Source organism: Bacillus sp. ISL-4 (assembly GCF_018613275.1).
In the GTDB taxonomy this organism is placed as follows: Bacteria; Bacillota; Bacilli; order Bacillales; family DSM-1321; genus Peribacillus; species Peribacillus simplex_E.
In genome coordinates this window covers 1-56,672 of sequence record NZ_JAGGQN010000037.1, presented here as the reverse complement: position 1 = coordinate 56,672, position 56,672 = coordinate 1, and the positions used below count along the sequence as shown (strand labels likewise).

Genomic DNA, 56,672 nt, shown 5'->3' with positions numbered 1-56,672 from the left:
CCAGCTATTACGACCTGCATCACGTTTCCGGGGATGGAGCCAAATGGCTGTATCCAGTTACCATAAAGAATAACTTCGACAAAATAGTAGCCGACGATTTTTATAACCAATGCAACGGCAACGGCCATAGTGTATACCAATTCTCTTTTGCCCGGTACCTTTTCGGATATAAGGCCGGCTAGATAGCCCATTGCTCCTACAATAACGAATGTAAACGGTGCCCATGCCGCCCAACCAGAGAAAAGATCGAAGAAGGCCATACCGAAGGCGCCTGCTATCGCTCCTGTTTTTTTGCCATAAACCAAAGCAGCTATGAAAAGGGGAACGTTCCCCAGATGGATCAGGCCGCCGTTACCCATTATTGGGAGCTTGATGTTGATGAACATTGTCGCTACAAGGGTTAATGCAATGAATAGCGCATTGATGACCAAGGCTTTTGTTTTAGTTGTTTCAATCGGTGAGTATGTTGAATTCATATGAAGTCCTCTTTCTTTTTTTAAGTATTATCATACTCCTAAACAGGAACTTAATAAATATGGATTTCACAAAAAATTCTGTATGACATAAATAAACTCATGTGTAAACAAATGGAACATAACTATCATCAACATCTGAAGCCCCTTCACTGCGGCGTTTCATTTGCATAGAGTCTGGAAGACTTGGATGGGTGGCATGGTATGGTCTTATTTTTTTCCGGGCATAAAAAAGACTTAATGAAATTCAAGGTTCATTCAAACGGTTTTAGAATCATTGCACTCTGTACATTAAATAAATTTGGTTGGCAATATAATCTGAACTAAAATGAAGCCCCTTTCTTAACCACCATATTATAATGCCTACCAATGAGGCCGTTTTAATATCAATGTCAACATAATCAGCAGGTAAATCCTTCTTGGTATTCTTCCGTCTTATTTCTACTAATTGCTTTAATAATGAAAACAATTGTTCCTCAAATTGATTCGTCTTAAATAAAACAAGTAAATAATTTCGATGGATATATAAATAATCTAGTAATTGAGTTAGCTGTTGTTTTTCTGATAAATCTTTTGCATGTATTAAAGAAAAAATTTTATCAGAAAGCTCATTTAAAATCTCATCGGTGATTTGCGTTAGTAAATCTTGAATATCCTGATAATGCAGGTAAAATGTTGTTCGGTTTAATCCTGCTTTAGCTGCGATTTTCTGAACCGTTAAATTTGAAATGGCAGGGTCCCCGGATAAGAGAGCAATGACAGCGTTCTTAAACATCTCCCTTGACCGAATTGTACGAGGATCTTCTTTTTTAGGAATAGACATTTTTAACTCCTTTATAGATTTTCTTTGACTTTCTCAACAGCGTATATCCCTATGTCGATTAGTGAACATTTTCAAGAAAACTGTTCATGGTAAACAACATATATTTTTGTTACCATCGATTTTATCGACACGATGTTGAGAATGCAAGTCAAAAATAAAGGAGTTTACGAATGAGTAATGATATAACAGAAAGAAATAAAAAAATTTTATTAATTGTACTGATTGCTGGCTGTTTTTTATCAACATTAAATCAGACTTTATTAAATGTTGCATTGAGTGGTTTAATGGACGTATTTCATGTAACTGCTGCAACTGTACAATGGTTATCAACAGGATTTATGCTAGTGAACGGTGTTTTAGTGCCGATTACGGCTTTTTTAATGAAACGGTTTACAACAAGGCAGCTATTTATTAGCTCGATGTTCTTTTTGTTAATCGGATCTGCACTTAGTGCATGTGCTGTGAATTTTGGCATGCTGTTAACGGGAAGAATGATTCAAGCAATTGGTGCCGGGATAATAATACCTCTAATGATGACAGTTATTTTATATTTATATCCTAGCGAAAAGCGTGGAAGTATTATGGGGACAATCGGCTTTGCGATAATTTTTGCTCCAGCCATAGCTCCTACATTATCTGGTTTTATCATTGAATATGTTTCATGGAGATGGTTATTTATTGGGTTAACCCCATTTATCATAATCGTCATTGTTCTAGCGTTCAAATATTTAATGAATGTTGCAGAGACAACAAAAGCAAAATTAGATATCACAAGTGTCATTTTATCAACGATTGGTTTTGGCGGCATATTATTTGGATTTAGCAGTGCAGGAAGCAAGGGATGGGATATTCTCGTTATCATTACTACAATAATCGCCGGAATAATCGTGACGGCTCTATTCTGTTTACGACAAATGAAATCCAGCGATCCATTATTAAATTTATCTGTATTTAAGTACAAAGTTTTCACGCTCACATCTTTCCTCAATGTACTGATTACGATGATTATGTATGCGGATTTAATTCTTTTACCAATTTACTTGCAGAATGGACGAGGTTTTACAGCATTTGAAGCAGGTTTACTGTTATTGCCTGGAGCTGTGATTAATGCCTTCTTGTCCCCTGTCACTGGTAAAATGTATGATAAATACGGCGCTAAACCACTCTTTATTACAGGTCTAGTATTTATCATTGTTTCGATGTGGGGAGTCATAGATATAAACGAATCCACAACCTATATCTATTTAATGGTCCGTACCATTATATTACGAATTGGATTAAGCTTTATTACCATGCCTTTAAATACAGCAGGGCTGAATGCTTTACCAAGAGAATTGGGTTCCCATGGTTCAGCTGTAAATAATACCATTCGCCAATTGTCAGGGGCTATTGGAACAGCAGTTGTCATCACAGTGTATACAACGCAAGCAACTTCACATGTCTCTGAGCTAACAGTGCAAAATGAAAACATTACAGCTAGACAATTAGAGGCATTAGCTTCTATCTTCGGCTCAAGTAATGCCTATGTTTTTATGTTAATCCTATCTTTTGTGGCGTTAATTTTTGCATGCTTTATGCCGAAAAAAGCCGCAATTAAAAAAAGTGAAAGTGAATCCCCTAACTAAAATCGTTAACAATGCGTTCTTTAAAATAAAGCATATCTGGGATATCCCGGATATGCTTTATTATTTTATATATATAAGTTCATGGAGCGTGATGTGATCAAAATCTTTTTCCGGACAAAAAAAAGACCCCAACCAAAATGGTTGAGGGCCTTTCGAAACGGTAATAGAATTAACGTTTTGAGAACTGAGGTGCACGACGTGCGCCTTTAAGACCGTATTTTTTACGCTCTTTCATACGTGGGTCACGAGTTAGTAAACCAGCAGTTTTAAGAGATGGACGGTATTCTGGATCAACTTGTAGCAATGCACGAGCGATACCGTGACGGATTGCTCCAGCTTGACCAGTGTATCCACCACCGCTAACGTTTACTAGAATGTCGTAATTTCCAGTAGTTTCTGTTGCAACTAGTGGTTGGTTAACAACTTCACGTAATGCTGCGAAAGGAATATATTCATTAATGTCACGACCGTTAATAACGATGCGACCTTCGCCTGGTACTAAACGTACACGAGCTACTGAGCTCTTACGGCGACCAGTACCATAATATTGAACTTGTGCCAAGATAGTAACCTCCTTAGTAATTATCCGCGTAATTCGTATACTTCTGGTTGTTGAGCAGCGTGTGGGTGCTCAGCTCCAGCGTATACGTGTAATTTTTTGTAGATTTGACGACCAAGAGAATTCTTTGGAAGCATACCTTTGATAGCAAGTTCAAGCATTCTCTCAGGGTAGTTTGTACGCATTTCAAGAGCAGTTCTAGTTTTAAGACCGCCTGGATGCATAGTGTGACGGTAATAAATTTTGTCTGTCAATTTTTTACCAGTCAAGTGGATTTTTTCAACATTGATAAGAATTACATGATCACCAGTGTCAATGTTCGGTGTAAAAGTTGGTTTATGTTTACCACGTAAGATGGATGCTACTTCAGTAGAAAGGCGACCCAAAGTTTTGCCTTCAGCGTCAATCACATACCATTTACGTTCTACTTCATTAGCTTTCGCCATAAATGTCGTACGCATGGTTAACCTCCTAAAAAACTTTTTAATTTTTTATATTTATTTTCAATCACAATAAACTTCCGGGGCTTATCGTGGGATTAAAATACATACCATATTATATTAACTTCTCCCAGATTCATTGTCAAGGGAATGTTACACTAGGATAAGTTGTCTATAAAACACTCTTTGCAACTCCATGAAAAGGTCAGTATAGCGACAAACCGCTCCATTACTGATTTCATCCCGTTTTCCAGTTGTAAAAAAACTGGTATCACTTCGAAAATATTTTTATTTGTAAAATACTTTCCATAAATACAAGCCTTGGGCCGGCGCTGTTTTCCCTGCAAAACTGCGGTCCTTTTTGTCCAAAATCCCACTCATGTCACGGGGTGACATCTTGCCGCTGCCGACATCCAGGAGCGTGCCAACCAGGATACGGACCATATTATACAAAAAACCTTCGCCAACGAAGCGGAAAACCATAAAATCATCGCTCTCTTCAAAATCCATTTCTTTTATGGTTCGAACTTTATCGATAACTTCCGTTTTTGCCGAACAAAAACTTGTAAAGTCATGTGTCCCTATCAAATAGGAGATTGCTTCCCTCATCGCCTCCCCATCTAATGGGAAGGGATAATGATAGGCGTAATTTCTTTGGAACGGATCCCGTAGTTTCGAACGGGCTATGATATAACGGTACTCTTTCCCAGTCGTATGGAACCTCGCATGAAAATCGTCAGGCACGATATCGACTTCCAGAACGATGATATCGGTCGGAAGAAGGGCGCTGAACGCCTTTACCCAGTTTTCAGTAGGGAATGTAAGGGGTGAATCAAAGTGAAGTACTTGCCCCTTTGCATGGACCCCTGAGTCTGTCCTGCCTGAAGCAGTCACTTTTATAATTGTGCCTTTATGCATTTGGGCCAAGACTGCCTCGAATTCACTTTGTATGGTGCGTTTCTCTGGCTGCACCTGATAACCTGCAAAATCCGTGCCGTCATAAGCGATCACACATTTATATTTTGGCATAGTTCTCTTCCTTATTATGAACGTAATAAAAATAACATGAACGTTAGAACACCTATTGAGACCATCAAAAGACTATCACTCGTCTTCCAGTCCAATTGGCGATATTTCGTGCGGCCTTCCCCGCCACGGTATCCTCTTGACTCCATGGCAGTTGCCAACTCCTCCGCCCGTTTGAATGAACTGACAAATAAAGGAACAAGCAGCGGTACAATTGATTTAACCCTGTCCTTTATCGGGCCAGATGAAAAGTCAACGCCCCTTGCAGTTTGGGCCTTCATGATTTTTTCCGTTTCCTCCATTAGCGTTGGGATGAATCGAAGGGCAATGGACATCATCAATGCCAGTTCATGTACAGGCATCTTCCACTTTTTCAAGGGCCCCAACAGCTCTTCCATCCCATCTGTAATGGATATCGGGGATGTCGTCAAAGTTAAAAGCGACGTAACAAGGATTAGTAAAGTAAATCTAACGGATATGAAAAAACCTTGAATCAGACCGCCTTCATAAATTTCAAACCAACCGTATTCAAAAAGCAATTCCCCTTCTTTCGTAAACAATATATGGAGAAGGAATGTAAAAACGATCAAGAAAAAGATTGGTTTTAACCCATTATAAAGATAGCGAAGCGGTATTTTGGAAATACTGATCAAAAGGATGGTGAATACAGCAAGCAACCCGTAAGAAACGACATTATTCGCCAAAAAGACGACACAAACGAACAGGAACACGAGGAGCAATTTAGCCCTTGGGTCCATCTTGTGCATCAGTGAATTTGCAGGGACATAACGCCCGATAATCATTTTATCCAGCATCAGCGGTTCCCCCGTTTCATGGCTTTATCTATTTCTATCGCTAAATCACCGATATTAAGACATGGATGATCAAATCGAACACCAAGTTCCTTCTGGAGCTTTAGCTGAAAACGGACCGTATCAGGAACATCCAGGCCAAGCTCCATTAATTGTTCCGGCTCTGAAAAAATTTCCTGGGGGGTTCCCTTTTTGAACACTGTACCCTTATGCATGATAATGATGTCATCCGCATACTTGGCTGCATCCTCCATGCTATGTGTCACAAGAATCGTTGAAATGCCCCTTACTTTATGCAGATCATAAAACATATCCATGATTTCTTTTCGTCCTCGCGGATCCAGTCCCGCAGTGGGCTCATCAAGTACCAATACTTCGGGCTCCATGGCAAGTACCCCAGCAATGGCCACCCGTCGCATTTGTCCGCCAGATAAGTCGAATGGTGATTTCCCTAGAATTTCCTCATCCAATCCGACTTGCGCGATGGCTTTCCTGGCCAGTTCCTTAGCATCGATTTCAGAAACGCCAAAATTCATAGGTCCGAAACATATATCCTTTTCAACCGTTTCATCAAATAACTGATGTTCCGGAAACTGAAAAACAATACCGACCTTTTGTCTAATTGGCCGCAACGCCTTCTCTTTTCTTCCGGCCTCAATCGTCCGATCCCCAATGAAGACCCGACCCTTCGTCGGTTTTAATAGAGCATTCAAATGCTGCAGTAGCGTGGATTTCCCGGACCCTGTATGCCCGATGATTGCGGTATAGGTTCCCGGCTCCATTGAAATATTGACATCATGAAGGGCTAGATGTTCAAAAGGAGTATTCACCTGATAGCGGTATTCTACATCATCGAGTGTAATTCGCATAAATCCTTCACCAACTCTTCCTCTGTCAAATGCCCATCAACTACACGAACACCATTTTTTTGTAACTCCTTGGTTAGTTTCACTGAAAAGGGAATATCCAGACCAAGAGCAATCAATTCATCCTCTAACTCAAAAATAACCTGAGGCGGTCCTTCACGATATAACCGACCTTGGTTCATCACTATCATTCGATCAGCTTTCGCAGCTTCCTCAAGATCATGGGTGATTGATATGACAGTGATATCGTTTTCCTGTTTTAATTCCCTAACTGTTTCAAGCACTTCTTCACGGCCTCTTGGGTCAAGCATAGAGGTTGCTTCATCTAAGATGATTATGTCTGGCTGCAAGGCTATTACACCTGCTATGGCCACTCTTTGCTTTTGACCGCCGGATAGATGGTGCGGCTCTTGATTAAGAAAGGCATTCATTTTAACCTTATTTAACGCACCATGAACACGCTCCACCATAACCTGCTGAGAAACACCGGCGTTTTCTAAACCAAAAGCCACATCATCCTGAACTGTAGTGCCTACAAATTGATTATCTGGGTTTTGAAAAACCATTCCAATTTTCTGGCGTACATCCCAAACGGATTCTTCTGTCAAAAGTTGATCATTAATCGTAATGGTACCTGAGTTAGCGAACTGAAGACCATTCAGTAACTTCGCTAATGTCGACTTGCCAGAGCCATTATGTCCGACAATCGCAAGCCACTCCCCCTGATGAATATCAAAAGAAACATCATCCAAGGCGTTTCGAGACTGACCCTCATATTTAAAAACAATATTATTTAAAGAAACCAGCTTCTTCACCATGTGGCCCTCCTCATCCTCGACTGCACTCGTCTAATCTAAACTCTGCTCACTCAATATAAATATAGTAGTTTTTCCTTCTGAAAATATAAAAAAACGCTGCACCCCTTCCACCGAAAGAATTTTCGGTAAATTAAGAGCAGCTAACAGCGGGCCTGTTACGAAAAACAGGTTATCTTATAATCGCTTATCAAAAGCGGGAAGGGATGCTTGAGCTAGACGTGAAGGCTCCCTGTATAATACAGGTTCCGCCAGCCATCGTAACACTCAATGCGAATTTCTAAATGACAGAATTTCTATTTTAAAAAAAGAAAAAGGGCATAGAACAAGTGAGTATATTCATTTGTCCCGCCCTTTTTCATCGTTGTTATTAAACTAATTCAATAACCACGACTGGTGCACCGTCACCGCGGCGTGGACCAACTTTCATGATACGAGTGTATCCACCTTGACGTTCTACATAACGTGGAGCCACGTCACTGAATAGTTTTTGAAGGGCATCTGTGCCATTCTCAGCGTCAGCGATTTCGTTACGGATGAAAGATGCAGCTTGACGGCGTGCATGCAAGTCACCACGTTTACCAAGAGTGATCATTTTATCTACTACAGAACGTAATTCTTTTGCACGTGCTTCAGTAGTTTCAATGCGCTCATGGATAATAAGATCCGTAGCTAAATCACGAAGTAATGCTTTACGTTGTGCGCTAGTGCGTCCTAACTTTCTGTAACCCATTAGAGATTCCCTCCTTTGTTGAAGTTCTATATTGTGTGTCTATAACAAGGCTCACAACATAATGGATTGATTCCGCCATGTTATCAGTCGTCTTTACGAAGACCTAAGCCTAATTCTTCTAGTTTCGCTTTCACTTCTTCAAGTGATTTACGTCCTAGATTACGTACTTTCATCATATCTTCTTCCGTTTTATGAGCTAGCTCTTGAACGGTATTGATTCCAGCACGTTTCAAGCAGTTGTAAGAACGAACAGAAAGGTCTAATTCTTCGATCGTCATCTCAAGAACTTTTTCTTTTTGATCTTCTTCTTTTTCAACCATGATTTCAGCATTTTGAGCTTCATCGGTTAAACCAACAAAGATATTTAAATGCTCCGTTAAAATCTTAGCTCCAAGTGCTACCGCTTCTTGCGGACCAGTACTGCCATCAGTCCAAACATCGAACGTTAACTTGTCAAAGTTAGACAACTGTCCAACACGTGTATTTTCAACTTGGAAAGATACGCGTGAAACTGGAGTGTAAAGAGCATCGATTGGAATTACACCAATTGGCTGGTCTTCTCTCTTGTTTTGAACAGCAGGAGTGTAGCCGCGGCCGCGACGTGCAGATAAACGCATACGCATATGACCGTTTTTACCAATTGTAGCAATATATAAATCCGGATTAAGAATTTCTACATCACTATCATGAGTGATATCAGCAGCCGTGATGACTCCGTCACCTTGAACGTCAATTTCCAGCGTCTTCTCTTCATCAGAGTAAATCTTAAGAGCTAGTTTTTTCACATTAAGAATGATAGATGTTACATCTTCCACGACGCCTTCAATTGTTGAGAACTCATGTAGCACTCCATCAATTTGTATAGCTGTGACAGCAGCACCTGGGAGTGAGGATAAAAGAATACGACGTAAGGAGTTACCCAATGTAGTACCATACCCACGCTCTAGTGGCTCTACGACGAACTTACCGTATTTGGTATCGTCGTTGATTTCAACCGTTTCGATTTTTGGTTTTTCTATTTCGATCATCAATAAACCCTCCTTCAAAACGTCAAAACCCCGGCAAGTAAACCAAGTCACTTAAACCGAAATTCCCCATGTATACGTTCCCGCTGTGCGCAACAACTGAAAATTAATCCTCTGTAAGAACGCAAACTCAGTATTATATCCCATTATTGACAGGAATACAAAATCTATACAGAAAAATTAAACACGGCGACGTTTTGGTGGACGGCATCCGTTATGTGGAACTGGAGTTACATCTTTAATTGCAGTTACTTCTAGGCCAGCAGCTTGAAGTGCACGAATAGCAGCCTCACGTCCAGCACCAGGTCCTTTAACTGTAACTTCAAGAGTTTTCATACCATGTTCAATTGATGTTTTAGCAGCTGTTTCAGCAGCCATTTGTGCAGCGAATGGAGTGGATTTACGAGATCCACGGAATCCTAGAGCTCCAGCACTTGACCAAGAAATAGCATTACCATGAGAGTCAGTGATCGTAACGATAGTGTTATTGAATGTTGAACGAATATGTGCAATACCAGTTTCTATATTCTTTTTCACACGACGTTTACGTGTATTAGTTTTACGTGCCATGAAAAGTAACCTCCTTTACTAATTATTTTTTCTTGTTAGCTACAGTACGACGAGGTCCTTTACGCGTACGAGCATTGTTTTTTGTATTTTGACCGCGAACAGGAAGACCACGACGGTGACGTAAACCACGGTAAGAACCGATTTCCATTAAACGTTTGATGTTTAGGGAGATTTCACGACGAAGGTCGCCTTCTACTTTAAGCTTGTCAATGATATCACGAATTTTGTTCAATTCGTCTTCCGTTAAGTCACGAACGCGAGTTTCTTCAGAAATGCCTGCTTCTGCAAGAATCTTAATCGCTGTTTGTTTTCCAATACCATATATATATGTTAATGAGATAACAATCCGTTTGTCACGGGGAATATCTACTCCAGCAATACGTGCCATGCTTGAGTGCACCTCCTTCTATTTAGCCTTGTTTTTGTTTATGTTTAGGGTTTTCGCAAATAACCATAACTTTACCTTTTCTGCGGATAACTTTACACTTTTCGCAGATTGGTTTGACTGATGGTCTGACTTTCATTGCTATCTAACCTCCTTATACAGATCGGAGCGTAACCGGATTATTTGAACCGGTATGTGATTCTGCCGCGAGTTAGATCATACGGGGAAAGCTCAACCGTAACTTTATCTCCAGGCAAAATGCGAATAAAGTGCATACGAATTTTACCGGATACATGAGCTAAAACAGTATGACCATTTTCCAATTCTACCTTAAACATTGCATTTGGCAAAGTCTCTTGTACTGTGCCTTCTACTTCAATTACATCATCTTTCGCCATTAAAGTGATTCTCCCTTCTCTATGCGTGAACCTATTAAAGGTACACATCTTTCCGTCAACATTACTACAGTCCAATTATCCTCATAAGTCTTACAATTCTGCATCAAGTATTCACCATTTTGTAGAACCAGGCTTAAACTGAGGACCTTTATCAGTTGGACCGAAATGAGGATTTTATGGGTCCTCATGTAAGTCTTGACCGATTCCGTGACCGACATACTCTCGAAATAGAGAAGCAATTAGTCTCGACATAGGTTTGAATAGCATGGGAGATGTTTGAAAGGCGCACGCCTGACATAGCTTCTTTCAACCCTCTATATCACGACTCTTTAGGAATCCCAATAGAGTCACTGCATTTCTTCATCAATTTTGCCGACCGGATATGTCCATGAAGATCACTTAAAAAGTAATCGCCCAATTCAGGGAATACCAAGTACAAGAACCTGATTAATAAATGTGCGAATGCTCTCGCGAAATCCATTATACCCTTTGTATTATAGGAATGCACCAAGTTTAATAAGTAAGTTATAAAAATGGTATGAATTTCATAAATCAATACGAATGATTAATTTTGTAAAGCACCAAGCAACACATCGATATTTTCAAATACCTTATTAATATCTTGCTGTCCGTTAATGTTGACCAAGTATCCTTTGTCTCCGTAGAAATCAAGAAGTGGTTTGGTTTGTTTCAAATTCACATCTAAGCGATTTTGAACCGTTTCTGCATTATCGTCGGCACGTTGATATAATTCTCCGCCGCAGCGGTCGCATACATCATCTTTAGCAGGAGGATTGAATACAAGATGGTATGTCGCACCACATGATTTGCAAATACGACGTCCTGTCAATCTTTCCATTAAAATGTTTTTATCAACATCGATATTAATGACAAAATTTATTTTGCGATCTAAATCAGTTAGAATGCTTTCAAGTGCCTCTGCCTGTGCCACAGTACGTGGAAATCCATCAAGCAAAAATCCTTTTAGGCAGTCTTCCTTGCTTAAACGTTCACGTACGATGCCAATGGTAACTTCATCAGGTACCAATTCGCCTTTGTCCATGAATGATTTCGCCTTTAGACCTAATTCTGTTCCATCTTTGATAGCTGTTCGGAACATATCTCCAGTAGAAATATGAGGGATATTATATTTTTCTACGATTTGTTCAGCTTGAGTGCCCTTACCAGCACCCGGCAGACCCATTAACACTAGATTCAATTTTCTTCCCCCTCAAACTCTATAATGGGTAAAGGGAACAAGCCGTTCCCAAAACTCATTACTTTATAAAACCCTTATAGTGTCTCTTCACAAGTTGTGATTCCAGCTGCTTCATCGTATCAAGGGCAACCCCCACTACGATCAGCAAACTGGTACCGCCAATCTGTGCAGATTGAGGTAAATCAGCAAGCTTAATGAAAAATACCGGTAAAACGGCAATGATGGCTAAAAATATAGAGCCTACAAACGTTAAACGGTATAAAACACGTGTTAAATATTCTTGTGTACTCTTACCTGGACGAATCCCCGGCACATAGCCACCTTGCTTTTTCAAATTCTCAGCCATTTGTTCAGGGTTAACCTGAATGAATGCATAAAAATACGCAAAAGCAATGATAAGAGCAACATATATGATCATACCAATTGGCTTGGTGTAATCAAGATTTGTTGATATCCAACTAGTCACGCTGTTCTTTCCAAAGAAAGAAGCGATTGTAGTGGGAGTAATGATAAATGCCATTGCAAAGATTACCGGAATAACCCCCGCAGCATTTACTTTCAATGGTAAATGAGTAGACTGGCCACCCATTTGTGTACGACCTACCGCAGCACGTTTCGCATACTGAATAGGAATTTTTCGTAATGCCTGCTGAATGAAAATAACAGCAACCACGATTGCTAATACTGCTAAAACAATGAGGATAATCGATATGATTCGTAAGAATAATTGATCACCGGCATTTTCAAATTGTTGGGCATAAATCTGATTTGCCGTATTTGGCAAACTAGCTACGATACCAGCAAAGATTATGACGGAAATCCCATTACCCACACCCTTAGCAGTGATCAGCTCCCCTAACCACAAAAGAAAAGCTGTTCCTGCCGTTAAGACAGTCGCAATAAGCAAGTATGTTGCAATTCCAGGATTTTCAATCAACTGGCCACCTGACATATTATTGAACCCATAAGACATACCAACTGCTTGGATAAACCCTAGGATAATAGTGAAGTAACGAGTGAATTGAGCTAATTTACGGCGCCCTGCTTCTCCTTGTTTAGACCATTCAGTGAACTTAGGAACAACATCCATCTGTAACAGCTGAACTATGATGGATGCCGTGATGTATGGCATGATACCCATCGCTAATATAGAAAAGTTTTTCAGTGCTCCACCGCCAAAGGTATTTAAAAGACCGATGACGCTCAGCTGGTCCTGTTCAGCGAGAAAATCGGCATTCACATGCGGTACAGGTATAAATGTACCGATGCGATAGACGATTAACATTAGAAGGGTAAAAATAATCTTATTCCTTATTTCACCCACGCGCATAAAATTGGAGATCGTGCGAAACATTAGATCACCTCTGTTTTACCGCCAGCAGCTTCGATAGCTTCTTTAGCAGTAGAAGAGAATTTGTGAGCTTTAACAGTAAGCTTTTTCTCAATGCTTCCTTTTGCAAGAATTTTGATTCCTGCTTTTTCTTTACTTACAACTCCAGTCTCTAGTAAAAGAGCTGGTGTTACTTCAGTACCGTCTTCGAAAAGATTTAACGTATCAAGATTCACGATAGCATAGTCTTTACGGTTGATGTTGGTAAATCCACGTTTAGGCAAACGTCTGAATAGAGGAGTTTGACCCCCTTCAAATCCAAGACGCACACCGCCGCCGGAGCGAGCGTTTTGTCCTTTGTGTCCTTTACCTGCTGTTTTACCGTTACCAGATCCAATACCGCGACCTTTACGTTTACGTTCTTTACGAGAACCTTCTGCAGCTTTTAACTCATGAAGTTTCATGTTGGCACCTCCTTGTTAAGTTAAAAATTATTTTATTGTTCTTTTACAGTAACAAGATGAGCAACTTTGGTAATCATACCGCGAATCGCAGGGTTATCTTCTTGAATAACCGTTTGATGCATTTTGCGTAAACCCAAAGTGTTAACTGTAACACGTTGATCTTCAGGACGACCAATCAAGCTGCGAGTGAGGGTAATTTCTAATTTATTAGCCATAATTCGATTTCCCTCCTTATCCTAACAGTTCTTGTACTGATTTCCCACGTAACTTAGCTACGTCTTCAGCACGTTTCAATTGCTTCAATCCTTCAATTGTTGCGCGAACCATATTAATAGGTGTATTAGTACCTAGAGATTTAGACAAGATATCACTTACTCCGCCTAATTCAAGTACCGCACGAACAGGACCACCAGCAATTACTCCTGTACCTTCAGAAGCTGGTTTCAATAGAATGTGACCTGCGCCATAGCGACCGTTCACAAGGTGAGGAATAGTAGTTCCAACCATTGGTACAGTAATTAGATTTTTCTTAGCATCCTCAATAGCTTTACGGATAGCATCCGGAACTTCTTGAGCTTTACCAGTACCAAATCCAACATGACCATTTTTATCACCAACAACAACTAGTGCAGTGAAACGGAAACGACGTCCGCCTTTAACAACTTTAGCTACACGATTTACTGTAACTACGCGTTCTTCAAGTTCTAATTTATTAGGATCAATGCTACGCATCTGTTATGTCCCTCCTTATCCATTAAAATTCTAAGCCGTTTTCACGAGCAGCGTCAGCCAATGCTTTAACACGACCATGGAAGAGGTAACCACCGCGGTCAAATACCACAGCTTTGAAACCTTTTTCAACAGCACGTTTCGCAATAAGTTCGCCAACTTTTTGAGCTGCTTCAGCATTGCTACTAGCTTCGATACTGATCTCTTTATCAAGAGTTGAAGCACTTGCTAATGTTACGCCTTTTGCATCGTCAATTAATTGTGCGTAAATGTGTTTGTTTGAACGGAACACATTTAAACGAGGACGAGCTTCCGTTCCAGAAAGCTTAGCACGTACACGTGCATGTCTTTTCTGACGAGTAGCATTTTTATCAAGCTTCGTAATCATTTACGTCACTCCTTTCGTTTACTTATGCGGCATTACTTACCGGTTTTACCTTCTTTACGACGAACGAATTCGCCTTCGTAACGAATCCCTTTACCTTTATACGGTTCAGGTGGGCGAACATCACGGATATTAGCTGCTAGAGCTCCTACACGTTCTTTGTTTGCACCTTTGATGATTACTTTTGTATTAGAAGGAACTTCGACTTCAACGCCAGCTTCTGGCTCTATTTCTACAGGGTGGGAATATCCAACGTTAAGGATAAGCTTAGTACCTTGCTTTTGTGCGCGGTACCCAACCCCAATAAGTTCAAGTGATTTTACAAATCCTGTTGATACACCTTCAACCATGTTAGAGATAAGTGCGCGAGTAGTACCGTGTAAAGAACGGTGAGCCTTCTCGTCAGACGGACGTGTAACAGTTAACACGTTCTCTTCAACAACGATTGAAAGGTCAGGATTGAATGATCTAGTTAATTCACCTTTAGGTCCTTTAACAGTTACTTCACTTCCAGTAACAGTAACTGTTACGCCTGCAGGTATTTCAATAGGTTTTTTACCTATACGAGACATAATGTGCACCTCCATTCTTGTGAAAATGTATTACCAAACGTATGCTAAAACTTCTCCGCCAACTTGTTTAGAGCGAGCTTCCTTGTCTGTTAAAACTCCGTGAGAAGTAGAAACAATTGCGATACCTAAACCGTTAAGAACGCGTGGTACCTCTCCAGTTTTTGCATATACACGCAAACCAGGTTTGCTGATACGTTTTAGACCAGTGATAACACGTTCGTTGTTTGCACCGTATTTTAAGAAGATACGGATGATACCTTGTTTGTTGTCTTCGATTAATTCAAAGTCACGTACGAAGCCTTCACTTTTTAAGATCTCAGCAATTTCCTTTTTGATCTTTGAAGCAGGAACTTCCAGTTTTTCGTGACGAACCATATTCGCATTACGGATGCGAGTAAGCATATCTGCAATAGGATCTGTCATGACCATTATATTTTACCTCCTTCCCAAACTCGGGTTTTACCAGCTAGCTTTTTTAACGCCAGGAATTTGTCCTTTATATGCAAGTTCGCGGAAACAAATACGACAAAGTTTAAATTTACGTAATACAGAATGTGGACGTCCGCAACGTTCGCAACGTGTATATTCTTGTACTTTAAACTTTTGTTCGCGTTTTTGCTTTACGATCATAGACTTTTTAGCCACGATTTCGCCTCCCTTTATTTAGAGATTACTTTTGGAACGGCATTCCAACTTGAGTAAGTAGTTCACGAGCTTCTTCGTCAGTGTTGGCAGTCGTTACGATAACGATGTCCATACCACGAACTTTGCTCACTTTATCGTAATCAATCTCAGGGAAGATAAGTTGTTCTTTAACGCCTAATGTATAGTTCCCACGTCCATCAAAAGATTTCTTTGAAACGCCACGGAAATCACGTACACGCGGTAAAGATACAGATACTAGCTTATCAAGGAATTGATACATACGTTCTCCACGTAATGTAACTTTCGCTCCGATAGGCATACCTTCACGCAAACGGAAGCCTGCGATTGATTTTTTTGCTTTTGTTATAACAGGTTTTTGACCAGTGATCAATGTAAGTTCTTCAACAGCTGTATCTAAAGCTTTCGAGTTAGATACTGCGTCACCCACACCCATGTTAATAACGATTTTCTCAATGTTTGGTACTTGCATTACTGATTGATAGTTGAATTTGCCCATCAATGATGGTGTAATTTCACTTTTTAATTTTTCTTTAAGGCGGCTCATTGCTTAGTGTACCTCCCTTCATTTATGACTTATTTATCTAAAGTTTCACCTGATATTTTAGCTACGCGTACTTTTTTACCATTTTCAATCTTATATCCAACACGAGTCGGTTTACCTGATTTAGGATCAAGTGGCATTACATTGGATACGTGAATAGCAGCTTCTCTGCTGATAATTCCACCTTGTGGATTAAGTTGAGATGGCTTGGAATGCTTTTTCACGATGTTAATTCCTTCAACAAGCACACGATTTTGTTTCGGATATGCAGAAAGAATTGTTCCTTGTTTGCCTTTGTCCTTACCAGAGATGACTACGACTTTGTCACCTTTTTTAACATGCATTAGCTTGGCACCTCCTTGAAAGGCTTTATACAAATTTTACATATTATAGAACTTCTGGAGCTAGAGAAACGATCTTCATGAAACTATTGTCACGTAATTCACGAGCAACAGGTCCAAAAATACGAGTTCCACGTGGGCTCTTATCGTCACGGATAATTACACATGCGTTTTCATCAAAACGAATGTAAGAACCGTCAGGACGACGCATACCACGTTTTGTACGGACAACAACAGCCTTAACGACTTCACCTTTTTTAACAACGCCTCCTGGTGTTGCCTGTTTAACTGTACAAACGATGATATCACCGATGTTTGCAGTTTTACGGCCAGAACCACCTAGGACTTTAATTGTTAGCACTTCACGAGCACCTGAATTGTCAGCGACTTTTAAACGAGATTCTTGTTGAATCATGTACGGTACCTCCCTTCGGAATTAGCTTAATCCGAACTATATTAAATGATTACTGCTTTTTCTACTACTTCTACAAGACGGAAGCGTTTTGTAGCTGAAAGTGGACGAGTTTCCATGATACGTACTACGTCGCCTGCTTTAGCTTCGTTTAGCTCGTCATGAGCTTTTAACTTTTTAGAGTATTTCACGCGTTTACCGTATAAAGAATGCTTTTTATAGGTTTCTACGACAACTGTTACTGTTTTATCCATTTTGTCGGATACTACGCGTCCAGTGTAGATTTTGCGTTGGTTGCGTTCGCTCATTCTGCAAACCTCCATTCATTATCGATTAGTGACACCGATCTCTCTTTGACGAACAACTGTTTTCATACGAGCAATCGATTTGCGAACTTCACGGATGCGAGCTGTATTTTCAAGTTGTCCAGTAGCTAACTGGAAACGAAGATTAAATAGTTCTTCTTTAAGAGATTTTAGTTTTTGTTCAATTTCAGCAGTGGTTAGATCTTTGATTTCATTAGCTTTCATTTGTTTCACCACCAATTTCCTCTCTTTTTACAAACTTACATTTGATTGGAAGTTTGTGTGCTGCAAGGCGCAATGCTTCTCTTGCCACCTCTTCAGATACACCAGAGATTTCAAACAATACTTTGCCCGGTTTAACTACTGCTACCCAACCTTCAGGAGCACCTTTACCGGAACCCATCCGTACTTCAAGCGGCTTAGCTGTGTAAGGTTTGCTTGGGAAGATTTTGATCCAAACTTTTCCTCCACGTTTCATATAACGAGTCATCGCAATACGAGCTGCTTCGATTTGGCGGTTCGTGATCCAGGAAGCTTCTTGAGCTTGAAGTCCAAATTCTCCGAAATGAACTTCAGTGCCGCCTTTAGCCATCCCTCTCATTTTACCGCGGTGTTCACGACGGTATTTTACGCGTTTTGGCAATAACATATTATTTTCCTCCTTCCTCAGATTTCTTCTTAGTAGGAAGAACTTCTCCACGGTAGATCCAAACTTTCACGCCTAGCTTACCGTAAGTAGTATCTGCTTCAGCATGAGCATAATCTATGTCAGCACGAAGTGTGTGAAGTGGAACTGTTCCTTCGCTGTAATGTTCAGCACGAGCAATATCAGCACCGCCAAGACGACCAGAAACTTGTGTTTTGATTCCTTTTGCGCCAGAACGCATAGTGCGTTGAATAGCTTGTTTTTGAGCACGACGGAATGAAACACGGTTTTCTAATTGACGAGCGATGTTTTCAGCAACCAATTTTGCGTCAAGATCTGCTCTTTTAATTTCAATGATATTGATATGAACTCTTTTGCCAGTTAGCTGGTTCAAAGCTTTACGTAGTGCTTCGACTTCAGTACCGCCCTTACCGATAACCATTCCTGGTTTAGCAGTGTGAACTGATACATTGATGCGGTTAGCAGCACGTTCGATTTCAACCTTGGATACAGAAGCATCATTTAAGCGTTTCGCAATATATTCACGAACTTTAATGTCTTCATGCAAAAGAGTAGCGTAGTCTTTATCAGCGTACCATTTGGATTCCCAATCACGAATGATCCCGATACGCATACCGATAGGATTTACCTTTTGACCCACAGATTACCCCTCCTTCTTTTCTGATACAACGATTGTAATATGACTAGTACGTTTGTTTATTGCACTCGCACGACCTTGAGCGCGAGGACGGAAACGTTTTAATGTTGGTCCTTCGTTAACGTATGCCTCTGAAACGACTAGGTTATTAATATCCATTTCGTAGTTGTGTTCTGCATTTGCGATAGCAGATTTCAGAATCTTTTCTACGACTGGAGAAGCAGATTTTGGTGTTAAGCGAAGAATCGCTACTGCTTCACCTACTTGTTTTCCTCGAATTAAATCTGCGACTAAACGCACTTTACGAGGAGCAATACGAACTGTTTTAGCGACAGCTTTAGCTTGCATGAGATGCCCTCCTCTCATTAACGTCTTGTTTTCTTGTCATCACTTGCGTGACCTTTATAAGTGCGTGTAGGCGCGAATTCGCCTAGTTTGTGACCTACCATATCTTCTGTTACATAAACCGGCACATGCTTACGACCGTCATAAACGGCGATTGTGTGTCCGATGAATTGCGGGAAGATTGTTGAGCGACGAGACCAAGTTTTTACTACCTGTTTCTTGTCAGCTTCATTTAATTTTTCAACTTTTACCAATAAATGATCATCAACAAAAGGCCCTTTTTTTAAGCTACGACCCATGCGAGTACCTCCCTTCGTGACTGTTCTACGGTTCTATATATGAACCGTAGGTCAATCCCGTTATTTTTTACGACGACGTACGATAAATTTATCGGATTTATTTTTCTTCTTACGAGTTTTGAATCCAAGAGTAGGTTTACCCCATGGAGACATTGGTGATTTACGTCCGATTGGCGATTTACCTTCACCACCACCGTGTGGGTGATCATTCGGGTTCATTACTGATCCACGAACTGTTGGGCGTTTACCTAACCAACGGTTACGTCCAGCTTTACCAATGTTGATAAGTTCATGTTGTTCATTACCAACTTGACCGATTGTAGCGCGGCAAGTTGCAAGAATCATACGAACCTCACCTGAGTTTAAACGTACAAGTACATAACGACCTTCTTTACCAAGTACTTGAGCAGATGTTCCTGCTGAACGGACTAATTGTCCACCTTTTCCTGGTTTAAGTTCGATGTTATGAATTACTGTACCAACTGGGATGTTAATAAGAGGAAGAGCGTTACCCACTTTAATGTCAGCTTCTGGACCTGACATAACTTCCAAACCTACTTCTAGGTTTTTCGGAGCTAGGATATAACGTTTTTCTCCATCAACGTAATTAATTAATGCAATGTTTGCAGAACGATTTGGATCGTACTCAATAGTAGCAACGCGTCCTGGTATACCATCTTTATTCCGTTTGAAATCGATGATACGGTATTGACGCTTGTGGCCGCCACCTTGATGACGAACTGTTAACTTACCTTGGTTATTACGGCCGCCTTTGCTGTGTAAAGGAGCAAGTAATGATTTTTCCGGTTTGTCTGTAGTAATCTCAGCAAAGTCCGAAGTTGTCATATTACGTCGACCGTTAGAGGTAGGTTTATACTTCTTAATCGCCATTTGTATTTCCCTCCTTCTCTAATGAATTAAGCTTCGAATAGCTCGATTTCTTTGCTGTCAGCAGTTAATTTAACAATAGCTTTACGGCGCTTGTTAGTATAGCCTGCATGTTTGCCCATGCGTTTGAATTTACCTTTGTAGTTCATGATGTTTACTTTCTCAACTTTAACGCCGAAAATTTCTTGAACAGCATCTTTAACTTGAGTTTTATTAGCTCTAACATCAACTTCAAAAGTATATTTCTTTTCAGCCATTACGTCTGAAGAGCGTTCAGTGATTACGGGGCGCTTAATGATATCGCGTGCATCCATTATGCAAGCACCTCCTCTACTTTTTCGACAGCTGATTTAGTCAAGATCAATTTGTTGTGTGAAACAACATCAAGAACGTTAAGACCATCAGCTTCAACTACAGTAACACCAGGGATGTTACGTGCAGAAAGAGCAACTTTCTCATCTAAACCGTCAGTAACGACTAACGTTTTAGTATCAACAGAAAGGTTTTTAAGTACCGCTACAAACTCTTTTGTTTTTGGAGCTTCGAAAGACAAGCTTTCAAGTACCAAAATGTTCTCTTCCAATGCCTTTGCAGACAATGCAGATTTAATAGCTAAACGACGTACCTTTTTAGGTAGCTTGTAAGCGTAAGATCTTGGAGTAGGTCCAAAAACAACGCCACCGCCACGCCATTGTGGAGAACGGATAGAACCTTGACGCGCACGTCCAGTTCCTTTTTGTTTCCAAGGTTTACGTCCACCGCCTGCAACTTCAGAACGGTTTTTAACTTTATGAGTTCCTTGACGTAAGGAAGCTCGTTGCATGATGATTGCTTCAAATAATACATGATTATTAGGTTCGATACCAAAGATGGATTCATTTAGTTCGATGTCGCCAACTTGTGAACCTGTTTGGTTGAACAATGTAACTTTTGGCATTCTATTGCTCCTCCTTTCTCAGAAATTACTTTGCTTTAACAGCAGTTTTTACTTTGATCAATGCTTTTCTAGCACCAGGTACATTACCTTTGATCAATAGTAGGTTGCGTTCAACATCAACTTTAACGATAGCTAAGTTTTGAACAGTAATTTGTTCTCCACCCATACGTCCTGGTAATAGTTTACCTTTGAATACGCGGTTTGGAGCTACAGGACCCATTGAACCTGGGCGACGGTGGTAACGAGAACCATGAGACATAGGTCCGCGAGATTGTCCATGACGCTTGATAGAGCCTTGGAAACCTTTACCTTTTGAAATTCCTGATACATCTACTAAATCGCCTTCAGCGAAAATACTAACATTGACTTCTTGACCGATCTCATATTCAGTAAGATCCGTTCCGCGGAATTCGCGAATGAAGCGCTTAGGAGTAGTATTTGCTTTTTCAACATGGCCCTTTTCAGGTTTGTTAGAAAGCTTTTCACGTTTGTTTTCAAAACCAACTTGAACTGCTTCATAGCCATCAGTTTCAACAGTTTTCTTTTGAAGAACCACGTTATTAGCAGCTTCGATAACTGTTACCGGAATAAGTTCACCGTTTTCAGCAAAAACTTGAGTCATACCGATTTTTCTTCCTAAGATTCCTTTGGTCATAAGTCACACCTCCTAGAGTAATTGTTCATATTTATATGAATTATAATTTGATTTCAATGTCAACGCCTGATGGTAAATCTAAACGCATCAATGAATCAACTGTTTGTGGAGTTGGATTAACGATGTCGATTAGACGTTTATGCGTACGCATTTCGAATTGTTCACGAGAATCTTTGTATTTATGAACCGCACGTAGGATCGTATATACCGATCTTTCAGTAGGTAATGGAATTGGACCAGATACAGCCGCACCAGAACGTTTTGCAGTTTCAACAATTTTCTCAGCAGATTGATCAAGAATTCTGTGATCATATGCTTTTAAACGGATACGAATTTTTTGTTTTGCCATAATTTTCCCTCCTTTTCGCCTATTTTAAAATAGACCTTCTCAATGGAAATTTCCCACACACTCGCCATGGCAAAGCGGCCGGGTGTGTCAGCAACCTTCCATATCATCGCAGTCAAAGACCAACATTGTCTATTATACATAATGCACAAGTAAAATGCAAGTTAAACAAAAAACTTTTCTTGTGCAACACACTTTTATTATTATACATACTATCACAAGTATTTACAAGTACATTCTACATGGTCTTTCATATCCATTTTCTTCAATTCGAAAATGGATATGAAACTTAATAAATTCACTAATTTTTTTATCGATATTATAGAAGAAGAAAATGAAAAACCTTTAGAAAATAGAAAAGAAGCAGATGGCGTCCCATCTGCTTCTCCCGGAAGGCGTCCCTTCCAATATTGTTTTATGAATCAATTACTCTGTGATTGTAGCAACTACGCCAGCGCCTACAGTACGTCCACCCTCACGGATAGAGAATTTAGTACCTTCTTCGATAGCGATTGGAGCGATAAGTTCTACAGTCATTTCGATGTTGTCTCCAGGCATAACCATTTCTACGCCTTCAGGAAGGTTACAAATACCAGTTACGTCAGTTGTACGGAAGTAGAACTGAGGACGGTAGTTTGTAAAGAATGGAGTGTGACGTCCACCTTCTTCTTTAGAAAGAACATAAACTTCAGCTTTGAACTTTGTGTGTGGAGTGATTGTACCTGGTTTAGCAAGTACTTGTCCACGTTGGATATCTTCACGGGATACACCACGAAGTAGTGCACCGATGTTGTCACCAGCTTCAGCATAGTCAAGAAGTTTACGGAACATTTCAACACCAGTTACTGTTGTTGGTTTAGACTCTTCGTTGAAACCGATGATGTCAACAACGTCACCGACTTTAACTTGTCCACGCTCAACACGGCCAGTAGCAACTGTACCACGACCAGTGATAGAGAATACATCCTCAACTGGCATCATGAATGGTTTGTCAGTGTCACGAGTTGGTTCTGGGATATACTCGTCAACAGCTGTCATTAATTCATGAATTTTTTCTTCCCAAGCAGCTTCTCCTTGAAGAGCTTTTAGTGCAGATCCTTTGATAACTGGAATGTCATCGCCAGGGAATTCGTATTCAGATAGAAGATCACGGATTTCCATTTCTACTAATTCAAGAAGTTCTTCGTCATCAACCATGTCGCATTTGTTCATGAATACTACTAGGAATGGTACACCTACTTGACGAGAAAGAAGGATGTGCTCACGAGTTTGTGGCATTGGGCCATCAGCAGCAGATACTACTAAGATTCCGCCGTCCATTTGTGCAGCGCCAGTGATCATGTTTTTAACATAGTCAGCATGTCCTGGGCAGTCAACGTGTGCATAGTGACGAGTAGCTGTTTCGTACTCAACGTGTGCAGTAGAGATTGTGATCCCACGTTCTCTTTCTTCTGGAGCACCATCGATTTGGTCATAAGCGCGAGCTTCTGCGCCACCAGTTTTAGCAAGTACAGTTGTGATTGCAGCTGTTAGAGTTGTTTTACCATGGTCGACGTGACCAATTGTTCCAACGTTAACGTGCGGTTTTGAACGATCAAATTTAGCTTTTCCCATTAGGAATTCCTCCTTAAAATTATATATAAAATATTAAGTATATAAGGGCTGCGAAAGAAGACTAATTCTTCCATCACAGCTTACATAAGATAGTTATACTTTAATAAGAGATGAAAATCAATTATTCACCTTTATTTTTTTTGATGATTTCTTCAGAAATGCTCTTAGGTACTTCTTCATAATGATCGAAGTGCATAGAGAATGTCCCGCGTCCTTGAGTGTTAGAACGTAGAGATGTAGCATATCCGAACATTTCAGATAGTGGAACCATCGCTTTAACCATTTGTGTGTTACCGCGAGCTTCCATACCTTCTACACGACCACGACGAGATGTGATATCTCCCATGATGTCGCCTAGGTAATCTTCTGGAATAACTACTTCCACTTTCATGATTGGTTCAAGGATAACCGGCTTACATTTAGATGCAGCATTTTTAAGTGCCATTGATGCAGCAATTTTAAATGCCATTTCGTTGGAGTCAACGTCATGGTAAGAACCGTCAAATAATTTTGCTTTGATGTCGACTAGCGGGTAACCAGCAAGTACACCACGGTCAAGTGAATCAACTAATCCAGCTTGTACAGCAGGGATATATTCACGTGGTACTACACCACCGACGATAGCATTTTCAAATTCGAATCCTTTACCTTCTTCGTTTGGACCAAATTCGATCCATACGTGTCCGAATTGTCCACGACCACCTGATTGGCGAACGAATTTACCTTCAACTTTAGCTGAACCACGGAAAGTTTCACGGTATGCTACTTGAGGAGCACCAACGTTAGCTTCCACTTTAAATTCGCGACGCATACGGTCAACAAGGATGTCCAAGTGAAGTTCACCCATACCAGCGATAATCGTTTGACCAGTTTCTTGGTCAGTATGCGCACGGAATGTTGGATCTTCATCTTGTAGCTTTTGTAAAGCTTGACCCATTTTGTCTTGGTCTGCTTTGGATTTCGGTTCAACCGACAGTGAGATAACTGGTTCTGGGAATACCATGGATTCAAGAATTACTTGGTTCTTGTCGTCACATAGAGTATCACCAGTTGTAGTATCTTTCAAACCAACAGCAGCAGCGATATCCCCTGCATATACAGTTGAGATTTCTTCACGGCTGTTTGCATGCATTTGAAGGATACGTCCAATACGTTCACGTTTACCTTTTGTTGAGTTGATTACATAAGATCCTGATTCTAATGTACCTGAGTACACGCGGAAGAATGTAAGTTTACCAACGTAAGGGTCAGTCATAACTTTAAACGCTAAAGCGGAGAACGGTTCAGAATCATCTGAATGGCGTTCTACTTCATCTTCTGTATCCGGTAGAGTACCTTTAATAGCCGGCACGTCTAATGGAGATGGAAGGAAGTCGATAACGTTATCAAGCATTAATTGAACACCTTTGTTTTTGAAAGCTGATCCACAGATAACTGGGAAGAATTCAACGTTAACAGTTGCTGTACGAATAGCTGCTTTTAATTCAGCAATGCTGATTTCTTCGCCGCCAAGGTATTTTTCCATTAAGTCTTCATTAACTTCTGCTACTGCTTCAATTAACTTTTCACGGTATTCTTCAGCTAATTCCCTATGTTCTTCAGGAATTTCACCAACAGTGATATCAGTTCCTAGATCATTGGCATAGAAATGAGCTTTCATTTCAATAAGGTCAATAATTGCAGAGAATTGATCTTCAGCACCGATTGGTAACTGAACCGGGTGAGCATTAGCTTGTAGACGATCGTGGATTGTTCCAACTGAATATAGGAAATCCGCACCGATTTTGTCCATTTTATTTACGAATACGACACGTGGTACACCATAAGTTGTAGCTTGGCGCCAAACTGTTTCAGTTTGAGGCTCAACACCTGATTGGGCATCAAGTACAGCTACAGCTCCATCAAGTACACGCAATGAACGTTCAACTTCAACTGTGAAGTCTACGTGTCCTGGCGTATCGATGATGTTTACACGGTGACCTTTCCACTGTGCAGTTGTTGCAGCGGATGTGATCGTGATTCCACGTTCTTGTTCCTGTTCCATCCAGTCCATTTGTGAAGCACCTTCGTGTGTTTCACCAATTTTATGAATTTTACCAGTATAGTATAGAACGCGTTCTGTTGTTGTCGTTTTACCAGCATCGATGTGAGCCATGATACCGATATTACGAGTATTTGCTAAGGAGAACTCTCTTGCCATTTGTCTTTCTCCTTCCTTTTATAAGGATTTTATAGTGATATATCTTACCAGCGATAATGAGCGAATGCTTTATTAGCTTCAGCCATTTTGTGCGTATCTTCACGTTTCTTAACAGCTGCTCCAGTATTGTTAGCAGCATCCATGATTTCATAAGCTAAACGCTCTTCCATCGTTTTTTCTCCACGAAGACGAGAGTATTTCACTAACCAACGAAGTCCTAGAGTTGATTTGCGGTCTGGACGCACCTCAACTGGTACTTGGTAGTTAGCTCCACCTACACGGCGTGCTTTTACTTCTAATACAGGCATGATGTTTTTAAGTGCTTGATCAAAAACTTCGATTGATTCATTGCCAGTACGTTCTTTGATTAAATCAAATGCAGAGTAAAGAATTTTTTGTGATTTACCTCTTTGTCCATCAACCATTAATTTGTTGATTAAGCGAGTCACAAGTTTAGAATTATAAATCGGATCTGGTAATACGTCTCTTTTCGTTACAGGTCCTTTACGAGGCATTATATTTCCTCCTTTCAAGAAAGTTTAATTTTTGTTTGAGATTATTTTTTTGCTGCTTTCGGACGCTTAGTACCGTATTTAGAACGGCTTTGCATACGATTGTTAACTCCAGCTGTATCAAGAGCACCACGTACGATATGGTAACGTACCCCTGGTAAATCTTTTACACGACCGCCACGGATAAGAACCACGCTGTGTTCTTGTAGGTTGTGACCGATACCTGGGATATAAGCTGTTACCTCGATACCGTTTGTTAAACGTACACGCGCATATTTACGTAACGCGGAGTTTGGTTTTTTCGGTGTCATAGTACCCACACGAGTGCAAACACCACGTTTTTGCGGAGATGATACGTTAGTTTGTGCTTTTTTAAAGCTGTTGTAGCCTTTGTTAAGTGCTGGAGATTTTGAATTAACCTCTTTAGACTCGCGTCCTTTACGCACTAATTGATTAATAGTAGGCATTACATTTTTCCTCCCTTCACGTTTTCATTTCTAGTACCACACATCCAGGTGGTTCATAAATGGGTAAAAACAAAGTCTTTGCAAATATAATTGCAAAAACATTTTTACTTTTTAATGGCAACAGTTGCTGCTCCGACATCAATACCACATGCTTTGCCAAGCATTATCATCGAATCAACATATGTGATAGGAACATCCAATTCTTTGGCGGTCTCAACAACACGCCCAGTCAAGTATATATCTGCATCATCAGCGATGATAACTTCTTGAATTAAATTGTTTTTAAGAGCTCTAACTGCTTGTTTCGTCCCTATAATCACTGACTTTGCCTGTATTACTTTTTCATAAGACATGGTCCATATCCTCCAAAGTTACAGGGTAACATAGGAGCACCTTTGCTATAGTATCATTATTAGTCGGATACTGTCAACTTCTTTCAAGAAAATAATTTCAGCAAAAGGTTTTCCTTACATAATTCTATTAAGATAATCAATTTGCCTAAAGGAAATATTTCTGATTCTCGTAAGGCTGTTCATTCAGCCATGAGTAATAAGAGAGACCAGCTCAATAAATTCTGATCCTTCAGCTCCAATAGGAAACAGGAGTGCGGTTTTCAGTTTAAATTATTGAGCTGGTCCTTTTTCCTTTAATCCACTGTTACTGTATCGGCACTTTCATCACCAACAACGACAGGGTTTGCTTTTCTGTATCTAAGCATTCCCGTTCCTGCAGGGACAAGTTTACCGATGATGACATTTTCTTTAAGTCCAAGCAATTCATCACGTTTTCCTTTTATTGCTGCATCAGTCAAGACTCTGGTTGTTTCTTGGAATGACGCGGCGGACAAGAAGGAATCCGTTTCTAGAGATGCTTTTGTTATACCTAGCAATACTGGACGACCTGTAGCTGGTAATTTGTTAGTCAGCAATGCATCTGTGTTTGCAGTAGTGAACTGGTTAACATCCAATAATGTTCCTGGAAGTACTTCAGTTTCGCCTGCATCAAGCACACGGACTTTACGCATCATTTGTCTAACCATTACCTCGATATGTTTATCACCGATCTCAACACCTTGCATCCGGTATACTTTTTGAACTTCATGAAGCAGGTATTCCTGAACAGTAAGCACGTCTGTAACCTTAAGCAATTCTTTCGGATCGATGGAACCCTCTGTTAACTCTTCACCACGACGGACAGGAGTATCAACAGTTACTCTTAAACGGGCAGTGTATGGCGCAGTATATGTGCGTGATTCAACTGCACCTTGAACAACGATTTCCTGTTGTTTATCCCGAATTTCATTAATCGAAACAATCGTTCCTTCGATTTCGGAAATGACAGCTTGACCTTTAGGATTTCTCGCTTCAAATATTTCTTGGATACGAGGAAGACCTTGAGTGATATCGTCCCCAGCAACCCCACCTGTATGGAATGTACGCATCGTTAACTGTGTACCAGGTTCTCCGATTGATTGAGCGGCAATAATACCGACTGCTTCGCCCACTTCAACTTCTTGACCTGTAGCCAAGTTGCGTCCATAACATTTTTTACATACACCATGGCTGGTGTTACATGTAAAGGCAGAACGGATCCATGCTGTTTCAATTCCAAGTGATTCAATATAATTAGCAAGATCTTCAGTAATAAGATCATTTTCAGCCACGATTACATCATTTGTTTCTGGATGTTTGATCGCTTTTCTTGCATAACGGCCAACCAGGCGCTCTTCAAGATGCTCAATTATTTCAGTGCCCTCTCTCAAGGCTGAAATTTTCAAGCCGCGGTCGGTTCCACAATCGTCATCACGGATGATAACATCTTGGGCAACGTCAACAAGTCGACGAGTAAGGTAACCGGAATCGGCTGTTTTAAGTGCTGTATCGGCAAGACCTTTACGCGCACCATGTGTAGAGATGAAGTACTCCAACACTGTTAAACCTTCACGGAAACTTGATTTGATCGGTAATTCAATGATACGTCCAGCCGGGTTGGCCATCAAACCACGCATACCCGCAAGCTGCGTAAAGTTGGAAGCATTACCACGGGCCCCGGAGTCACTCATCATGAAGATTGGGTTGCGTCGGTCCAGTGAGTCCATAAGTTTGGACTGAATGGTATCCTTGGCAGCACTCCAAATTGAAATGACGCGATCATAACGCTCATCCTCAGTAATAAGACCACGTCTGAATTGTTTCAAGACATTATCCACTTTGGTTTGAGCCTCAGTAATGATTCCTTGTTTTTCTTTTAAAACGACGATATCGGCAACACCAACGGTAATACCAGCTTTTGTCGAATATTTGAATCCAAGATCTTTCATCCGGTCAAGCATTTTGGATGTTTCAGTAATTTTAAAGCGTTTAAAGACTTCCGCAATGATATTTCCAAGAATTTGTTTCTTGAAAGGATCAATAGCAGGTTGGGCCTTAATCAACTCAGGGATATTAGCGCCTTTTTCCACAAAATATTTCTCTGGAGTTTTCGTTTCCAAATTATATCGTGTCGGTTCGTTAATATACGGGAATGATTTTGGTAAAATTTCATTGAAGATCAATTTACCGACAGTTGTAATTAGAAGTTGGCCGTTTTGTTCTTCAGTGAATGTTTCATTATTTAGTGACGATGCATGTACGGCACAACGGGAATGTAAGTGTACATATCCGTTTTGGTATGCAAGTAATGCTTCACTTGTATCTTTAAAGATCATACCCTCACCGATAGCGCCTTCTCTTTCCAATGTTAAGTAATAGTTACCTAATACCATATCTTGAGAAGGTGTAACGACAGGTTTACCATCTTTAGGGTTCAAAATGTTCTGTGCTGCAAGCATAAGCATGCGTGCTTCGGCTTGGGCTTCAGAAGATAGAGGAACGTGGACCGCCATTTGGTCACCGTCAAAGTCAGCGTTGTAAGCTGTACATACGAGCGGATGCAAACGAATTGCGCGACCTTCAACCAACGTTGGTTCAAATGCTTGGATACCAAGTCTATGAAGTGTCGGTGCACGGTTCAATAGTACTGGGTGTTCTCTAATAACTTCTTCTAGCACATCCCATATTTCAGGAGATAAACGCTCAATTTTACGCTTAGCGGATTTGATGTTATGCGCTAAACCTCTTTGAACAAGCTCCTTCATAACGAATGGTTTGAATAATTCAATCGCCATTTCTTTCGGAAGACCACATTGGTACATCTTTAAGTTTGGTCCGACTACGATAACGGAACGGCCAGAATAATCAACACGTTTACCAAGAAGGTTTTGACGGAAACGGCCTTGTTTACCTTTTAACATGTGAGATAAAGATTTTAACGGACGGTTACCAGGTCCAGTTACCGGACGGCCGCGACGGCCATTATCGATAAGAGCATCGACGGCTTCTTGCAGCATACGCTTCTCGTTTTGAACGATAATGCTTGGTGCTCCAAGATCCAGTAATCTTTTCAACCGATTATTACGGTTGATAACACGGCGATATAAATCATTTAGATCAGATGTGGCAAAACGTCCTCCATCAAGTTGAACCATAGGACGAAGTTCCGGTGGAATGACCGGAAGCACGTCAAGGATCATCCATGAAGGCTCATTTCCGGAGTTACGGAAAGCTTCAAGCACTTCCAAGCGTTTGATTGCACGGGTTCTGCGTTGTCCTTGAGCTGTTTTAAGCTCCTCTTTCAACGACTCTACTTCCTTTTCCGTATCAATATCTTGTAAAAGTTTTTTAATAGCTTCCGCACCCATGGCAGCTTGGAACTTCTTACCGTATTTTTCACGGTATGTACGATATTCCTTTTCAGAAAGAAGCTGTTTCTTTTCTAAAGTTGTATCGCCCGTTTCAGTTACGACGTAAGATGCAAAGTAAATAACTTCTTCCAATGCCCGTGGAGACATGTCAAGTACAAGTCCCATACGGCTAGGAATTCCTTTAAAATACCATATGTGTGAAACTGGAGCTGCCAGCTCAATATGACCCATACGCTCACGACGCACCTTAGCACGAGTGACTTCAACGCCACAACGGTCACAGACTACGCCTTTATAACGAACACGTTTATATTTTCCGCAATGACATTCCCAGTCCTTTTGAGGTCCAAAAATTCTCTCACAGAATAAACCGTCTTTTTCTGGCTTTAATGTACGATAGTTGATTGTTTCTGGTTTTTTAACTTCTCCATGGGACCAAGAACGAATCTTGTCTGGTGAAGCAAGACCAATTTTCATATACTCAAAATTATTAACGTCTAACAAGGGGCCTACCTCCCTTTTAATCTCCAGGTTTAACCCTTGATTGCCGTCAAATATCAGGCAATCTTACACCGGATGATGGTTGATTGAATCAATAAGGCTCTAACAAGGCAGCATGATTTTCAAAGGAACCATCTTGCTGCCAGTCAGAGCGGGTAATATATAACTAGATATGCTTATAATTTTATTCTTTGACAGGTGCCCCTACTTCGGAAGCAACCATATCTTTAGTTTCTGAATCAAGGCTTAATTTGTCTGCTTGGTTGGCTTCTTCTTCATCTTCCAAATCACGCATTTCGATTTCACGGTCTTCGGCATTAAGAATTTTAACATCCAATCCTAAACTTTGAAGCTCCTTAATCAATACTTTGAAGGACTCAGGAACGCCTGGTTCAGGGACATTTTCACCTTTGACAATTGCTTCGTAAGTTTTAACACGACCTACGACATCATCTGATTTAACGGTTAGGATTTCTTGTAATGTATAAGCAGCACCATAAGCTTCAAGTGCCCATACTTCCATCTCACCGAAACGCTGTCCACCAAATTGCGCTTTACCACCAAGTGGCTGCTGCGTAACAAGGGAGTAAGGTCCAGTTGAACGTGCATGAAGTTTATCATCGACCATATGTGCCAGTTTGATCATATACATGACACCAACTGATACACGGTTATCGAATGCTTCACCTGAACGGCCATCATAAAGGACAGTTTTTGCATCACGGGACATCCCGGCTTCTTCAATCGTACCCCAAACATCTTCCTCAGTGGCACCATCGAATACAGGAGATGCTACATGAATGCCAAGTGCGCGTGCAGCCATACCTAAGTGAAGCTCCAACACTTGACCGATGTTCATACGTGAAGGTACACCCAATGGGTTTAACATGATGTCGACTGGAGTGCCATCTGGTAAATAAGGCATATCTTCTTCAGGAAGAATCCTGGAGATTACCCCTTTGTTACCATGTCGTCCAGCCATTTTATCGCCTTCATGGATTTTACGTTTTTGAACGATATATACACGTGCGAGTTGGTTTACACCAGGAGGAAGTTCATCGCCGTCTTCTCTGTTGAATACTTTAACATCAAGAACGATTCCGCCGCCGCCGTGAGGTACACGAAGTGATGTATCCCTTACTTCACGTGCTTTTTCACCGAAGATTGCATGTAATAGACGTTCTTCAGCAGTCAGTTCCGTTACACCTTTAGGCGTGACTTTACCAACGAGAAGGTCTCCGTCTTTCACTTCAGCACCCACACGGATAATTCCGCGCTCATCAAGATTACGAAGCGCATCTTCCCCTACGTTAGGGATATCACGAGTGATTTCTTCAGGCCCTAATTTTGTATCGCGTGATTCAGATTCATATTCTTCAATATGAATGGAAGTGTACACATCATCTTTAACCAATCGTTCACTCATGATGATGGCATCTTCATAGTTATATCCATCCCATGTCATGAAGGCAACCAATACGTTACGTCCAAGTGCCAACTCACCTTTTTCCATTGAAGGACCATCAGCAAGAATTTCACCTTTTACAACGTTGTCGCCAACACTTACGATAGGGCGTTGATTATAGCACGTTCCTTGGTTGGAACGAATGAATTTTAATAGACGGTATTTATCAAGGTTTCCTTTTACTTGCTGTCCGTCAACCTCACTTACCCTACGTACCCATACTTCACGTGATTCAACGTGCTCTACGATACCAGGGTGTTTACAGATTACAGCAGCACCGGAGTCTTTCGCTGAAACATACTCCATACCCGTTCCTACTCGAGGGGCTTCCGGTTGCAGCAAAGGAACTGCTTGACGTTGCATGTTCGCTCCCATAAGGGCACGGTTGGAGTCATCATTTTCCAAGAAAGGAATACATGCTGTCGCAGCAGATACAACCTGTTTAGGAGATACATCCATGTAATCTACGCGGTCACGCGGAACAACGGTATTTTCACCGCGGAAACGTGCAACAACATCATTATCAAGGAATGATCCGTCATCTGACAGGCGTACATTCGCTTGGGCAACTACATAATTATCTTCCTCATCAGCTGTTAAGTAGTCGATTTGACTTGTAATTTTACCTGTTTCAGGGTCCACACGGCGGTATGGTGTTTCAATGAAGCCATATGGGTTAACCTTTGCAAAACTGGATAATGAGTTAATCAAACCAATATTCGGTCCCTCAGGCGTTTCAATCGGACACATGCGGCCATAGTGGGAGTAATGAACGTCACGTACTTCAAAGCCAGCACGCTCACGTGTCAGACCACCAGGTCCCAATGCAGATAGACGACGTTTATGCGTCAATTCAGCCAACGGGTTCGTTTGATCCATGAATTGGGAAAGCTGTGAGCTTCCAAAGAACTCTTTAATAGATGCAATGACTGGACGAATGTTAATTAGTTGCTGTGGAGTGATTGTATTCGTATCCTGAATAGACATTCTTTCACGAACAACACGTTCCATACGGGATAAACCAATTCTAAATTGGTTTTGCAGCAATTCACCAACAGAACGCAGACGACGGTTTCCTAAATGGTCAATATCATCTGTGATTCCTACGCCATGCAATAAGTTAAAGAAATAACTGATGGAAGAAATGATATCAGCCGGTGTAATGTTTTTGACCTGGTCGGTCACATAGGCATTACCGATGATATTAATCACTTTTTCGCCTTCAGCATCGTTTGGCGCAAACACTTTAATAGGTTGAAGAAGAGTTTCTTCCTCTACTACACCGCCTGATGGATGGAATGTTTTGAATCCGATTCCACCTTCGATATGAGGCAGGATCCTATCAAGAGTCCGACGATCAAGCATTGTCCCTTTTTCAACGATGATTTCACCTGTTTCAGGATCAATCAAAGTCTCTGCAATACGTTGTCCGAATAAACGGTTCTTGATATGCAGTTTTTTATTAATTTTATAACGGCCTACATTAGCTAAATCATAACGTTTCGGATCAAAAAAGCGTGATACTAAAAGACTTTTCGCGTTTTCGACAGTAGGCGGTTCACCTGGGCGTAGACGCTCATAGATTTCTAGTAATGCTTTTTCTACACTCTCGGTGTTATCCTTTTCAAGAGTGTTGCGAAGGTATTCGTTGTCTCCGATCAAATCGATGATTTCTTGATCTGTTCCGAATCCAAGGGCACGCATCAATACCGTGATCGGTAATTTCCTGGTGCGGTCGATCCGAACATACACAACATCCTTGGCGTCTGTTTCATATTCGAGCCATGCGCCACGGTTAGGAATAACGGTCGCAGAGAATCCAAGCTTACCGTTTTTATCCATTTTCCCATTGTAGTAAACACTCGGTGAGCGCACTAATTGGGATACAATTACCCGTTCAGCACCATTGATGACAAATGTACCTGTTTCAGTCATCAGCGGGAAGTCGCCCATAAATACATCCTGGTCTTTCACTTCCCCTGTTTCTTTGTTAACAAGGCGCACTTTCACACGAAGTGGTGCAGAATACGTAACATCGCGTTCTTTTGTTTCTTCCACAGAATACTTCGGCTCAGCTAAGCTGTAATCGATGAATTCTAACGATAAATTACCTGTAAAATCCTCAATAGGAGAAATATCCTGGAACATTTCCTTTAAACCTACATCTAGAAACCATTGATAAGAAGCTGTTTGAATTTCAATCAGATTCGGAAGATCCAAAACCTCACTGATTCTTGCATAACTTCTACGTTGGCGGTGTCGTCCATACTGAACAAGTTGACCTGTCAACTGATTCACCCCTTAAATCAAGCGTTATAAGGATCCATTTGCCTCGGAAAAGGAATCATTTCCATAGACAAAAAGAAAATGGTTTTTATTTTAAAAACCACTATTTCTCATAAAACGAACTATTATTTATATAATTTTCCCATATTATCCATTGATTATACATCAATGGTATAAAAATTGCATAGTTACGGAATTATATATATGCATTTTATAATACTAACATAGCGAAAATTTAGAGTCAAACCTTTTTGGATAATAGTATATAGTAACCTTTTTTCTTAACGGTCACTTCAACATTTCCAAATAATTGCTCCATTTTACCCATTGCGGATGGAGCCCCTTGTTTTTTTTGAATGACAACCCATAGTTCTCCACCAGCTACCAAACTGCGATAGCTTTCTTCTAAAATTTCGTGGACTACACTTTTGCCTGCGCGAATGGGAGGGTTCGTAAGAATTGCCGCGAATTGATTGGAGCCAACTTTGTCAAAACGATCACTTTCGTAAATCTTCACATTTGCGATCCCATTAGAAGCGGCATTCTCTTTTGACAATTCAACTGCTCGGCTATTTATATCAATCATTTCTATCGTTCTCTCGGGATAAGCTGCCGCAATCGATATTCCGATTGGACCATAACCGCAACCAACATCGAGAATATCTCCTTCCACAGCTTCATTAAGGTTAAAACTCTCAACCAAAAGACGCGATCCGAAATCAACTTCCTTTTTCGAAAAAACACCATTATCACTTTTAAAGCGAAAGGCACGTCCCTTTAATGTGAAATCCCAAAATTTCGGATTACTTACGACATCCGGTTTATGTGAGTAGTAATGCTCTGTCAGAGTCATCTCCCCCTATCAGAAAGGAATATTGAAGATTTAATGAGAGAAGAGAATTGAAGAATGGATGCTTGCACGCCAGAATGTTTGAATAACTAAACCCTATTAATCAAACCATTAACGGCTTTTTTTCGTCATTTCTTTAAAATGAAGAAAAAAGCCCGCCAGTGATAGCGAGCTTTTTTTTATGCAAGATTACTTAACTTCAACGCCAGCTCCAACTTCTTCAAGTTTAGCTTTAACTTCTTCAGCTTCTTCTTTAGAAGCGCCTTCTTTGATTGCTTTTGGAGTGTTGTCAACAAGTTCTTTTGCTTCTTTAAGTCCAAGACCTGTTACTTCACGTACAGCTTTGATAACTTTGATTTTTTGATCTCCAGCAGATGTAAGGATTACATCAAACTCAGTTTGTTCTTCAGCAGCAGCGCCACCAGCAGCAGCTACAGCTACAGGTGCAGCAGCAGTTACGCCAAATTCTTCTTCGATTGCTTTTACAAGGTCGTTTAATTCTAAAACAGTCATGTTTTTAACTGCTTCTAAGATTTGATCTTTAGTCATTGTTATTTCCTCCTCGAAATGGTTGGTTTTTTTTTGAATCATTAGGCTAAATAAGCGATTAGCTTACGCGCCTTGTTCTTCTTTTTGATCTGCAACTGCTTTTGTAGCAAGAGCAAGTCCGCGCATAGGTGCTTGTAGCACGCTGAGTAGCATTGAAAGTAGGCCTTCGCGTGAAGGTAGTTCTGCAAGAGCTTTAATTTCTTCAGCAGTTGCAACATTTCCTTCGATAACTCCAGCTTTGATTTCTAAAGCTTCATGTTTTTTCGCAAAATCGTTAAGGATTTTTGCTGGCGCAATAACATCTTCAGTTGAGAATGCAATTGCGTTTGGTCCTGTTAATGATTCGTTCAAAGCGCTAAGTTCAGCACTTTCCGCAGCACGGCGAGTCATAGAGTTTTTGTAAACTTTAAACTCAACGCCAGCTTCACGAAGTTGCTTACGAAGTTCTGTTAATTCAGCAACAGTCAATCCACGGTAGTCAACAACTACTGTTGATTGGCTTGCAGTTAATTTATCAGTAATCTCAGCAACGATTTTTTGCTTTTGTTCAATAATTGCGTTCATCCTTACACCTCCTGTAGATTTGCTTGAAAACATTTATACCGTTTCAAAGAAAAAGCCTTCATCTCTATTGCAGACATGAAGGCAGTAATTTCAAAAGTCATAGTCAAGGACTATTATTATCGAATTACCTCGGCAGGGAATTAAGCTCGTAACGAGCACCTACTGTCTACGGTACAAATGATATTCATTTATTCACAACAAAACTTATTATAACAATAATAGTTTTGGAATGTCAATTATTTATTGAAAGTAGAAGGATCAACTTTCACGCCAGGGCCCATTGTAGTTGTTACAGAAACGTTTTTCATGTAAGTTCCTTTAGCAGCCGCAGGTTTAACTTTCATTAATGTATCATAGATAGTAGTGAAGTTTTCCACTAGTTTAGCATCCTCGAAAGATACTTTACCGATTGGAGCATGGATGTTTCCAGCTTTATCTACGCGGTATTCAACTTTACCAGCTTTGATTTCATTAACAGCTTTTGTTACGTCGAATGTTACTGTGCCAGTTTTAGGGTTAGGCATTAATCCTTTAGGTCCTAATACACGGCCAAGTTTACCAACTTCACCCATCATGTCTGGAGTCGCAACGATTACATCGAATTCGAACCATCCTTGTTGGATTTTGTTGATGTAGTCAGATTCGCCAACGTAGTCAGCACCAGCAGCTTCCGCTTCTTTTGCTTTTTCGCCTTTAGCGAACACTAATACGCGTTGAGTTTTACCAGTACCATTCGGCAGAACAACAGCTCCACGAATTTGTTGGTCAGCTTTCTTAGGGTCTACGCCTAAACGGAAAGCAACTTCAACAGTCGCATCGAATTTTGCGAAGTTTGCTTTTTTAGCAACTTCGATTGCTTCAGTTACAGCATAAGCCTTAGAAACTTCTACAAGCTTAGCTGCTTCAAGATACTTTTTACCTTTTTTCGCCATGATATAAATCCTCCTAAATTGTGGTTTTAACGGAATGACCTCCCACGAATAAAGGTTGCGAGTATCAATCGCAACCCCGTAGAAACAAATAGCAATTACATGGATTAGTCTTCGATGACAATACCCATGCTGCGAGCAGTACCTTCAACCATACGCATTGCAGCTTCAACGCTTGCAGCGTTTAGGTCAGGCATTTTAGTTTCAGCAATCTCGCGCACTTGATCACGCTTGACTGTAGCAACTTTATTACGGTTAGGTTCACCAGAACCAGACTCAATACCAGCTACTTTTTTAAGCAATACTGCAGCCGGCGGAGTTTTTGTAATGAATGTAAATGAACGGTCTTCAAATACCGTGATTTCAACAGGAATAATTAGACCAGCTTGATCTGCTGTACGAGCGTTGAACTCCTTACAGAATCCCATGATGTTTACACCAGCTTGACCTAATGCAGGACCGACTGGCGGTGCCGGATTCGCTTTACCAGCAGGAATTTGCAATTTAACCATTTTAATTACTTTTTTAGCCACGAGACACACCTCCTTATAAGTCCGTGATGTGGTAATAGGGTAATACCCTCCCACTCATCTTGAATTCTTTATATATTAATAAAGAATGCTTGTATCGTTGAGGCCTAAAAATTGAAACATACTGACCTTTGAAATTTTACCACTTTCTAAAGGCAATTTCAAGTTTTTTTCCGTTTATAATTTTTCCACTTGATTAAAATCAAGTTCAACCGGTGTATCACGACCGAACATATTGACTAGGACCCTTACTTTCCCTTTGTCTTTATCAAGTTCTTCAATCGGCCCTGCAAAGGTTGCGAAAGGTCCTTCTTTAACTTGAACCGTATCACCGATTCCAAAATCAACTTCGATTTTGCTTTCATCCACGCCCATTCGTTTAAGGACGACTTCAATTTCTTCCGGAAGCAATGCAGTCGGTTTTGACCCAGCTCCAGATGAACCTACGAAACCTGTTACGCCAGGCGTATTCCGGACAACGTACCATGAATCATCCGTCATGATGATCTCAACCAATACATAACCTGGAAATACTTTCTTTTTGGTAACTTTCTTTTTGCCATCTTTCACTTCTGTTTCTTCTTCTTCTGGAACTACAACGCGAAAGATCTTGTCTTCCATCCCCATAGTTTCAACACGCTTTTCCAAGTTAGCCTTAACCTTGTTCTCATAACCTGAATAGGTGTGAACTACATACCAATTCTTTTCCATGTGTTAGGACTTTAACGTCCTTCCCTCCCTGCAATCAATCATTTTCTTTATTAATCTTTATCTTTGAACGTTTTAGCCAAAAAACCATACCGGCGTCATCCTGACTTAACTAGAAAATATTGTGATGATTCATATTTACAGCAGTGCTCGATTTTGACCTTCTTCACTTATTAAAAAAGACAAATTAAAAAACCCGTTTCCGGGCTTTTCTGCTGACACATATTATTCTATCACTATTATACCTTATTTTCGAATCTCTTATTCAATAACTAAGCGAATTAATTCGGAAATGCCCAAATCGACCACTGTAAAGAATAAAGCCATGAACAATACAGTCGTTACTACCACGATTGTATATTTGGTAAGCTCCTTGCGTTTCGGCCAGCTTACTTTTCGCATTTCGCGAGCGACTCCGCTGAAAAATTCGGTAAAACGTTTCATGAATGTACCTCCAAGCATTAGAAGCTTCTGTCAATCTATTTATAAAACGGTTATTTCGTTTCTTTATGAATCGAGTGTGAGTTGCACGTACTGCAAAATTTCTTGATTTCCAGTCGTTCGCCGCTTGTCGATTGTTTGCTCTCATAACTATAATTTCTTGAACCGCAATCAGTGCATGCAAGAACTATTTTTTTTCGCATTAGATACACCTATCCTATCTACTATATCCATAAAACCTTATCACGGCTGTTTTTTATTGTCAATATCAAAGCGGGTTTCTCCCATTATGGACACTGGAAATCAAAACATCGGTTACTTAACATCCATTAAAAATTTTAGTGAATAATAAACTTCCATGTGGAGAAGGGACAGATGAAATTAAGCGGAAAAAGCGGAGGGATTATAAACTGATTTCCCTTACTTCCAGATAGCGCTCGAGCTTTCTTTTCACCCGCTGAAGGGCGTTGTCGATTGACTTAACATGCCGGTTCAACTCTTCCGAAATTTCTTGGTAGGTTTGTCCATCCAGGTAAAGAGCTAACACTTTTCTCTCAAGATCACTCAGGAGCTCGGCCATCTTTAATTCGATATCGTCAAACTCTTCTTGGTTGATGATCAGTTCTTCCGGGTCCAAAACTTTCGTACCCGATATAATATCCATTAGAGTTCGGTCCGATTCCTCATCATAAATGGGCTTGTCCAGGGAAACATAGGAATTGAGCGGAATATGTTTTTGACGTGTTGCTGTTTTGATAGCTGTAATGATCTGCCTCGTAATGCATAGTTCTGCAAATGCTTTAAAGGAAGATAATTTATCCCCTTTAAAATCACGGACGGCTTTATATAAACCAATCATACCTTCTTGCACGATGTCTTCCTTATCTGCACCAATCAAGAAATAAGTCCTTGCTTTCGCTCTTACAAAATTACGATACTTTTGGATCAAATAATCCAGCGCCTCACTGTCTCCAGTGTGCACCAACCCTATCAATTCATCATCCTCAAACTGCAGATACTTTTCGTTCAGCTTCATTCCGAATTTGAGACCCACATTATATCCCCCTGACCTGACTCAGATAGAAATATTATACAGCAGGTAAATTTTACCCGTCAATGGTTCAAATTTTACCCCGGCGCCATTTTTCGAAAATTTCTGCCACTTCTTCACTTAAAGGAATTTTTGCCACGGGTCTTATCGTCGTTGTTTTTCTTACATCTTTCTTGATTTCGCCTTGAATTTCTTCCATTTCAATAAGCAGTTCACGAGCGGATTTCCTTAGGGCCCCTTGGCCAAAGATCACCCACTGTTCCGTGAAGTCAGAGGTTGCCACTTGAATTTGCGTTTTGACATTATTCAGTTCAATGGCCATCTTTTCTATTCTTTCATCCGCAGTTTCATTTTCTTTTGTAAAAATTACGTCAACTTTGTGATTTTTGAATATGCGGGCAATTCCCTGAACATATTGAGCGTCAAATACGATAATTACACGGTATCCGGTAAATGCTTGATATTCCGCCATCATTTCTATCAACCGGTCTCTTGCAGCAGCAAGATCCCGTTCTTTTAATTCTCTCAGTTCCGGCCAAGCTCCAATAATGTTATAACCGTCCACCAACAGAATATTCATTCCATCATTGCCCTAGAGGATTTCTTTTTCTATAAACCTCATACATCAATAAACCGGCCGCTACCGATGCATTTAACGAAGTTACTTGTCCTGCCATAGGGAGACGGATGAGAAAATCACATTTATCCTTCATTAACCGTGCCATGCCTTTTCCTTCGCTGCCGATAACAAGTCCGATAGGCATTTTTCCGTCCATGTTACGGTAATCATCGCTGCCTTTCGCATCGGTACCGACTATCCATACCCCTCGCTCTTTCAACTCTTCCACCGCTCGTGCCAAATTTGTAACGCGAGCTACCGGAATATATTCAATTGCACCCGTCGAAGCTTTTGCCACTGTTGCCGTCAAGCCCACCGCTCTTCTTTTTGGGATGATGATTCCATGGGCCCCAACTGCATCAGCCGTCCTCATGATCGAACCTAAATTATGCGGATCTTCAACTTCATCAAGGATCATGAAAAAAGGTGCTTCGTCCCGTTCAGCCGCTTTTGCGAATAAATCATCCAGCTCCACATATTCATATGCAGCCACTTGTGCGATCACGCCTTGATGGATGCCTTCTGCCATTTGATCAATTTTTTTCTTCGGTACGATTTGCACGAATACCTTCTTTTCCTTCGCCAGACCGATGAGTGGTTGCATCGAGCCTTTTTGCGAGCCCTCGGCTATCCAAATTTTATTAATATCCCGTTCGGAGCGAAGTGCTTCCAATACGGGGTTTCTGCCAATGATATATTCTTCGCTCATGGGTTACTCCCCTTTTCTTCTTCAATGTATTCAATGGATTTTTTGATGAGTTCTTCCATTCTTTCTATTCGACCGGATAAATACAAAAATCCCATAAGTGCCTCGAAGGCTGTACTGTAGCGATACGTTTGCACATCTGTATTCTTCGGTACCGTACCGGATTTTGCATTTCGGCCGCGCCGAACGACAGCGGATTCCTCTTCCGATAACCAATCTGACTCCAGGAAAAAGTGGATGATTTTATTTTGCGCTTTAGCAGCTACAAAAGATGTAGCTTTTTTGTGTAATAGATTGGGCTTGACCGCTCCTTTTTGAATGAGGTGATGCCGTATATACGTTTCGTATACAGCATCACCTATATATGCCAAAGCAAGACTGTTCAGCATTTTTGCATCTACCTTACTATCGTAATGAAGCATTAATTACCCTCTTTTCCATCTTGTACCTTGAGGGGTATCCTCTAATATGATATTCATGTTTTTCAAGCGATCACGAATTTCATCGGATAACCCAAAATTACGGTCTTTCCGCGCTTGAATTCTCTGCTGTATCAAGCCTTCAATTTCTTCATCCAAAAGCCCCTCTTCTTCAAGGGACAACCCTAGGACAGAAAATAAGATGTTGAATTTATCAAGGAAAGCATCAATCACTTCCTTGTCTGTGTTTTTCTCCATCAAGTAATAATTTGCCTGTTTAGAAAGTTCAAAGAGCATGGATATTGCATTAGCTGTGTTGAAATCATCGTCCATTTCTTTAATGAATTGTTCATGTAATTCATTCAGCTTCCCCAACCAAACATCATTATTCTCAGTCAATCCGTCACTAACTTGAAGGCGATGCTTTAAGTTTTGATAAGATGTCCTTAAGCGATCGAGGGACGCTTTTACATTTTCAAGCACTTCTTCACTATAATTGATGGGATGACGGTAATGTACAGATAACATAAAGAAGCGTAACACTTGTGGATCATGCTTCTGAATGATGTCATGCACAAGGACGAAATTGCCTAAGGACTTAGACATTTTTTCATTCTCAATATTTATATACCCGTTATGCATCCAATAATTCGCAAAAGTCTTACCCGTCAATGCTTCGGATTGTGCAATTTCATTTTCATGATGCGGGAAAGCCAGATCTTGACCTCCGGCATGAATATCGATTGTTTCACCCAAATACTTTTTGACCATTGCGGAGCATTCGATATGCCAGCCAGGACGCCCTTTTCCCCATGGGCTCTCCCAAGATATTTCATCATCCTTTGCCGTTTTCCAAAGGGCAAAGTCAAGGGCATCTTGTTTTTTCTCCCCTATTTCAATACGTGCCCCCACTCGCAGCTCATCGATGGACTGATGTGAAAGTTTTCCATACCCCTCAAACTTACGAGTTCGGTAATACACATCCCCTTCAGATTCATAAGCGAATCCTTTCTCAATTAATGCCGAGATGAATTCAATGATTGCATCCATGTTCTCCATTACGGTTGGGTGAGCATCGGCTTTTTTGCAGCCCAATGCCGACACGTCTTCAAAATAAGCCTTGATGAAACGCTCTGATATGGTTGGGACATCTTCCCCCAGTTCTTTTGCCGCACGAATCAGCTTATCATCCACATCCGTAAAGTTCGAAACGAATTGCACATCATATCCACGGTAATCCAAATACCTACGAACGGTATCGAATACGATTGCCGGTCTTGCATTACCAATATGAATGTAATTATAGACAGTGGGTCCGCATACGTACATCTTCACCTTTCCCTCTTCCATCGGGACGAAGGTTTCCTTTTTTCTTGTAGCTGTGTTATATATTTTAATCGCCATATTATAGACTCCTTTCCTTCTGCTTCTCTTCAGCCATCTTCGCTCTTAAAGCCCTGATTTCACTATCCAATTCCTTAAAGCGATCAGCGATTGGATCAGGAAGATCACAATGATTTAGATCTTTGTTGATTTTGATACCATCTTGAATGACCACTTTACCTGGAATGCCCACCACTGTGGAATTAGGTGGCACTTCTTTTAAAACGACCGATCCTGCACCGATTTTTGAGTTTTCCCCAACAGTGATGGAACCCAGCACTTTTGCTCCTGTAGCAATCAAAACGTTATCCTTTATCGTAGGATGACGTTTTCCCTTTTCCTTTCCTGTCCCCCCAAGGGTTACACCTTGAAAGACAGATACATTGTCGCCAATTTCACAAGTTTCGCCAATGACGATCCCCATTCCATGGTCAATGAAGAAACGACGGCCAATCGTAGCCCCTGGATGAATTTCAATTCCGGTAAAAAACCTACTGATCTGAGATATACTTCTTGCCAGGAAAAAGAATTTCTTCTTAAATAGTACGTGAGCCATCCTATGACTCCAAATCGCATGTAAACCCGCGTACGTCAATATGACTTCCAAATAGCTGCGCGCAGCAGGATCTTGATCAAAAACCACTTCGATATCCTCTTTAAACATCTTTAACAAAATGATTCCCCCCTATGTTCCGTACTTTTCCAACATCCCCTTTGAAGCTTTTAAAGCATATAAAAAAGCGTCTCTGTCCAAATAGACAGAGACGCTTTAAGCGCGGTTCCACTCTGTTTGGAATGTACGAAGCAGGTAAAGCTTTTTCCTGTTTTTTCATCCCCAACTTTAATCCCTGTAACGGAGGACATTCCGCCTGTGCCTACTATAGGTTAGTTCAGCAAAGGACTCAAGGGTGCATTTCAGAAAACGAGAGGCTTGAACCACTTTCAGCAGGTTATGGTTCTCTCTAAAAAGCTTCGTTTACTTACTTCTCCCCATCTACGCGTTCTTTTGTAAGATTATTAAATACTATATTACATTTTTGACAAATTGTTAATATAAAATACTCTGAATACGCTGTTTAATTTTTTCTTTGCCCAGTAATGAAATCGCCTTAGGCAGGTCAGGGCCATGTGTTTGACCCGTGACGGCCGCCCTTATCGGCATGAATAATTTCTTCCCTTTATGGCCTGTGCTTTTTTGTACGGCTTTAATCGACTTCTTGATTTCATCCGCGTTAAATTCTTCAAGGCCATCGATCTCCTGAAGGAAAGCTTTCATGACTTCCGGTACCTGTTCTTCAGCCAGTACTTCCTTGGCTTCTTCCTCGAACACGACCTCATCCTTGAAAAACAGTTCAGATAGCTCAACTATTTCCGCTCCATAGCTCATCTGCTCTTGAAAAAGGGAAACTAGCCCATGTACCCACTCTTCTTCTTCAGCGGTCAGTGTCTCTGAAATCTTCCCGGCTTTAATTAAGTGAGGCATTGACAATTCCACTGCACGATTTCCGTCCAATTGCTTCACATATTGGTTATTCATCCATGTAAGCTTTTGTTTATCGAAAAGTGCAGGTGATTTAGACAGCCGATCAGCATCGAAAAGATTAATGAATTCTTCCTTCGTGAAAATCTCTTCTTCCCCGACCGGAGACCATCCTAGTAATGTAATGAAATTGAATAAAGCTTCAGGTACATAACCAAGCTCTTCATATTGCTCAATGAATTGAATGATGGACTCATCACGTTTACTCAGTTTCTTCCTGCTTTCGTTTACAATCAGCGTCATATGTCCGAATACCGGCGGTTCCCAGCCGAAAGCTTCATAAATCATCAGTTGTTTTGGAGTATTGGAGATATGATCATCACCGCGAAGGACATGGGAAATCTTCATCAAGTGATCATCGACGGCCACTGCAAAGTTATAGGTTGGAATGCCATCTTTTTTAACGATGACAAAATCACCAAAGCCATCCGCTTCAAACGAAACCTCATCCTTAACCATATCATTGAAAGCAAGGACCTTCCCAGAAGGAACGGCAAAGCGAATGCTCGGCTTTCTTCCTTGAGCCACTAGTTCCGCTTGCTCTTCTTCAGTTAAATGCTTGCACTTCCCTGAATATTTTGGCGTTTCATTCCGTTCGACCTGTCCTTCACGCTCTGCTTCAAGCTCTTCTTCCGTACAATAGCATTTATATGCCAAACCCTTATCTAAAAGCTCTTGATACAATTCCTGATAAAGGTCGTTCCTTTCGGATTGACGATATGGCCCGAATTCACCGCCAACATCAACACCTTCATCCCAATCCATACCAAGCCATTTCAAATATTTAAGCTGACTTTCCTCTCCGCCTTCAATATTTCTCTTTTGGTCGGTATCTTCAATACGGATGATGAATTTCCCGCCTTTATTTCGTGCGTATAAATAGTTAAATAAAGCAGTCCGTGCATTACCAATATGTAAATGTCCAGTCGGACTCGGTGCATAGCGAACTCGAATATCGCTGCTCATGATATATATAGACCTCCCAGTCGTTCTATTCTATTGTATATATTATCATTTAAATACATTGGGATAAAGGCATCCACTCTAAAAACGAAATTAGTTTGATTTAACCAATAAAACTACAGCCTGTGCCGCGATTCCTTCGCTCCTGCCTGTAAATCCAAGTTTCTCGGTAGTGGTCGCCTTTACATTGATTCTGTCTATCGACGCATCTAAAAGTTCAGCAATCCTGCCTCGCATTTCCTCAATATACGGTGCCATTTTCGGGCTTTGTGCAATGATTGTACAGTCCGCATTGCCTAGGGAATATCCTTCTTTTTTTACGATCGCCCAAATATACTGCAGCAGTTTTGCCGAATCGGCATCCTTAAATTCAGGATCGGTATCCGGAAAATGCTTACCGATATCCCCTGCACCAATTGCCCCCAAGCAGGCATCAGCAACAGTATGCAGAAGGACATCCGCATCCGAATGACCAAGCAAACCTTTCTCATACGGAATCGTAATCCCACCAATAATCAAAGGTCTCCCCTCAACAAGCTGATGAACGTCATATCCTTGTCCTATTCTAAACATATCATTCTCCCCAATCATCGTTTTCCATGTTGTTTATGTAAAATCGCTTCTGCAAAATAAAGGTCTTCCTGAGTCGTAATTTTAATATTATCATAATTGCCCTCAATAATAACTACCTGTTCATTGATCCGCTCTAGCAAACTTGCATCATCCGTCCCTAAAAATGCTTCAGCTTCTGCCTGTTCATATGCACTTTTTAATATGGATACACGAAAAGCTTGTGGAGTTTGTACCGCCCACAAGCTTGATCGTTCCACTGTTTCCACTACCTTATTGTTTGACGCTTTTTTAATCGTATCCTTAACGGGCACTGCAATTACGGCACCTCCATGAAGGGAGGCGGCAGTAGTCAGTTCACTGATTTGCTCAAGATTGATAAAAGGGCGGGCACCGTCGTGGACCAGGATGATTTCCTCTCCTGCATGTTGCAGTCCATTATAAACACTTTGTTGGCGCTCCTTGCCACCCATGACCAGTTTCTTGACCTTTTTAAGCCCATACGCTGCAATCAATTGACTGAAATAATCCTTTTCTGCCGGGTTTATCGAAAGGATGATTCCCCGACAGTCAGGATCTTCTTCGAAGACACGCAGTGTATAAACAATGATCGGGATACCCGATAGTTCAATAAAAAGTTTATTCTTGCCCGCCTTCATTCTTTTGCCTTGTCCAGCTGCAGGTATCACTACTTCATAAAACATAACGGTTTCTCCTACTCTTCTTTATAATGCTTTTTCTAATAGTTTCGGTTTTGCGAATATCATACGGCCTGCAGAGGTTTGCAATACACTTGTGACAAGTACATCGATGCGTTTCCCGATATGGTCACGGCCACCCTCGACAACGATCATGGTGCCATCGTCTAAATAAGCGATGCCCTGGTTCTGCTCTTTCCCATCCTTGATGACCTGAACATTCATCTCTTCCCCAGGAAGCACAACAGGTTTTACGGCATTGGCAAGGTCATTGATATTAAGGACCGCCACATTTTGAAACTCGCATACTTTGTTTAAATTGAAATCATTGGTAACGACCATTCCGCCCGATATTTTGGCAAGTTTCACTAGTTTACTGTCCACTTCCTGAATGTCTTCAAAATCCCCCTCGTACATCTCCACTTTAATCGGAAGATCTTTTTGAATCCGATTCAAGATATCCAAACCACGTCTTCCACGATTCCTTTTCAATGCATCAGATGAATCGGCAATGTGCTGCAGTTCGTTTAATACGAATTGAGGAATGACTATGGTACCCTCCAGAAAGCCTGTCTGACAAATATCCGCAATTCTACCATCAATGATGACGCTTGTATCGAGAATCTTCAGCCGCTTGCTATACTCCTCTTCATCCTCTTCGCCCGCTTCACCATCAGTGTTCTTTTTCTTATTGCTTTTCGTGAATAAACTCAATAGCTCATCACGCTTTTTAAAGCCCACCTGAAAACCAAGATAACCAAATAAAAGCGTAAGGATGATGGGAACCACTGTATTTAAAATAGGAACCTTGATGGCACTGAAGGCGGAGCCAACCAAAAACGCCGCAAGCAGTCCCACTAAAAGACCGACGCTGCCAAAGATTATATCCGTAATTGGTATCTTAACAAGCTGTTCCTCCAGCCACTTCATAAAATAGATCACATGATCTACTGCCCAAAAAGTTATAAGATAAAAGATAATGGCACCCAACAGTACACTTACATAAGGATTGTTTATTAAAGCAATATCATCTGCATGTAAAACAATTAATAATTCTGGAATAAGTAACATACCAAGTGTTCCACCGACTATTAAGAAGCATGCTTGTATAATGCGTTTTAACATCCCTTTCACCTCCTTCTACTCATTATTGACCAATAAAATAAAATGAAACCTTCGAAAATTCGTTTTCATTATATACGTTAAATTCACTTAAGGAATTAGTGGATTTACAAATATGATTTTTTCTCTTTTTCGTAATATTAGCCTAGCACCCTGAGTTTTGAGTGTCAAAAATAAACACCAATCAATTTCAAGCTAGTTTAGGGGAATTTAAAGGGCCAGCTGCACCTACATCCTTCTATTTGTGACAAGCTGATTTTTTAAAATCCGGAGTCCTTCTTTGATTTTATTGGCGCGGACTTCGCCTATGCCCTCCACATCGTCAAGGTTTTCAACCGTAGCTTTATTGACTTCACTAAAGCTTCCGAACTGTTTCACTAAATTTTCGATGATCAAACCCGGCAAGCGTGGGATTTTATGAAGAATACGGTAACCACGGGGATGTACTGACTCATCAAGGTGTATGTATCCATGATAGCCCAGCACCTTTAGAAGAATGCTTTCATCCAGTTTTTCCTGCATGGCCAACTCTTGAAGCCTAAAAATGATTTCCTCGGGATTTTCATCATTACTGGAGGTATAATCCTTGATAAGCCATTTTCCTTCCGTTTCAATATCTGCCAGGATTTCATTCATTTGCAAGCGGATCAATCTTCCTTCCGTACCAAGCTCATTAAGGTACGTTAATAGCTCTGCCTTGATTCTGAGCACCATTACATATCGGTGAAATACCTGCAAAAGGTCGGCATAGGTCACGATTTCCTCAAACTCGAGTGCTCCTAATACCGATATGCTCTGCTGCAGGACCACCTTGTATTTTTCCAAGGTCTGGATGGCTAAATTAGCCTTGGCAAGTATGACTCCTATATCTTTAAGGGCGTATCGGAAATTTCCTTGATATAAAGTGATGACATTCCGACGTTGTGAGATAGCAATGACCAACGACTTGGTCTCCCTTGCCACACGTTCCGCTGTCCTATGCCGCATTCCCGTTTCTGTGGAAGGTGTACTGTTATCCGGCACTAGTTGGGCATTTGCGAAAATGATTTTATCGGCTGTTTCATTTAAAATGATGGCCCCGTCCATCTTTGCCAACTCATATAATGTGCTGGGGGTACAGCTGCAGTTGATTTCGAAGCCGCCATCCACGATCACTCGCACCTTCTCATTATATCCGACCACTATCAAACCACCTGTGTTTGCCCTCAGGACATTTTCAATCCCCTCCCGAAGCGGGGTACCCGGAGCAACAATTTGCAGAATTTCCAATTTTGTTTTCTCATACCCTTTTTTATCTGTCATACTTAACCCCCTAACGATTGTTTAAGAGCCTCCGAAACCGATGAAACACCAACGATCTTAATACCCTTCGGCGCGGTCCACCCCCCTATATTATTAGCCGGTATGATAACCCGCTCAAACCCTAATTTTGCTGCTTCCTGCACCCTTTGTTCAATTCTTGACACCCTTCTTACCTCACCAGTCAGCCCCACTTCACCAATGATGCAATCGGCAGGATTTGTTGGTTTATCACGGAAGCTTGAAGCAATGCTTATTGCGACAGCGAGGTCAATTGCAGGTTCATCCAGCTTGACACCACCAGCAACCTTTAAATACGCATCTTGGTTTTGGAGCAGCAAGCCCACTCTCTTTTCCAAAACAGCCATTAAAAGCGAAACTCGATTGTGGTCGATTCCCGTGGCCATTCGCCTCGGATTGCCAAAACTCGTAGGTGAAATCAATGCTTGAATTTCGACTAGCACCGGCCTTGTGCCCTCCATGGATGCGACGACTGTGGAACCCGAGGCTCCCTGCGACCGTTCTTCAAGGAAAATTTCCGATGGATTCGCGACCTCTTCCAATCCATGTTCTTTCATTTCAAAAATACCCATCTCATTCGTCGAACCAAAGCGATTTTTAACCGCACGTATAATTCGATATGTATGGTGTCTTTCACCTTCAAAATATAATACAGTATCAACCATGTGCTCAAGCAGCCGTGGACCCGCGATGGCCCCTTCCTTTGTAACGTGTCCGACGATAAAAATCGCGATTCCGTTCGTTTTAGCAATGCGCATGAGTGAGGCTGTGCACTCCCTCACTTGTGAAACGCTTCCTGGGGCAGATGTAACCTCCGAATGGTATACCGTTTGAATGGAGTCAATAATGACCAAATCCGGTTTTACATCCGTAATTGCCTGTTGGATATAATCCATATCGGTTTCAGCATAAACGAATAGATTTTCCGACATGGTCCCAAGCCGATCCGCTCTCAATTTGGTCTGCTTGACTGATTCTTCACCTGAAATATAAAGCACTTTTTTCTGTTTATGCGCCAATTGGGATGATACCTGTAAAAGCAGGGTGGACTTACCGATACCCGGGTCCCCTCCGATCAATACAAGTGATCCCTGTACGATCCCGCCCCCAAGAGCACGATTCAATTCCATTAAATCCGTCTTAATTCGGGGTTCTTTTTCTGATTGAATAGTCGTTATGGGTGCTGCCTTCTCCCGTTCCCCGGAACCTCTAACCTCTGAATTGGTAAAAGCGCCTTTTCTATCAGGTTTAACGATTTCGGTTTCCTCGACCATTTTGTTCCATTCACCGCATCCTGGGCATTTCCCCATCCATTTCGGTGACTCATATCCACAAGACTGACACATAAATTTTGTTTTCTTCTTTACAGCCATAAATTACTCCTTTTCCTTTGGAAAAAATATCTATATTAAGGATATTATATCTCGGTTTTATTTAAACCTTCTTAGGGCTAAGTTTTTTAAAAAAATATTCACTCTGCACTCTGCTCGTCCCATTTATACTCAAATCTACCTATAGATAAAAAACAGAGGTACACTGCAAAAGAATCTGCGTGTACCTCGAAGTTTAGGATCAGGTTATTCATTTACATTAACAGGCTCGCCTTGTCGGATTGCAAACTCATTATTCACGACATCCATTACGACCGTTTGCCCTTTTTTCACGTTGCCCTTAAGCAACTCTTCGGATAGATAATCTTCTACATGCTTCTGAAGTGCCCTGCGGATTGGCCGTGCCCCATATTCCGGATCAAAACCTTCCGTAGCAATTTTTTCTCTAGCCGCATCTGTCAGCTCCAAGTATATCTCCTGCTCTTTCAAACGGGTAGTAAGCTGATTTGACATTAATGTAACGATTTGTTTCAAATGATCCTTCTCTAATGAGTGGAACACGATAGTTTCATCAATACGATTCAGGAATTCCGGACGGAATGCACGTTTGAGTTCTTCCATCACTTTCCCTTTCATATTTTTATAGTCCTGGCCAGTATCCTGGATGTTAAAGCCGACATACTTATCAGTTTTCAAGGCCGACGCCCCTACATTCGATGTCATAATCAGGATGGTATTCCTGAAATCGACAGTACGTCCCTTGGAATCTGTCAGTCTTCCGTCTTCCAATACTTGAAGAAGAATATTGAAGACATCCGGATGCGCCTTTTCTATTTCATCAAGCAGAACGACGGAGTATGGTTTCCTCCGCACTTTTTCCGTTAACTGACCGCCTTCTTCGTATCCAACATATCCTGGAGGGGATCCAACAAGACGTGAAGTCGAATGTTTCTCCATATATTCGGACATATCAATGCGGATCATGGCATCTTCATCACCAAAAATGGATTCAGCTAAAGCACGGGCTAGCTCGGTTTTACCGACCCCTGTAGGTCCCAAGAAGATGAATGAACCAATTGGACGTTTAGGATCTTTCAAACCTGCCCTTGCACGTCGTACTGCTTTAGAAACAGCAATGACAGCCTCTTCCTGCCCAATTACACGATCATGGAGGATTGACTCCATATTAAGCAGTTTGTCTGACTCTGTTTGCGCCAATTTAGTGACTGGAACTCCCGTCCAACTGGACACGACGTGTGCAATGTCATCCACAGTCACTTCACTGTTCTCCTGCCCTTGTTTTTCTTTCCAAGTCTTTTTCGTTTCTTCCAATTGTTCTCTTAAGCGTTGTTCTGTATCGCGAAGCGAAGCAGCTTTTTCAAATTCCTGACTCTGAACGGAAGCATCCTTTTCCTTACGAACATCATCCAGCTTCACTTCAAGTTCTTTTAAGTTAGGGGGCGTTGTGTATGAACGCAGCCTAACCTTGGAACCAGCTTCATCAATCAAGTCAATCGCTTTATCCGGTAAAAAGCGATCGGAAATATAACGGTCGGATAATTTGACTGCGGCATCAATCGATTCGTCAGTAATCGAAACACGGTGATGTGCCTCATAACGGTCACGCAGCCCCTTGAGGATTTGAATGGATTCCTCAATAGTCGGCTCATCGACTTGGATTGGCTGGAAACGACGTTCAAGCGCAGCATCCTTTTCAATATACTTCCGGTACTCATCCAAAGTTGTGGCACCGATACATTGTAATTCACCTCGCGCCAATGATGGTTTAAGGATATTGGAGGCATCAATGGCACCTTCTGCACCACCTGCACCAATCAATGTATGCAATTCATCGATGAATAGGATGATATTACCCGCCTGACGTATTTCATCCATAACTTTCTTCAACCGGTCCTCAAATTCACCCCGGTATTTAGTACCAGCCACAACAGTACCCATATCAAGTGTCATTACGCGTTTATCACGTAAAATTTCAGGTACCTCATTATTGATGATCTGTTGGGCAAGCCCTTCAGCAATGGCTGTTTTACCAACCCCAGGTTCACCGATTAATACTGGGTTATTTTTTGTACGACGGCTTAATACCTCGATGACACGCTGTATTTCCTTACTTCTTCCGATAACGGGATCCAAACTTCCTTCCCTGGCAATCGCCGTTAAATCACGGGCAAGGCCATCTAGTGTCGGCGTGCTTGCATTTGAAGCGGCTGAGCCTTGATGACCACCTGATTCATTGCTTCCCAGAAGTTGTAATACTTGTTGTCGAGCTTTATTTAAACTTACTCCCAGATTATTCAATACGCGGGCAGCTACACCTTCCCCTTCTCGGATCAGACCTAGAAGAACATGCTCTGTCCCAACATATGAGTGACCTAATTTTCTTGCCTCATCCATGGAAAGTTCAATGACTTTCTTGGCTCTTGGGGTATAATGTATCGTTTGAGCCGTATCCTGTCCTCGGCCAATTAGATTTTCAACTTCTTTCTGAATCTTATCCGGACCCAATCCAAGAGCATATAACGCTTTGGCTGCAATACCATCACCTTCTCGGACAAGGCCCAGTAAAATATGTTCCGTGCCAATATTATTATGACCTAAACGGATTGCCTCTTCTTGGGCTAATGCTAATACTTTCTGGGCTCTTTCAGTAAAACGACCAAACATCATAGGGAATTCCTCCTTAAGAATTTTCGTTTTGAATAAAGTTGCTGGCAATTCTTTAAGTTATGGCAGAAGCTTCTTCTTGCTCCATATCTATTACATGAAATTTGATACTCCCTAAAGAGGCCAATGACCTCTATGAGGAGGAAGTTTCCGTGAAATTCAAGCGTTCCCGGATGAGTGCTGCTCTACGGATATCCCTTTCATGGGGTCTTAAAGGGCCACCTGCGTACTTTTGTAAAAATCCCGACTGCGTCAAAATCATCAACTCATTTAGAATGCTTTTAGAAATATTCTTTATATACCCGAGATCTATCCCTAATCTAACATCGGAGATACAGGTAGCTGCTTCCTTTGTCTCGATGACGCGGGCATTGGACAAAATCCCATATGAACGGAAAATTCTATCTTCTAATTGTATGTGGGAAGTCCTCGCTAATGCATCCCTCGCTGACCGTTCCTGGGCAATGATTTGTTGCACTACACTTGTTAGATCTTCAACGATATCCCTTTCCGACTTTCCAAGAGTAATTTGATTGGAGATTTGAAAAATATTCCCCAAGGCTTGACTGCCCTCTCCATAAATCCCTCGAACCACCAACCCCAATTGGTTGATAGCCGGTATAATATTATTCATCTGCTGTGTAAGGACAAGGCCCGGCAGATGCATCATGACCGAAGCTCTTAATCCTGTTCCCACATTAGTCGGACAACTAGTTAGGTATCCTCTTTCCTCATCATATGCATAGTCTATGGATTCTTCAATCCAATCGTCAAGAACATTTGCGATCTTTAAGGTTTCCTTTAGTTGCAACCCCGACATTAAACATTGAATACGGAGATGATCCTCTTCGTTTATCATGATACTTATTTCTTCATTTTCCGAAAGGAGACATGCGCTTTTCGCTGAATCTTCAACTAAATGGGGACTGATTAAATGTTTTTCAACGAGAACGCGCTTTTCCAGTGGCTGCAATTGGTCAATCTCTAAAAGTTCCAGTTTTCCAATCTCCTGGGTTACTTCTTCTTCGATTCTTTTTTTGACCAATTCAATGATTTTTTTAGCTTCTTCGTTAGAAAAGGAGGTTGGGAAGGTAAAGTCTTTAAAATTCCTGGCCAGCCGAATCCGCGAACTCAATACAATATCGATTTCCGGCCCTTCGGCACTCATCCAGGAACTCAAGGCGTTTTCTACAAACTTTTCCAAGCTCATAATTCCTCGCCTCCCTCTTGCGCTTCATACCTTTTTTCAAGGGAACGAACCTTATCTCTTACCTCTGCCGCTTTCTCAAACTCCTCTTGATCAATGTGGACCTTTAAAACTTCTTTCAAATCCAAAATTTGCTTTCGAAGATATATGGTGCCACCAATCCTTTTTGGAATTTTCCCTATATGTGCTGTATTGCCGCTATGAACCCTCTTTAAAATGGGATTTAACTGTTCATTGAACGTTTTATAACACTCGGCACAGCCAAACTTACCAATATGGACAAATTCTTTATAAGATCGATGACAATGCGGGCAACGCCTCTCTTCCGTTTTGGGAAATGCATTTGCCTTTGTCTGTTGAATATTCGACTCCATATTCAACAATCCTGCTAATAAATTATTTATTGAAAAACCAGGTCCACCTGCATCCATGAACATTTCACCTTTTTCCTGAGCACATTTCTCACAAATCATGACTTCAGTCTTTGTTCCATTGATGATTTTTGTGAAGTGCAGGGTAGCAGGCCTTTGATGACATTCTTGGCAAATCAACGTTCATCACCTCTGCCAGTTTCATTTATATTTTAAAGTCGTAAGCATCGCAGTTAAAATTCTTGCCCTAAGCTCATCGCGGTCAGGTAGGTCGATATAAATCACCGATCTATCTATTACGCTCATCATTATCTTTGCTTCTCGTTCATTAATGACGTCTTCATTCATCAGCCTTGAAATTACTCCTTCAGCCATCGATTGGGTTACCCTTGAACCAATAAGCGATAATAATTGGTTGATAAGTTGCACGGAATCCTGTGATTCGACTTTCATGATGCGTATATAACCGCCGCCTCCACGCTTACTCTCTACAACATAACCTCGCTCGATGGTAAACCTGGTATTGATTACGTAATTGATTTGAGAAGGAACACACTGAAATTTATCTGCTATTTCACTTCTTTTAATCTCTAAGATATCTTTTTGACTTATTTCAAGTACTTGCTTTAAATAAGTTTCGATAATATCAGATATGTTTCTCACTCAGCCTCCTCCATTCTGACTTTGACTATATTTGACTATTATTATACAAGGAATAACGCATTTTGCAACTTAAACGCACTTTCTCTTTCTGTATTATCCATTTTCTCCAAATTATATGTAGTTACATACCCCATTGAACATTAAAGTTGAAATATCTTACATAAATACCCTGAAAAGATAAATGCAAAACCTGATATTTTTCTTCTCTCTTAAGGTTTCACCACATAAATTCGGCCCAATTCCACTCATGGTATTTTTTAAGCAATTCAAATAAGGCCAGCCCTATGCTGTCCCTGAAAATAAAAAGCCTTTTTTAAATTACGAACAACAAAAAAGACCAGCCGAATGGCTGATCTCTTTAAATGGCTTGGCGGCGTC

Annotated in this window: 69 protein-coding genes and 2 other annotated features (1 of these 71 running past the window's edge); of the genes, 1 reads left to right on the top strand and 68 read right to left on the bottom strand. The window is 41.0% G+C overall.

Features of this window, described 5'->3' with window-relative positions:
• A protein-coding gene (locus J7J00_RS21015) for an ECF transporter S component (RefSeq protein ID WP_214794277.1) crosses the window boundary here: on the bottom strand, positions 1-476 show its 5' portion. It extends 55 nt beyond the left edge of the window; 476 of the gene's 531 nt are visible here — the first part of the coding sequence; the start codon lies at positions 474-476; its stop codon lies off the left edge, out of view.
• Positions 477-747: 271 nt separating this feature from the next.
• A complete protein-coding gene (locus tag J7J00_RS21010) occupies positions 748-1,296 on the bottom strand; it encodes a TetR/AcrR family transcriptional regulator (RefSeq protein WP_214794275.1) in 549 nt (182 codons plus the stop codon).
• Positions 1,297-1,466: 170 nt separating this feature from the next.
• On the opposite strand from J7J00_RS21010, the gene J7J00_RS21005 reads away from it, so the two are divergent.
• On the top strand, positions 1,467-2,921 hold the full coding sequence (locus tag J7J00_RS21005) for a DHA2 family efflux MFS transporter permease subunit (RefSeq protein ID WP_214794273.1): 1,455 nt from the start codon (positions 1,467-1,469) through the stop codon (positions 2,919-2,921).
• Positions 2,922-3,090: 169 nt separating this feature from the next.
• On the opposite strand, the gene rpsI is transcribed toward J7J00_RS21005, so the two are convergent.
• From rpsI to J7J00_RS20675, 66 genes are all read right to left on the bottom strand, one after another.
• Positions 3,091-3,483, bottom strand: a complete 393-nt coding sequence (gene rpsI / locus J7J00_RS21000) for a 30S ribosomal protein S9 (RefSeq protein WP_057915234.1) — start codon at positions 3,481-3,483, stop codon at positions 3,091-3,093.
• A gap of 20 nt (positions 3,484-3,503) precedes the next feature.
• On the bottom strand, positions 3,504-3,941 hold the full coding sequence (gene rplM, locus J7J00_RS20995) for a 50S ribosomal protein L13 (protein WP_034304960.1): 438 nt from the start codon (positions 3,939-3,941) through the stop codon (positions 3,504-3,506).
• Between the two features lie 267 nt (positions 3,942-4,208).
• Positions 4,209-4,949, bottom strand: coding sequence for a tRNA pseudouridine(38-40) synthase TruA (gene truA, locus J7J00_RS20990; RefSeq protein WP_286201506.1), 741 nt, complete (start codon positions 4,947-4,949; stop codon positions 4,209-4,211).
• 14 nt (positions 4,950-4,963) lie between these two features.
• Positions 4,964-5,761 (bottom strand): energy-coupling factor transporter transmembrane component T family protein, encoded by a 798-nt coding sequence (locus J7J00_RS20985; protein WP_214794271.1) that lies wholly within the window; start codon positions 5,759-5,761, stop codon positions 4,964-4,966.
• Positions 5,761-6,627 carry an energy-coupling factor ABC transporter ATP-binding protein gene (locus J7J00_RS20980; protein ID WP_214794268.1) on the bottom strand — a complete coding sequence of 289 codons (867 nt, stop codon included), beginning with the start codon at positions 6,625-6,627 and terminating at the stop codon, positions 5,761-5,763. Before J7J00_RS20980 ends, J7J00_RS20985 begins: the two co-directional genes overlap by 1 nt.
• Positions 6,603-7,442, bottom strand: a complete 840-nt coding sequence (locus tag J7J00_RS20975) for an energy-coupling factor ABC transporter ATP-binding protein (RefSeq protein WP_214794266.1) — start codon at positions 7,440-7,442, stop codon at positions 6,603-6,605. The genes J7J00_RS20980 and J7J00_RS20975 overlap by 25 nt, the downstream gene beginning before the upstream one ends.
• Before the next feature lie 367 nt (positions 7,443-7,809).
• Positions 7,810-8,172 carry a 50S ribosomal protein L17 gene (rplQ, locus tag J7J00_RS20970; RefSeq protein WP_214794264.1) on the bottom strand — a complete coding sequence of 121 codons (363 nt, stop codon included), beginning with the start codon at positions 8,170-8,172 and terminating at the stop codon, positions 7,810-7,812.
• Between the two features lie 83 nt (positions 8,173-8,255).
• Complete coding sequence (locus J7J00_RS20965; RefSeq protein WP_034304976.1) at positions 8,256-9,200, bottom strand: DNA-directed RNA polymerase subunit alpha; 945 nt, start codon at positions 9,198-9,200, stop codon at positions 8,256-8,258.
• 177 nt (positions 9,201-9,377) lie between these two features.
• Positions 9,378-9,767: a 30S ribosomal protein S11 gene (gene rpsK / locus J7J00_RS20960; protein ID WP_028390438.1), complete on the bottom strand. Its 390-nt coding sequence runs from the start codon at positions 9,765-9,767 to the stop codon at positions 9,378-9,380.
• A 22-nt stretch (positions 9,768-9,789) separates the two neighbouring features.
• Positions 9,790-10,155, bottom strand: a complete 366-nt coding sequence (gene rpsM, locus J7J00_RS20955) for a 30S ribosomal protein S13 (RefSeq protein ID WP_063235804.1) — start codon at positions 10,153-10,155, stop codon at positions 9,790-9,792.
• 22 nt (positions 10,156-10,177) lie between these two features.
• Positions 10,178-10,291, bottom strand: a complete 114-nt coding sequence (gene rpmJ, locus J7J00_RS20950; protein WP_003156543.1) for a 50S ribosomal protein L36 — start codon at positions 10,289-10,291, stop codon at positions 10,178-10,180.
• A gap of 40 nt (positions 10,292-10,331) precedes the next feature.
• A complete protein-coding gene (gene infA, locus J7J00_RS20945; protein ID WP_028390440.1) occupies positions 10,332-10,550 on the bottom strand; it encodes a translation initiation factor IF-1 in 219 nt (72 codons plus the stop codon).
• Positions 10,551-11,115: 565 nt separating this feature from the next.
• The gene (locus J7J00_RS20940) at positions 11,116-11,769 is read right to left on the bottom strand and encodes an adenylate kinase (protein ID WP_098373564.1); all 654 of its coding nucleotides are present in this window, start codon (positions 11,767-11,769) and stop codon (positions 11,116-11,118) included.
• Between the two features lie 58 nt (positions 11,770-11,827).
• Positions 11,828-13,123 (bottom strand): preprotein translocase subunit SecY, encoded by a 1,296-nt coding sequence (secY, locus tag J7J00_RS20935; protein WP_214794262.1) that lies wholly within the window; start codon positions 13,121-13,123, stop codon positions 11,828-11,830.
• On the bottom strand, positions 13,123-13,563 hold the full coding sequence (gene rplO / locus J7J00_RS20930) for a 50S ribosomal protein L15 (protein WP_063235801.1): 441 nt from the start codon (positions 13,561-13,563) through the stop codon (positions 13,123-13,125). Before rplO ends, secY begins: the two co-directional genes overlap by 1 nt.
• Before the next feature lie 32 nt (positions 13,564-13,595).
• The gene (gene rpmD / locus J7J00_RS20925) at positions 13,596-13,778 is read right to left on the bottom strand and encodes a 50S ribosomal protein L30 (RefSeq protein ID WP_076372857.1); all 183 of its coding nucleotides are present in this window, start codon (positions 13,776-13,778) and stop codon (positions 13,596-13,598) included.
• A 16-nt stretch (positions 13,779-13,794) separates the two neighbouring features.
• Positions 13,795-14,295, bottom strand: coding sequence for a 30S ribosomal protein S5 (gene rpsE / locus J7J00_RS20920; RefSeq protein WP_034304987.1), 501 nt, complete (start codon positions 14,293-14,295; stop codon positions 13,795-13,797).
• Between the two features lie 22 nt (positions 14,296-14,317).
• Entirely contained in the window at positions 14,318-14,680 is a 363-nt protein-coding gene (rplR, locus tag J7J00_RS20915; protein WP_063235799.1) for a 50S ribosomal protein L18, read from the bottom strand.
• Positions 14,681-14,712: 32 nt separating this feature from the next.
• Positions 14,713-15,249, bottom strand: a complete 537-nt coding sequence (rplF, locus tag J7J00_RS20910; protein WP_214794260.1) for a 50S ribosomal protein L6 — start codon at positions 15,247-15,249, stop codon at positions 14,713-14,715.
• A gap of 30 nt (positions 15,250-15,279) precedes the next feature.
• Positions 15,280-15,678, bottom strand: a complete 399-nt coding sequence (gene rpsH / locus J7J00_RS20905) for a 30S ribosomal protein S8 (protein ID WP_034304995.1) — start codon at positions 15,676-15,678, stop codon at positions 15,280-15,282.
• Between the two features lie 30 nt (positions 15,679-15,708).
• The gene (locus J7J00_RS20900) at positions 15,709-15,894 is read right to left on the bottom strand and encodes a type Z 30S ribosomal protein S14 (protein WP_034304998.1); all 186 of its coding nucleotides are present in this window, start codon (positions 15,892-15,894) and stop codon (positions 15,709-15,711) included.
• A gap of 25 nt (positions 15,895-15,919) precedes the next feature.
• Positions 15,920-16,459, bottom strand: a complete 540-nt coding sequence (gene rplE / locus J7J00_RS20895) for a 50S ribosomal protein L5 (protein ID WP_063235797.1) — start codon at positions 16,457-16,459, stop codon at positions 15,920-15,922.
• A gap of 29 nt (positions 16,460-16,488) precedes the next feature.
• Positions 16,489-16,800 (bottom strand): 50S ribosomal protein L24, encoded by a 312-nt coding sequence (gene rplX / locus J7J00_RS20890; protein WP_063235796.1) that lies wholly within the window; start codon positions 16,798-16,800, stop codon positions 16,489-16,491.
• Between the two features lie 43 nt (positions 16,801-16,843).
• Positions 16,844-17,212 carry a 50S ribosomal protein L14 gene (gene rplN, locus J7J00_RS20885; RefSeq protein WP_034305005.1) on the bottom strand — a complete coding sequence of 123 codons (369 nt, stop codon included), beginning with the start codon at positions 17,210-17,212 and terminating at the stop codon, positions 16,844-16,846.
• 41 nt (positions 17,213-17,253) lie between these two features.
• A complete protein-coding gene (gene rpsQ / locus J7J00_RS20880) occupies positions 17,254-17,517 on the bottom strand; it encodes a 30S ribosomal protein S17 (protein ID WP_034305007.1) in 264 nt (87 codons plus the stop codon).
• A gap of 18 nt (positions 17,518-17,535) precedes the next feature.
• Positions 17,536-17,739, bottom strand: coding sequence for a 50S ribosomal protein L29 (gene rpmC, locus J7J00_RS20875; RefSeq protein ID WP_034305010.1), 204 nt, complete (start codon positions 17,737-17,739; stop codon positions 17,536-17,538).
• Positions 17,729-18,163, bottom strand: a complete 435-nt coding sequence (rplP, locus tag J7J00_RS20870) for a 50S ribosomal protein L16 (protein ID WP_053349061.1) — start codon at positions 18,161-18,163, stop codon at positions 17,729-17,731. The genes rpmC and rplP overlap by 11 nt, the downstream gene beginning before the upstream one ends.
• Before the next feature lies 1 nt (position 18,164).
• A complete protein-coding gene (gene rpsC / locus J7J00_RS20865; protein ID WP_063235795.1) occupies positions 18,165-18,821 on the bottom strand; it encodes a 30S ribosomal protein S3 in 657 nt (218 codons plus the stop codon).
• Positions 18,822-18,824: 3 nt separating this feature from the next.
• Positions 18,825-19,166, bottom strand: coding sequence for a 50S ribosomal protein L22 (rplV, locus tag J7J00_RS20860; protein WP_034305017.1), 342 nt, complete (start codon positions 19,164-19,166; stop codon positions 18,825-18,827).
• Positions 19,167-19,183: 17 nt separating this feature from the next.
• Positions 19,184-19,462 (bottom strand): 30S ribosomal protein S19, encoded by a 279-nt coding sequence (gene rpsS / locus J7J00_RS20855; protein WP_034305018.1) that lies wholly within the window; start codon positions 19,460-19,462, stop codon positions 19,184-19,186.
• Between the two features lie 60 nt (positions 19,463-19,522).
• Complete coding sequence (gene rplB / locus J7J00_RS20850) at positions 19,523-20,353, bottom strand: 50S ribosomal protein L2 (protein WP_214794258.1); 831 nt, start codon at positions 20,351-20,353, stop codon at positions 19,523-19,525.
• Positions 20,354-20,379: 26 nt separating this feature from the next.
• Positions 20,380-20,667 (bottom strand): 50S ribosomal protein L23, encoded by a 288-nt coding sequence (gene rplW, locus J7J00_RS20845; protein WP_174524197.1) that lies wholly within the window; start codon positions 20,665-20,667, stop codon positions 20,380-20,382.
• The gene (gene rplD / locus J7J00_RS20840; RefSeq protein ID WP_034305025.1) at positions 20,664-21,287 is read right to left on the bottom strand and encodes a 50S ribosomal protein L4; all 624 of its coding nucleotides are present in this window, start codon (positions 21,285-21,287) and stop codon (positions 20,664-20,666) included. Before rplD ends, rplW begins: the two co-directional genes overlap by 4 nt.
• 25 nt (positions 21,288-21,312) lie before the next feature.
• A complete protein-coding gene (gene rplC / locus J7J00_RS20835; protein WP_034305028.1) occupies positions 21,313-21,942 on the bottom strand; it encodes a 50S ribosomal protein L3 in 630 nt (209 codons plus the stop codon).
• A 40-nt stretch (positions 21,943-21,982) separates the two neighbouring features.
• Positions 21,983-22,291, bottom strand: a complete 309-nt coding sequence (rpsJ, locus tag J7J00_RS20830; protein ID WP_019244375.1) for a 30S ribosomal protein S10 — start codon at positions 22,289-22,291, stop codon at positions 21,983-21,985.
• Between the two features lie 423 nt (positions 22,292-22,714).
• The gene (gene tuf, locus J7J00_RS20825; RefSeq protein WP_053349066.1) at positions 22,715-23,902 is read right to left on the bottom strand and encodes an elongation factor Tu; all 1,188 of its coding nucleotides are present in this window, start codon (positions 23,900-23,902) and stop codon (positions 22,715-22,717) included.
• 121 nt (positions 23,903-24,023) lie between these two features.
• A complete protein-coding gene (gene fusA / locus J7J00_RS20820; RefSeq protein ID WP_061440380.1) occupies positions 24,024-26,102 on the bottom strand; it encodes an elongation factor G in 2,079 nt (692 codons plus the stop codon).
• Positions 26,103-26,146: 44 nt separating this feature from the next.
• Positions 26,147-26,617, bottom strand: coding sequence for a 30S ribosomal protein S7 (rpsG, locus tag J7J00_RS20815; protein ID WP_034305035.1), 471 nt, complete (start codon positions 26,615-26,617; stop codon positions 26,147-26,149).
• A 41-nt stretch (positions 26,618-26,658) separates the two neighbouring features.
• Complete coding sequence (rpsL, locus tag J7J00_RS20810) at positions 26,659-27,081, bottom strand: 30S ribosomal protein S12 (protein ID WP_053349068.1); 423 nt, start codon at positions 27,079-27,081, stop codon at positions 26,659-26,661.
• A 104-nt stretch (positions 27,082-27,185) separates the two neighbouring features.
• Complete coding sequence (locus J7J00_RS20805; RefSeq protein WP_214794256.1) at positions 27,186-27,434, bottom strand: 50S ribosomal protein L7ae-like protein; 249 nt, start codon at positions 27,432-27,434, stop codon at positions 27,186-27,188.
• A 293-nt stretch (positions 27,435-27,727) separates the two neighbouring features.
• Positions 27,728-31,327 carry a DNA-directed RNA polymerase subunit beta' gene (gene rpoC / locus J7J00_RS20800; protein ID WP_214794254.1) on the bottom strand — a complete coding sequence of 1,200 codons (3,600 nt, stop codon included), beginning with the start codon at positions 31,325-31,327 and terminating at the stop codon, positions 27,728-27,730.
• 181 nt (positions 31,328-31,508) lie between these two features.
• Positions 31,509-35,078: a DNA-directed RNA polymerase subunit beta gene (gene rpoB / locus J7J00_RS20795; RefSeq protein ID WP_214794252.1), complete on the bottom strand. Its 3,570-nt coding sequence runs from the start codon at positions 35,076-35,078 to the stop codon at positions 31,509-31,511.
• Positions 35,079-35,316: 238 nt separating this feature from the next.
• A complete protein-coding gene (locus J7J00_RS20790; protein WP_214794292.1) occupies positions 35,317-35,922 on the bottom strand; it encodes a class I SAM-dependent methyltransferase in 606 nt (201 codons plus the stop codon).
• Positions 35,923-36,114: 192 nt separating this feature from the next.
• Positions 36,115-36,474, bottom strand: coding sequence for a 50S ribosomal protein L7/L12 (gene rplL, locus J7J00_RS20785; RefSeq protein ID WP_053349071.1), 360 nt, complete (start codon positions 36,472-36,474; stop codon positions 36,115-36,117).
• Positions 36,475-36,537: 63 nt separating this feature from the next.
• Positions 36,538-37,038: a 50S ribosomal protein L10 gene (rplJ, locus tag J7J00_RS20780; protein ID WP_063235792.1), complete on the bottom strand. Its 501-nt coding sequence runs from the start codon at positions 37,036-37,038 to the stop codon at positions 36,538-36,540.
• A gap of 39 nt (positions 37,039-37,077) precedes the next feature.
• Positions 37,078-37,228, bottom strand: a sequence feature (ribosomal protein L10 leader region).
• Positions 37,229-37,274: 46 nt separating this feature from the next.
• Entirely contained in the window at positions 37,275-37,970 is a 696-nt protein-coding gene (rplA, locus tag J7J00_RS20775) for a 50S ribosomal protein L1 (RefSeq protein ID WP_057276474.1), read from the bottom strand.
• A 104-nt stretch (positions 37,971-38,074) separates the two neighbouring features.
• Entirely contained in the window at positions 38,075-38,500 is a 426-nt protein-coding gene (gene rplK, locus J7J00_RS20770) for a 50S ribosomal protein L11 (RefSeq protein WP_034305057.1), read from the bottom strand.
• Between the two features lie 174 nt (positions 38,501-38,674).
• Positions 38,675-39,208 (bottom strand): transcription termination/antitermination protein NusG, encoded by a 534-nt coding sequence (nusG, locus tag J7J00_RS20765; protein ID WP_214794250.1) that lies wholly within the window; start codon positions 39,206-39,208, stop codon positions 38,675-38,677.
• A gap of 258 nt (positions 39,209-39,466) precedes the next feature.
• A complete protein-coding gene (gene secE, locus J7J00_RS20760) occupies positions 39,467-39,649 on the bottom strand; it encodes a preprotein translocase subunit SecE (protein ID WP_076372883.1) in 183 nt (60 codons plus the stop codon).
• A 50-nt stretch (positions 39,650-39,699) separates the two neighbouring features.
• Positions 39,700-39,849, bottom strand: a complete 150-nt coding sequence (gene rpmG, locus J7J00_RS20755) for a 50S ribosomal protein L33 (RefSeq protein WP_081113075.1) — start codon at positions 39,847-39,849, stop codon at positions 39,700-39,702.
• A gap of 200 nt (positions 39,850-40,049) precedes the next feature.
• Complete coding sequence (sigH, locus tag J7J00_RS20750) at positions 40,050-40,682, bottom strand: RNA polymerase sporulation sigma factor SigH (protein ID WP_094246690.1); 633 nt, start codon at positions 40,680-40,682, stop codon at positions 40,050-40,052.
• 85 nt (positions 40,683-40,767) lie between these two features.
• Complete coding sequence (locus J7J00_RS20745) at positions 40,768-41,277, bottom strand: NYN domain-containing protein (protein WP_098373569.1); 510 nt, start codon at positions 41,275-41,277, stop codon at positions 40,768-40,770.
• Positions 41,278-41,281: 4 nt separating this feature from the next.
• Positions 41,282-42,025 (bottom strand): 23S rRNA (guanosine(2251)-2'-O)-methyltransferase RlmB, encoded by a 744-nt coding sequence (gene rlmB / locus J7J00_RS20740; protein WP_063235788.1) that lies wholly within the window; start codon positions 42,023-42,025, stop codon positions 41,282-41,284.
• Entirely contained in the window at positions 42,022-42,444 is a 423-nt protein-coding gene (locus J7J00_RS20735) for a Mini-ribonuclease 3 (protein ID WP_034305071.1), read from the bottom strand. Before J7J00_RS20735 ends, rlmB begins: the two co-directional genes overlap by 4 nt.
• Before the next feature lie 3 nt (positions 42,445-42,447).
• Complete coding sequence (cysS, locus tag J7J00_RS20730) at positions 42,448-43,845, bottom strand: cysteine--tRNA ligase (protein WP_214794248.1); 1,398 nt, start codon at positions 43,843-43,845, stop codon at positions 42,448-42,450.
• Between the two features lies 1 nt (position 43,846).
• The gene (gene cysE, locus J7J00_RS20725) at positions 43,847-44,488 is read right to left on the bottom strand and encodes a serine O-acetyltransferase (protein WP_286201507.1); all 642 of its coding nucleotides are present in this window, start codon (positions 44,486-44,488) and stop codon (positions 43,847-43,849) included.
• Positions 44,489-44,581: 93 nt separating this feature from the next.
• Positions 44,582-44,830, bottom strand: a binding site (T-box leader).
• Positions 44,831-44,872: 42 nt separating this feature from the next.
• Positions 44,873-46,330, bottom strand: a complete 1,458-nt coding sequence (gene gltX / locus J7J00_RS20720; RefSeq protein ID WP_214794246.1) for a glutamate--tRNA ligase — start codon at positions 46,328-46,330, stop codon at positions 44,873-44,875.
• A gap of 90 nt (positions 46,331-46,420) precedes the next feature.
• The gene (gene ispF, locus J7J00_RS20715; RefSeq protein WP_134784433.1) at positions 46,421-46,900 is read right to left on the bottom strand and encodes a 2-C-methyl-D-erythritol 2,4-cyclodiphosphate synthase; all 480 of its coding nucleotides are present in this window, start codon (positions 46,898-46,900) and stop codon (positions 46,421-46,423) included.
• A gap of 14 nt (positions 46,901-46,914) precedes the next feature.
• Positions 46,915-47,601, bottom strand: a complete 687-nt coding sequence (gene ispD, locus J7J00_RS20710; RefSeq protein WP_214794244.1) for a 2-C-methyl-D-erythritol 4-phosphate cytidylyltransferase — start codon at positions 47,599-47,601, stop codon at positions 46,915-46,917.
• Between the two features lie 21 nt (positions 47,602-47,622).
• Positions 47,623-48,720: a PIN/TRAM domain-containing protein gene (locus J7J00_RS20705; protein ID WP_214794242.1), complete on the bottom strand. Its 1,098-nt coding sequence runs from the start codon at positions 48,718-48,720 to the stop codon at positions 47,623-47,625.
• Positions 48,721-48,945: 225 nt separating this feature from the next.
• Positions 48,946-50,019, bottom strand: a complete 1,074-nt coding sequence (gene disA / locus J7J00_RS20700) for a DNA integrity scanning diadenylate cyclase DisA (RefSeq protein ID WP_076372903.1) — start codon at positions 50,017-50,019, stop codon at positions 48,946-48,948.
• Positions 50,020-50,021: 2 nt separating this feature from the next.
• Positions 50,022-51,410: a DNA repair protein RadA gene (gene radA / locus J7J00_RS20695; RefSeq protein WP_214794239.1), complete on the bottom strand. Its 1,389-nt coding sequence runs from the start codon at positions 51,408-51,410 to the stop codon at positions 50,022-50,024.
• A gap of 204 nt (positions 51,411-51,614) precedes the next feature.
• Complete coding sequence (gene clpC, locus J7J00_RS20690; RefSeq protein ID WP_214794237.1) at positions 51,615-54,056, bottom strand: ATP-dependent protease ATP-binding subunit ClpC; 2,442 nt, start codon at positions 54,054-54,056, stop codon at positions 51,615-51,617.
• A gap of 130 nt (positions 54,057-54,186) precedes the next feature.
• Positions 54,187-55,263, bottom strand: coding sequence for a protein-arginine kinase McsB (gene mcsB, locus J7J00_RS20685; RefSeq protein ID WP_214794235.1), 1,077 nt, complete (start codon positions 55,261-55,263; stop codon positions 54,187-54,189).
• Positions 55,260-55,811, bottom strand: coding sequence for a protein-arginine kinase activator protein McsA (mcsA, locus tag J7J00_RS20680; RefSeq protein WP_214794233.1), 552 nt, complete (start codon positions 55,809-55,811; stop codon positions 55,260-55,262). The genes mcsB and mcsA overlap by 4 nt, the downstream gene beginning before the upstream one ends.
• Before the next feature lie 21 nt (positions 55,812-55,832).
• The gene (locus J7J00_RS20675) at positions 55,833-56,294 is read right to left on the bottom strand and encodes a CtsR family transcriptional regulator (RefSeq protein WP_098373579.1); all 462 of its coding nucleotides are present in this window, start codon (positions 56,292-56,294) and stop codon (positions 55,833-55,835) included.
• Positions 56,295-56,672: the final 378 nt, after the last annotated feature.

Coding starts and splice junctions, on each gene's coding strand:
- tuf (WP_053349066.1), bottom strand. CDS start 23,902: ATGGGAAAAGCTAAATTTGATCGTTCAAAACCGCACGTTAACGTTGGA.
- rplJ (WP_063235792.1), bottom strand. CDS start 37,038: ATGAACGCAATTATTGAACAAAAGCAAAAAATCGTTGCTGAGATTACT.
- rplO (WP_063235801.1), bottom strand. CDS start 13,563: ATGAAACTTCATGAGTTAAAAGCTGCAGAAGGTTCTCGTAAAGAACGT.
- infA (WP_028390440.1), bottom strand. CDS start 10,550: ATGGCGAAAGATGATGTAATTGAAGTAGAAGGCACAGTACAAGAGACT.
- rplR (WP_063235799.1), bottom strand. CDS start 14,680: ATGATTACGAAGCTTGATAAAAATGCTACTCGTCAGAAAAGACATGCA.
- rpsQ (WP_034305007.1), bottom strand. CDS start 17,517: ATGAGCGAACGCAACCAACGCAAAATCTACACTGGACGCGTAGTATCC.
- rpsH (WP_034304995.1), bottom strand. CDS start 15,678: ATGGTCATGACAGATCCTATTGCAGATATGCTTACTCGCATCCGTAAT.
- mcsB (WP_214794235.1), bottom strand. CDS start 55,263: ATGAGCTTGGAAAAGTTTGTAGAAAACGCCTTGAGTTCCTGGATGAGT.
- rplA (WP_057276474.1), bottom strand. CDS start 37,970: ATGGCGAAAAAAGGTAAAAAGTATCTTGAAGCAGCTAAGCTTGTAGAA.
- rplN (WP_034305005.1), bottom strand. CDS start 17,212: ATGATTCAACAAGAATCTCGTTTAAAAGTCGCTGACAATTCAGGTGCT.
- J7J00_RS20975 (WP_214794266.1), bottom strand. CDS start 7,442: ATGGTGAAGAAGCTGGTTTCTTTAAATAATATTGTTTTTAAATATGAG.
- rpsG (WP_034305035.1), bottom strand. CDS start 26,617: ATGCCTCGTAAAGGACCTGTAACGAAAAGAGACGTATTACCAGATCCG.
- sigH (WP_094246690.1), bottom strand. CDS start 40,682: ATGAAGCTGAACGAAAAGTATCTGCAGTTTGAGGATGATGAATTGATA.
- rplB (WP_214794258.1), bottom strand. CDS start 20,353: ATGGCGATTAAGAAGTATAAACCTACCTCTAACGGTCGACGTAATATG.
- cysS (WP_214794248.1), bottom strand. CDS start 43,845: ATGGCGATTAAAATATATAACACAGCTACAAGAAAAAAGGAAACCTTC.
- cysE (WP_286201507.1), bottom strand. CDS start 44,488: ATGTTTAAAGAGGATATCGAAGTGGTTTTTGATCAAGATCCTGCTGCG.
- truA (WP_286201506.1), bottom strand. CDS start 4,949: ATGCCAAAATATAAATGTGTGATCGCTTATGACGGCACGGATTTTGCA.
- rplC (WP_034305028.1), bottom strand. CDS start 21,942: ATGACCAAAGGAATCTTAGGAAGAAAAATCGGTATGACTCAAGTTTTT.
- radA (WP_214794239.1), bottom strand. CDS start 51,410: ATGGCTGTAAAGAAGAAAACAAAATTTATGTGTCAGTCTTGTGGATAT.
- rplM (WP_034304960.1), bottom strand. CDS start 3,941: ATGCGTACGACATTTATGGCGAAAGCTAATGAAGTAGAACGTAAATGG.
- rplE (WP_063235797.1), bottom strand. CDS start 16,459: ATGAGCCGCCTTAAAGAAAAATTAAAAAGTGAAATTACACCATCATTG.
- rpsL (WP_053349068.1), bottom strand. CDS start 27,081: ATGCCTACTATTAATCAATTAGTGCGTAAAGGACGCGAGTCTAAAGAG.
- rplV (WP_034305017.1), bottom strand. CDS start 19,166: ATGCAAGCTAAAGCTGTCGCTAAAACAGTTCGTATTGCTCCTCGTAAA.
- rpmC (WP_034305010.1), bottom strand. CDS start 17,739: ATGAAAGCTAATGAAATCAAAGATCTAACCACTGCTGAAATTGAACAA.
- rplX (WP_063235796.1), bottom strand. CDS start 16,800: ATGCATGTTAAAAAAGGTGACAAAGTCGTAGTCATCTCTGGTAAGGAC.
- rlmB (WP_063235788.1), bottom strand. CDS start 42,025: ATGAGCGAAGAATATATCATTGGCAGAAACCCCGTATTGGAAGCACTT.
- ispF (WP_134784433.1), bottom strand. CDS start 46,900: ATGTTTAGAATAGGACAAGGATATGACGTTCATCAGCTTGTTGAGGGG.
- J7J00_RS20745 (WP_098373569.1), bottom strand. CDS start 41,277: ATGAATATTCTGTTGGTGGACGGTTATAACATTATTGGAGCTTGGCCG.
- J7J00_RS21010 (WP_214794275.1), bottom strand. CDS start 1,296: ATGTCTATTCCTAAAAAAGAAGATCCTCGTACAATTCGGTCAAGGGAG.
- rpmD (WP_076372857.1), bottom strand. CDS start 13,778: ATGGCTAATAAATTAGAAATTACCCTCACTCGCAGCTTGATTGGTCGT.
- rplD (WP_034305025.1), bottom strand. CDS start 21,287: ATGCCAAAAGTTACATTGTTCAACCAAACAGGTTCACAAGTTGGCGAC.
- rpsJ (WP_019244375.1), bottom strand. CDS start 22,291: ATGGCAAAACAAAAAATTCGTATCCGTTTAAAAGCATATGATCACAGA.
- J7J00_RS20735 (WP_034305071.1), bottom strand. CDS start 42,444: ATGCTTCATTACGATAGTAAGGTAGATGCAAAAATGCTGAACAGTCTT.
- rpmJ (WP_003156543.1), bottom strand. CDS start 10,291: ATGAAAGTCAGACCATCAGTCAAACCAATCTGCGAAAAGTGTAAAGTT.
- rplQ (WP_214794264.1), bottom strand. CDS start 8,172: ATGGGTTACAGAAAGTTAGGACGCACTAGCGCACAACGTAAAGCATTA.
- rplP (WP_053349061.1), bottom strand. CDS start 18,163: ATGTTATTGCCAAAACGCGTAAAATACCGTCGTGAACACCGCGGTAAA.
- clpC (WP_214794237.1), bottom strand. CDS start 54,056: ATGATGTTTGGTCGTTTTACTGAAAGAGCCCAGAAAGTATTAGCATTA.
- ispD (WP_214794244.1), bottom strand. CDS start 47,601: ATGTTTTATGAAGTAGTGATACCTGCAGCTGGACAAGGCAAAAGAATG.
- fusA (WP_061440380.1), bottom strand. CDS start 26,102: ATGGCAAGAGAGTTCTCCTTAGCAAATACTCGTAATATCGGTATCATG.
- gltX (WP_214794246.1), bottom strand. CDS start 46,330: ATGAGCAGCGATATTCGAGTTCGCTATGCACCGAGTCCGACTGGACAT.
- secY (WP_214794262.1), bottom strand. CDS start 13,123: ATGTTTCGCACGATCTCCAATTTTATGCGCGTGGGTGAAATAAGGAAT.
- J7J00_RS21005 (WP_214794273.1), top strand. CDS start 1,467: ATGAGTAATGATATAACAGAAAGAAATAAAAAAATTTTATTAATTGTA.
- J7J00_RS20985 (WP_214794271.1), bottom strand. CDS start 5,761: ATGCTGGATAAAATGATTATCGGGCGTTATGTCCCTGCAAATTCACTG.
- rplL (WP_053349071.1), bottom strand. CDS start 36,474: ATGACTAAAGATCAAATCTTAGAAGCAGTTAAAAACATGACTGTTTTA.
- J7J00_RS20980 (WP_214794268.1), bottom strand. CDS start 6,627: ATGCGAATTACACTCGATGATGTAGAATACCGCTATCAGGTGAATACT.
- disA (WP_076372903.1), bottom strand. CDS start 50,019: ATGACAGATAAAAAAGGGTATGAGAAAACAAAATTGGAAATTCTGCAA.
- rpmG (WP_081113075.1), bottom strand. CDS start 39,849: ATGCGAAAAAAAATAGTTCTTGCATGCACTGATTGCGGTTCAAGAAAT.
- rpsK (WP_028390438.1), bottom strand. CDS start 9,767: ATGGCACGTAAAACTAATACACGTAAACGTCGTGTGAAAAAGAATATA.
- rplF (WP_214794260.1), bottom strand. CDS start 15,249: ATGTCTCGTATAGGTAAAAAACCTATTGAAATACCTGCAGGCGTAACA.
- nusG (WP_214794250.1), bottom strand. CDS start 39,208: ATGGAAAAGAATTGGTATGTAGTTCACACCTATTCAGGTTATGAGAAC.
- secE (WP_076372883.1), bottom strand. CDS start 39,649: ATGAAACGTTTTACCGAATTTTTCAGCGGAGTCGCTCGCGAAATGCGA.
- J7J00_RS20705 (WP_214794242.1), bottom strand. CDS start 48,720: ATGTTAAAACGCATTATACAAGCATGCTTCTTAATAGTCGGTGGAACA.
- rpsM (WP_063235804.1), bottom strand. CDS start 10,155: ATGGCACGTATTGCTGGAGTAGATATTCCCCGTGACAAACGGATTGTT.
- rpsS (WP_034305018.1), bottom strand. CDS start 19,462: ATGGGTCGTAGCTTAAAAAAAGGGCCTTTTGTTGATGATCATTTATTG.
- J7J00_RS20965 (WP_034304976.1), bottom strand. CDS start 9,200: ATGATCGAAATAGAAAAACCAAAAATCGAAACGGTTGAAATCAACGAC.
- J7J00_RS20805 (WP_214794256.1), bottom strand. CDS start 27,434: ATGTCTTATGAAAAAGTAATACAGGCAAAGTCAGTGATTATAGGGACG.
- rpsE (WP_034304987.1), bottom strand. CDS start 14,295: ATGCGTAGCATTGATCCTAATAAATTAGAACTTGAAGAACGCGTAGTT.